The 57,671-nt window shown below is 43.2% G+C and carries 54 protein-coding genes and 2 riboswitches (1 of these 56 cut by a window edge); of the genes, 13 read left to right on the forward strand and 41 right to left on the reverse strand.

Annotated features, from left to right (window positions below; all coding sequences use genetic code 11):
• Positions 1–985 precede the first annotated feature (985 nt).
• From DFP75_RS07895 to DFP75_RS07905, 3 genes are all read left to right on the forward strand, one after another.
• Positions 986–1,456, forward strand: coding sequence for a GNAT family N-acetyltransferase (locus DFP75_RS07895; RefSeq protein ID WP_181417007.1), 471 nt, complete (start codon positions 986–988; stop codon positions 1,454–1,456).
• 29 nt (positions 1,457–1,485) lie between these two features.
• The gene (locus tag DFP75_RS07900; protein WP_110573984.1) at positions 1,486–2,094 is read left to right on the forward strand and encodes a hypothetical protein; all 609 of its coding nucleotides are present in this window, start codon (positions 1,486–1,488) and stop codon (positions 2,092–2,094) included.
• 64 nt (positions 2,095–2,158) lie between these two features.
• Positions 2,159–2,581 (forward strand): DUF4145 domain-containing protein, encoded by a 423-nt coding sequence (locus DFP75_RS07905; RefSeq protein ID WP_110573986.1) that lies wholly within the window; start codon positions 2,159–2,161, stop codon positions 2,579–2,581.
• Positions 2,582–2,907: 326 nt separating this feature from the next.
• Here the strand turns inward: DFP75_RS07905 and DFP75_RS07910 are convergent, their stop codons facing one another.
• From DFP75_RS07910 to DFP75_RS07935, 6 genes are all read right to left on the reverse strand, one after another.
• On the reverse strand, positions 2,908–3,219 hold the full coding sequence (locus DFP75_RS07910) for a hypothetical protein (RefSeq protein WP_110573988.1): 312 nt from the start codon (positions 3,217–3,219) through the stop codon (positions 2,908–2,910).
• A 2-nt stretch (positions 3,220–3,221) separates the two neighbouring features.
• A complete protein-coding gene (locus DFP75_RS07915) occupies positions 3,222–3,458 on the reverse strand; it encodes an addiction module protein (RefSeq protein ID WP_110573990.1) in 237 nt (78 codons plus the stop codon).
• 280 nt (positions 3,459–3,738) lie between these two features.
• The gene (locus DFP75_RS07920) at positions 3,739–3,972 is read right to left on the reverse strand and encodes a type II toxin-antitoxin system RelE/ParE family toxin (protein WP_110573992.1); all 234 of its coding nucleotides are present in this window, start codon (positions 3,970–3,972) and stop codon (positions 3,739–3,741) included.
• A gap of 48 nt (positions 3,973–4,020) precedes the next feature.
• The gene (locus DFP75_RS07925; protein WP_110573994.1) at positions 4,021–4,242 is read right to left on the reverse strand and encodes a TA system antitoxin ParD family protein; all 222 of its coding nucleotides are present in this window, start codon (positions 4,240–4,242) and stop codon (positions 4,021–4,023) included.
• A gap of 515 nt (positions 4,243–4,757) precedes the next feature.
• Positions 4,758–5,345 carry a 3'-5' exonuclease gene (locus tag DFP75_RS07930; protein WP_110573996.1) on the reverse strand — a complete coding sequence of 196 codons (588 nt, stop codon included), beginning with the start codon at positions 5,343–5,345 and terminating at the stop codon, positions 4,758–4,760.
• 18 nt (positions 5,346–5,363) lie between these two features.
• On the reverse strand, positions 5,364–5,783 hold the full coding sequence (locus DFP75_RS07935; RefSeq protein WP_110573998.1) for a tetratricopeptide repeat protein: 420 nt from the start codon (positions 5,781–5,783) through the stop codon (positions 5,364–5,366).
• A gap of 277 nt (positions 5,784–6,060) precedes the next feature.
• Here DFP75_RS07935 and DFP75_RS07940 point away from each other — a divergent pair, with 277 nt between their 5' ends.
• On the forward strand, positions 6,061–6,603 hold the full coding sequence (locus tag DFP75_RS07940) for a DUF3237 family protein (RefSeq protein ID WP_110574001.1): 543 nt from the start codon (positions 6,061–6,063) through the stop codon (positions 6,601–6,603).
• Positions 6,604–6,639: 36 nt separating this feature from the next.
• Here the strand turns inward: DFP75_RS07940 and DFP75_RS07945 are convergent, their stop codons facing one another.
• Entirely contained in the window at positions 6,640–7,845 is a 1,206-nt protein-coding gene (locus DFP75_RS07945; RefSeq protein ID WP_110574477.1) for an MFS transporter, read from the reverse strand.
• 139 nt (positions 7,846–7,984) lie between these two features.
• Between DFP75_RS07945 and DFP75_RS07950 the strand changes: the two genes are divergently transcribed.
• Complete coding sequence (locus DFP75_RS07950; RefSeq protein ID WP_110574003.1) at positions 7,985–8,866, forward strand: LysR family transcriptional regulator; 882 nt, start codon at positions 7,985–7,987, stop codon at positions 8,864–8,866.
• A gap of 62 nt (positions 8,867–8,928) precedes the next feature.
• Here the strand turns inward: DFP75_RS07950 and DFP75_RS07955 are convergent, their stop codons facing one another.
• Positions 8,929–9,600: an energy-coupling factor ABC transporter permease gene (locus DFP75_RS07955; RefSeq protein ID WP_110574005.1), complete on the reverse strand. Its 672-nt coding sequence runs from the start codon at positions 9,598–9,600 to the stop codon at positions 8,929–8,931.
• 82 nt (positions 9,601–9,682) lie between these two features.
• Positions 9,683–9,895, reverse strand: a riboswitch (cobalamin riboswitch).
• Positions 9,896–9,975: 80 nt separating this feature from the next.
• Positions 9,976–11,043, reverse strand: a complete 1,068-nt coding sequence (locus tag DFP75_RS07960) for an FUSC family protein (protein ID WP_110574007.1) — start codon at positions 11,041–11,043, stop codon at positions 9,976–9,978.
• Positions 11,044–11,275: 232 nt separating this feature from the next.
• On the opposite strand from DFP75_RS07960, the gene DFP75_RS07965 reads away from it, so the two are divergent.
• Complete coding sequence (locus DFP75_RS07965; RefSeq protein WP_110574010.1) at positions 11,276–12,994, forward strand: OFA family MFS transporter; 1,719 nt, start codon at positions 11,276–11,278, stop codon at positions 12,992–12,994.
• A 249-nt stretch (positions 12,995–13,243) separates the two neighbouring features.
• Positions 13,244–15,295: a methyl-accepting chemotaxis protein gene (locus tag DFP75_RS07970; protein WP_110574012.1), complete on the forward strand. Its 2,052-nt coding sequence runs from the start codon at positions 13,244–13,246 to the stop codon at positions 15,293–15,295.
• 96 nt (positions 15,296–15,391) lie between these two features.
• Here DFP75_RS07970 and yegD read toward each other — a convergent pair whose 3' ends face one another.
• Complete coding sequence (yegD, locus tag DFP75_RS07975) at positions 15,392–16,756, reverse strand: molecular chaperone (RefSeq protein WP_110574014.1); 1,365 nt, start codon at positions 16,754–16,756, stop codon at positions 15,392–15,394.
• Between the two features lie 192 nt (positions 16,757–16,948).
• On the opposite strand from yegD, the gene DFP75_RS07980 reads away from it, so the two are divergent.
• Positions 16,949–18,859: a methyl-accepting chemotaxis protein gene (locus DFP75_RS07980; protein WP_110574016.1), complete on the forward strand. Its 1,911-nt coding sequence runs from the start codon at positions 16,949–16,951 to the stop codon at positions 18,857–18,859.
• 85 nt (positions 18,860–18,944) lie between these two features.
• On the opposite strand, the gene DFP75_RS07985 is transcribed toward DFP75_RS07980, so the two are convergent.
• Complete coding sequence (locus DFP75_RS07985) at positions 18,945–19,532, reverse strand: NnrU family protein (protein WP_110574018.1); 588 nt, start codon at positions 19,530–19,532, stop codon at positions 18,945–18,947.
• 356 nt (positions 19,533–19,888) lie between these two features.
• Between DFP75_RS07985 and nspC the strand changes: the two genes are divergently transcribed.
• Together nspC and DFP75_RS07995 are read left to right on the forward strand one after the other, a co-directional pair.
• Positions 19,889–20,986, forward strand: coding sequence for a carboxynorspermidine decarboxylase (gene nspC / locus DFP75_RS07990; protein WP_110574020.1), 1,098 nt, complete (start codon positions 19,889–19,891; stop codon positions 20,984–20,986).
• 37 nt (positions 20,987–21,023) lie between these two features.
• Entirely contained in the window at positions 21,024–22,262 is a 1,239-nt protein-coding gene (locus DFP75_RS07995) for a saccharopine dehydrogenase family protein (RefSeq protein WP_110574022.1), read from the forward strand.
• A 96-nt stretch (positions 22,263–22,358) separates the two neighbouring features.
• Here the strand turns inward: DFP75_RS07995 and DFP75_RS08000 are convergent, their stop codons facing one another.
• The 7 genes from DFP75_RS08000 to DFP75_RS08030 all read right to left on the reverse strand — a co-directional run bounded on the left by DFP75_RS08000 (position 22,359) and on the right by DFP75_RS08030 (position 33,203).
• Positions 22,359–24,395, reverse strand: coding sequence for an EAL domain-containing protein (locus DFP75_RS08000; RefSeq protein ID WP_110574024.1), 2,037 nt, complete (start codon positions 24,393–24,395; stop codon positions 22,359–22,361).
• A gap of 264 nt (positions 24,396–24,659) precedes the next feature.
• Positions 24,660–25,907: a sirohydrochlorin chelatase gene (locus DFP75_RS08005; RefSeq protein ID WP_110574026.1), complete on the reverse strand. Its 1,248-nt coding sequence runs from the start codon at positions 25,905–25,907 to the stop codon at positions 24,660–24,662.
• An 83-nt stretch (positions 25,908–25,990) separates the two neighbouring features.
• Entirely contained in the window at positions 25,991–29,866 is a 3,876-nt protein-coding gene (gene cobN, locus DFP75_RS08010) for a cobaltochelatase subunit CobN (RefSeq protein WP_110574028.1), read from the reverse strand.
• Between the two features lie 173 nt (positions 29,867–30,039).
• Positions 30,040–31,122, reverse strand: a complete 1,083-nt coding sequence (gene cobW, locus DFP75_RS08015; RefSeq protein WP_110574030.1) for a cobalamin biosynthesis protein CobW — start codon at positions 31,120–31,122, stop codon at positions 30,040–30,042.
• Complete coding sequence (cobM, locus tag DFP75_RS08020; RefSeq protein ID WP_110574032.1) at positions 31,113–31,919, reverse strand: precorrin-4 C(11)-methyltransferase; 807 nt, start codon at positions 31,917–31,919, stop codon at positions 31,113–31,115. The genes cobW and cobM overlap by 10 nt, the downstream gene beginning before the upstream one ends.
• Positions 31,920–31,944: 25 nt before the next feature.
• Positions 31,945–32,721 (reverse strand): precorrin-3B C(17)-methyltransferase, encoded by a 777-nt coding sequence (gene cobJ, locus DFP75_RS08025; protein WP_110574034.1) that lies wholly within the window; start codon positions 32,719–32,721, stop codon positions 31,945–31,947.
• Between the two features lie 119 nt (positions 32,722–32,840).
• Positions 32,841–33,203, reverse strand: coding sequence for an MliC family protein (locus DFP75_RS08030; RefSeq protein WP_175404946.1), 363 nt, complete (start codon positions 33,201–33,203; stop codon positions 32,841–32,843).
• A gap of 242 nt (positions 33,204–33,445) precedes the next feature.
• A riboswitch (FMN riboswitch) is annotated at positions 33,446–33,596 on the forward strand.
• A 117-nt stretch (positions 33,597–33,713) separates the two neighbouring features.
• Here DFP75_RS08030 and DFP75_RS08035 point away from each other — a divergent pair.
• Positions 33,714–34,205 carry a 6,7-dimethyl-8-ribityllumazine synthase gene (locus tag DFP75_RS08035; protein ID WP_110574038.1) on the forward strand — a complete coding sequence of 164 codons (492 nt, stop codon included), beginning with the start codon at positions 33,714–33,716 and terminating at the stop codon, positions 34,203–34,205.
• Positions 34,206–34,312: 107 nt separating this feature from the next.
• On the opposite strand, the gene DFP75_RS08040 is transcribed toward DFP75_RS08035, so the two are convergent.
• From DFP75_RS08040 to rsmS, 4 genes are all read right to left on the reverse strand, one after another.
• On the reverse strand, positions 34,313–35,554 hold the full coding sequence (locus DFP75_RS08040) for a leucine-rich repeat-containing protein kinase family protein (protein WP_110574040.1): 1,242 nt from the start codon (positions 35,552–35,554) through the stop codon (positions 34,313–34,315).
• Between the two features lie 43 nt (positions 35,555–35,597).
• Positions 35,598–36,131, reverse strand: a complete 534-nt coding sequence (locus DFP75_RS08045) for a DinB family protein (RefSeq protein ID WP_110574043.1) — start codon at positions 36,129–36,131, stop codon at positions 35,598–35,600.
• A gap of 25 nt (positions 36,132–36,156) precedes the next feature.
• On the reverse strand, positions 36,157–36,516 hold the full coding sequence (locus tag DFP75_RS08050) for a DUF1304 domain-containing protein (protein WP_110574045.1): 360 nt from the start codon (positions 36,514–36,516) through the stop codon (positions 36,157–36,159).
• 82 nt (positions 36,517–36,598) lie between these two features.
• Positions 36,599–36,781, reverse strand: a complete 183-nt coding sequence (rsmS, locus tag DFP75_RS08055; RefSeq protein ID WP_110574047.1) for a pleiotropic regulatory protein RsmS — start codon at positions 36,779–36,781, stop codon at positions 36,599–36,601.
• Between the two features lie 163 nt (positions 36,782–36,944).
• On the opposite strand from rsmS, the gene DFP75_RS08060 reads away from it, so the two are divergent.
• Complete coding sequence (locus DFP75_RS08060; RefSeq protein ID WP_110574049.1) at positions 36,945–37,586, forward strand: class I SAM-dependent methyltransferase; 642 nt, start codon at positions 36,945–36,947, stop codon at positions 37,584–37,586.
• Between the two features lie 150 nt (positions 37,587–37,736).
• Positions 37,737–39,998: a YgiQ family radical SAM protein gene (locus DFP75_RS08065; protein WP_110574050.1), complete on the forward strand. Its 2,262-nt coding sequence runs from the start codon at positions 37,737–37,739 to the stop codon at positions 39,996–39,998.
• 74 nt (positions 39,999–40,072) lie between these two features.
• Here DFP75_RS08065 and DFP75_RS08070 read toward each other — a convergent pair whose 3' ends face one another.
• From DFP75_RS08070 to sufC, 19 genes are all read right to left on the reverse strand, one after another.
• Positions 40,073–40,690 carry a hypothetical protein gene (locus DFP75_RS08070; protein ID WP_110574052.1) on the reverse strand — a complete coding sequence of 206 codons (618 nt, stop codon included), beginning with the start codon at positions 40,688–40,690 and terminating at the stop codon, positions 40,073–40,075.
• 140 nt (positions 40,691–40,830) lie between these two features.
• The gene (locus tag DFP75_RS08075; protein WP_110574054.1) at positions 40,831–41,880 is read right to left on the reverse strand and encodes a succinylglutamate desuccinylase/aspartoacylase family protein; all 1,050 of its coding nucleotides are present in this window, start codon (positions 41,878–41,880) and stop codon (positions 40,831–40,833) included.
• Positions 41,880–42,785 (reverse strand): 30S ribosomal protein S6--L-glutamate ligase, encoded by a 906-nt coding sequence (gene rimK, locus DFP75_RS08080; RefSeq protein ID WP_110574056.1) that lies wholly within the window; start codon positions 42,783–42,785, stop codon positions 41,880–41,882. The genes DFP75_RS08075 and rimK overlap by 1 nt, the downstream gene beginning before the upstream one ends.
• Positions 42,786–42,970: 185 nt before the next feature.
• On the reverse strand, positions 42,971–44,308 hold the full coding sequence (gene der, locus DFP75_RS08085; RefSeq protein WP_110574058.1) for a ribosome biogenesis GTPase Der: 1,338 nt from the start codon (positions 44,306–44,308) through the stop codon (positions 42,971–42,973).
• Between the two features lie 91 nt (positions 44,309–44,399).
• On the reverse strand, positions 44,400–45,533 hold the full coding sequence (gene bamB / locus DFP75_RS08090; RefSeq protein WP_110574369.1) for an outer membrane protein assembly factor BamB: 1,134 nt from the start codon (positions 45,531–45,533) through the stop codon (positions 44,400–44,402).
• A gap of 2 nt (positions 45,534–45,535) precedes the next feature.
• On the reverse strand, positions 45,536–46,177 hold the full coding sequence (locus tag DFP75_RS08095; protein ID WP_110574479.1) for a YfgM family protein: 642 nt from the start codon (positions 46,175–46,177) through the stop codon (positions 45,536–45,538).
• 61 nt (positions 46,178–46,238) lie between these two features.
• A complete protein-coding gene (gene hisS, locus DFP75_RS08100; protein ID WP_110574371.1) occupies positions 46,239–47,513 on the reverse strand; it encodes a histidine--tRNA ligase in 1,275 nt (424 codons plus the stop codon).
• Between the two features lie 9 nt (positions 47,514–47,522).
• Positions 47,523–48,635, reverse strand: coding sequence for a flavodoxin-dependent (E)-4-hydroxy-3-methylbut-2-enyl-diphosphate synthase (gene ispG / locus DFP75_RS08105; protein WP_110574373.1), 1,113 nt, complete (start codon positions 48,633–48,635; stop codon positions 47,523–47,525).
• A gap of 8 nt (positions 48,636–48,643) precedes the next feature.
• Positions 48,644–49,603, reverse strand: a complete 960-nt coding sequence (locus DFP75_RS08110) for a RodZ domain-containing protein (protein WP_245927008.1) — start codon at positions 49,601–49,603, stop codon at positions 48,644–48,646.
• A gap of 1 nt (position 49,604) precedes the next feature.
• Entirely contained in the window at positions 49,605–50,330 is a 726-nt protein-coding gene (locus DFP75_RS08115) for a hypothetical protein (protein WP_110574377.1), read from the reverse strand.
• A gap of 39 nt (positions 50,331–50,369) precedes the next feature.
• Positions 50,370–51,485 (reverse strand): dual-specificity RNA methyltransferase RlmN, encoded by a 1,116-nt coding sequence (gene rlmN / locus DFP75_RS08120; RefSeq protein WP_110574379.1) that lies wholly within the window; start codon positions 51,483–51,485, stop codon positions 50,370–50,372.
• Positions 51,486–51,630: 145 nt separating this feature from the next.
• On the reverse strand, positions 51,631–52,038 hold the full coding sequence (gene ndk / locus DFP75_RS08125) for a nucleoside-diphosphate kinase (protein ID WP_013796955.1): 408 nt from the start codon (positions 52,036–52,038) through the stop codon (positions 51,631–51,633).
• A gap of 154 nt (positions 52,039–52,192) precedes the next feature.
• Positions 52,193–53,347, reverse strand: coding sequence for an IscS subfamily cysteine desulfurase (locus tag DFP75_RS08130; RefSeq protein WP_110574381.1), 1,155 nt, complete (start codon positions 53,345–53,347; stop codon positions 52,193–52,195).
• A gap of 20 nt (positions 53,348–53,367) precedes the next feature.
• Positions 53,368–53,793, reverse strand: a complete 426-nt coding sequence (locus DFP75_RS08135; RefSeq protein WP_110574383.1) for a SufE family protein — start codon at positions 53,791–53,793, stop codon at positions 53,368–53,370.
• Between the two features lie 102 nt (positions 53,794–53,895).
• The gene (sufT, locus tag DFP75_RS08140; protein ID WP_110574385.1) at positions 53,896–54,426 is read right to left on the reverse strand and encodes a putative Fe-S cluster assembly protein SufT; all 531 of its coding nucleotides are present in this window, start codon (positions 54,424–54,426) and stop codon (positions 53,896–53,898) included.
• Positions 54,427–54,430: 4 nt separating this feature from the next.
• The gene (locus DFP75_RS08145; protein WP_110574387.1) at positions 54,431–54,781 is read right to left on the reverse strand and encodes a HesB/IscA family protein; all 351 of its coding nucleotides are present in this window, start codon (positions 54,779–54,781) and stop codon (positions 54,431–54,433) included.
• A gap of 9 nt (positions 54,782–54,790) precedes the next feature.
• Positions 54,791–56,008, reverse strand: coding sequence for an aminotransferase class V-fold PLP-dependent enzyme (locus DFP75_RS08150; RefSeq protein WP_110574389.1), 1,218 nt, complete (start codon positions 56,006–56,008; stop codon positions 54,791–54,793).
• 11 nt (positions 56,009–56,019) lie between these two features.
• On the reverse strand, positions 56,020–57,279 hold the full coding sequence (gene sufD / locus DFP75_RS08155) for a Fe-S cluster assembly protein SufD (RefSeq protein ID WP_110574391.1): 1,260 nt from the start codon (positions 57,277–57,279) through the stop codon (positions 56,020–56,022).
• A gap of 3 nt (positions 57,280–57,282) precedes the next feature.
• Positions 57,283–57,671: the 3' end of a Fe-S cluster assembly ATPase SufC gene (gene sufC, locus DFP75_RS08160; protein ID WP_110574393.1), read on the reverse strand. The gene runs 397 nt beyond the window's last position; only the last 389 of its 786 coding nucleotides appear in the window; its start codon lies beyond the right edge, outside the window; its stop codon occupies positions 57,283–57,285.

Here is a 57,671-nt window from a genome sequence, read left to right on the forward strand (position 1 = left end):
CGTGTAACTTTTGCCAATCGATGCAAAAGTAACCAAAAAATCTTTTATCGGGCTGTCGCCCAAACGTCTGATTCACTTTATTTATTATCAGTTTTAGCAAGACGATTTACATCGTAAGGCATAGATTGTTTTTGCAGGCTTGAGAGAAGATATTTTTAACTGCCCCTGAAACGCCATAAGGTCGCGCAACTTCGTCGCGTCGAACTGACTTCATCGTAGCTACCAAAACGTAGCGCAGTTTTTATCGTGTACCTGATGCGAGTCATTCCCGCGAAGGCGGGAATCAAGTTCTTTTCGTACTTTGGTTCCAATCAATTGCTTTGAGCTAAGAGCTTTATTCCGCTCTGCTGAGCGGGTAACTTTTTGCTAGCGCCCAAAAAGTAACCAAAAATTCGCTTTATCGGGCTATCGCCCAAACGTCTCATTCACTTTGTTTATTATAAGTTTGGCAAGACGATTTTTATCGTAAGGCATAGATTATTTTTGCAGGCTGGAGAGAAGATATTTTAAACTGACTCTGAAACTCCATAAAGTCGCGCAACTTCGTCGCGTCGAACTGACTTCATCATAGAAACTTGGTTTTCGTAGGGCATCATGAGCGCAGCGTGATGTGCCGCTGAAAGCGAAGCTTTCACTGTAGGTCGCGGCTTTAGCCCGACATGGAATTTATGGGTATATAAACAGTTTATTTTTATGGTTTCCAGATTTTGGCTCGGTTTGCCTGTTTTGAATAGTCGTATTTTGCGTATTTGTACTGGCAGAAAATGAAAAAGCCTCCTAATATCAATGAATAAGGATCTACAGCACAGAAATAACGCGCTGTGGATAAAAAAATAACGCGCACGCTCAGTTTTCTAGTTTTAATCTCTGTTAATATCTTTATAAAATCCAATTTATTCAGGCTCCTACAAAGATATTGAAAGATTTTTAAATTGTCTAAACGCGCATGCGCATTAACAAAATGTTAAGTTCTTGGGAGACATTGATGATTATCAGGAAGATGGAAGAGAAGGACCTTGAAGCTGTAAGTGCAATTTGCATGGACTCTTTTTTGCAGTCTGTTGCAAGCACATTGTCTGATGAGGGGATTACAACCTTTTCGAATATCGCTGCGCGCGATGCATTCCTCGATAGGATGAGAGGCGATAACTTAATGCTGGTTGCTGAGAACAACGAAAATGTTGAAGGCATCATCGAGCTTAAGGAAGGTCGCCATGTTGCGATGCTTTTTATTCGGCCGGAATCACAGAAAAGTGGTATTGGAAGAAAGCTGCTTATATCCGCCTTGAATCATGCGAAGGTTGAAACTGTTACCGTTAGCGCGTCGCTATCTTCAGTGACCGCTTATGAAAATTATGGGTTTGAGCGTAGTGGCGAAGTGGGCGAGTCGGCAGGCTTGGTTTATCAGCCTATGGAGCTCAAACTTAACAAGGCAATGCACGCGACAAGCGCGTGATTGCGACGTTATGTTTACAGGAGTGATTTTTGAATCTTTGCGTAACAATTAGCGAAATTAATTGGTCGCTTACTAAAGATGTCATTTCAATAATTGGTACTTTAGGCGCATTGATTATTGGCGGGCTGGGTTTATTCACTTGGAGTCGCCAGCTCAAAGGCACAAGTGAATACGAATTAGCTAAAAAGGCTATTCTCGTTACTTATGAAGTTCAACAAGCCCTTCAGTCAGTCAGAAATCCAATGATTTATTTGAGTAAAGAAGAAGTAGAAGCAGGGTGTCGGCTTCAAGAAGAACAACGAATTTACGAAGAGCGCTTGAGTAAGCTGTATAAAAAATGGGCAGAGCTACAAACGATTCGTCTTGAAACTAAAGTTATCTGGTCTGAGCAAGCTCATAGTGTTTTCAATGGGCTTCAAGAGCGAATCGGTGACGTAAGAGGTGCTATATGGCTACATTTCTGGATGAAAGGTGCCTACGCTGGTCATGGTGCTACTGTCGACAACAGCCGTCAGCGCGTTATAGAAAACGACAAAATAGTATACTTCTCGTCAGAGAACGATGACTTTAGTCAGAAAATAGCTGAGTCGGTCAGAAGTGTAGAAAACTTTTTTAGTCCAAAAGTTAGCCGGAAATAAACATAGCAAGCAAAGGCAGCCGACGCGCAGCTGCTTTAAGCGTTAGTAACATTAGGGGTTAATTTTGGAATTTGATTATATGCTGAAAGTCGCTGAGGAGATTGGAATTGTCAAAGACAATCCTCGCTTGCTTGTAATCGTTTCTCATTCGTTCGTAGAAATGATGGTAAAAACCCTGCTAGATCATCATATTCCGGGTATGCAGCTAAAAAATCATAATCAACGGCTAGAGAAACTTAAAAAAGAATCAGTTATTGATGATTTTCAGTTTAAGCTATATAACTGGTTTCGTGAGTTAAGAAATGATGCTGTGCATAATCCAATATTTCGCCTGAAAGAGTCAGACTTTGAAAAACTGTACGGTCTAGTGAAAAAAGAACAATTGGGCGTTAATAACTTTCATAGTTTTTCTATAAAACTTATCTCTGAGCTTTGGAATAAAAATTTAGAAGTTCTTGGAGCGGCATATCTTGGTAAGCATTGCTGACAAGACGGTCAACTGCACATAACGCTGCGCTCATGACGCCCTACGTTTTTGCTCTCCATCCAACAAAATCTGTTCACGGGTTTTATGTTAATGGGCCGATTTCGCCAATCTATGGAATTTCAGGATAAATCTCCCCTTCCTAGCACCATCCGAAACAATCTATGAATATTAGGGTCAGATGAAAAATAGTATTTTTCTGCCCCTAAATTTATTATTGCGATACCATTGACTGGCGCTGTCTTTATAAAAGCTAATACATTTATTTTCAAAATTGAGCAATAATATCGAGTTTGACTGTTTAAAAAGCGTTCACGTTCTCGCCTTGGTTATGGGGTGAGTCGATCGTGCCAGTAACCGGGTTTTCTAGAATGATGGGCGAAAGCAACGACCGTAATTGTTTGACTACTTGCTATAGTCACCAAGGAGAAAGGGAACCTTTGAAGAATCAATTTTTTAGCTCCAAGCTTGGCAGCTTTACCAATGACCGGTACGAGCGGTGGGTTTGGTTTGCTGAGCTTTGCCGTAGCCTGCTCAAAACTAGTAATGAGCTGCTCTCCCAGACCGGGTATCTCAAGTTCGTACCAAGCAGCGGCTTCGGTCAATTCTACGCTAGCTTCCGTGCTAATCTTTACCTTCAAAATCAGCCCCTAATCCGAGCTCTGGCGCGTGAAATGGCTTCATCAACATCAAGAAGTTCAGTTTTGCCTGATTCAATGTCATTGATTCTGCGGCAGATTTCAATGTCCCAAGCCTCTGCAACACTAATATCGGCTGGACCATCTAAACTGGCAACCAGATCATGTGCAAGTTTAGCCCGCTCTTTCTCAGGCAAGTTCATAGCGGCACTAGTAATACTTTCAAGTTGTGCTGTTTCCATTGCATCACCTAAAACTTTTCAAATGATAATGAACAAATGATGCACCAAAATGTACTCCATCACAAGGCACTCTACCGGATTACATAGTCTGGTAAGCTTAGCGTTATACATGAAAATAGTAAGCGAAATGTTTTGTGGTTTGGTTGCTGAAAATTGAATTACTTTTCGGGGCTCATGCGAAGAACAATTGCGAGTTTCGAGTTTTGTAACAATTAGGATTAGGCCTTTTTTCCAAATCTAAGAAATTGGAACGGGCTTAACCATTATGATCAATATCCGCTCAAACGATATTTTTCACATCTCGATAAAAGTTTTCATATGTACCTAATGCCATGAGTTCGAGTGTAACGGTGCCATCTTCGTAGCTGTAGCCAAGTAATGTAAGTTGTTTCACCATGTTAAATTTGTAGACACGGAGGAAGGATAAATCGCCTTTCTTCTGTTGCCCTAGAAGCGGATCCTCAATCAATTCTCTGATCGCGTTATCCAGATCCGCTTTTTGGTTTTTATGCAGTTTTTTGACCGCTTTTTTAAAGGTAGTTGTTTGAAGAACTTTGTAATGTTAGCCAAAGCTATAAGCCTCAAGTTTTCCGGCTTCTTTTTCCGCTTTGGCAATGATGGCTTGTTTTACGAACTCGTAAGGCAAATCAGGGTTATCTTCCATCATTTCACCAATTTTCGCCCAGTGTTCAATTTGCTTAGGTGTTGTACGGTTTAAGGCTTTTGCCATTATAGCCGCTCTATCAACCAGCTCTTGGTCAAGTCGAATATTTACTGTAGACATAATAAATTCCCTCAGTGTTATTTAAGAACTTTAGTAAATAGCCACAAATGCAGCAATGCGCATCAACTCCATCCCCTCCCTAAAGAACAATTAAGCCAGGTAATAATGAAATACGTTTGCCTGACCATAATGCTAAACGGCGCATCACGCTGCGCTCATGCCCTACGAAAAACCAGCATCACTGATGAACTCAGTTCGACGCATTTTCTGTTAGAGAGTCGATTGCGCGACCTTATGGTGTTTCAGAGTCAGTTAAAAATATCTTCTCTCAAGCCTGCAAAAACAATCTACGCCTTACGATATAACGAGCGTAGGGGAACAGTTATGTTCATATGAAGAAAAGCAGGCATTAAAGATCTTAAAGCGAATTTTTGGTAACTTTTTTATCGATTAAAAAAAGTTACCCGCTCAGCTTTTTCCCGAATTAAAAAACGGAAATAAAGGTCGGGAATACAAAGCGTTTGAATGGAACCAATAACCCCATCTTCCGTCTTCCCCTTGAAAAGGGGAAGAAACTAAGACCTTAATGAAGTCAACGCCCTCTCCACACAAATAGCCGAATGCGCGTCATTGGCGGCATACAGAATTTGGTTTTCTTTAAGAGGGTAAGCGCCCCAGTTGGATTTTTGGGCGCCTTTGCCAAGGCGTTTTCCAAGTACCATTGCGACGGCAGCGCGGGCGCCGATGCTGTTTTTCTCTCCAGCAAGTTGCTTTAAGGTGAAGGATAAGTCTTGGGTGTTGGTGATGTCGATGCTGAGCTTATTGCGCAGTTCTTTGTTGTCGTCTTTAATACCAAAGCCGATTTTTTTGATCTTTGGGTTCTCTAACACTTCCTTCACTGCCGCAACGGCGACAGGAAATCGAACAGGGAACAGAAACGCTTTTGATTCGGTCGCCAGTTGAATAAGCGATGGACCTGGGCTGACTTGGCCTTTTTGGAAAATCGGTTTGCTCTCGGTATCGAATCCAATAGAGGTTTCGTTTTCTAGTTCTTTTATGGCTTGTGCGGCATCAAGTTCGTTTTCAACGATGACGATGTCACGAAGGCCAAGGCCAATATATAAGGGTAATTGGCTGATCTGTTCCTTGGTAGGACGTTCCATTTTGTGTCTCTTGTTTCTTTAGGCTTTTTTCAGGTCAAACAGCACGTCGTGAATTTCCGCTTTTAGCTCTTTATCGATGATTTTATTGCTGTGGATTTTGGCTTGTTCTAGGTATTCAATGGCACCGTTTTTGTCGCCAAGTTCTAGTTTCAGTTGAGCGGCCGCGAAGCCAATGGAGGAAAGGTAATCTTTGGAGTTTATAGCAGCGGCTTTTTCTAAGGCTTTGTCATAGATAACAATCGCCTGTTCTAGATCGTCGGTAAAGTCGCCTAGAGTTTCCCACTGTACTGGGTGGTCTTTGTCTGTGCCGTCGTTGTCATCACATATAGCTTTCAATTCCGCATAATAAGCATCAAAGCCCGCTTGGTCTTTTTTGTTGGCGCAGGTCATGAGTTCTTTGGCGAGATAAAGCACTTCTTTGTATATTTTGGTGTTCATATTTTACTCTGTTGGAGGCATTCGATTATGCAATAACGAGTATGGTAATTTCAATGGACCATTTATGACAGCTTTTCGGTGAGTTATTGATAATAAGGGCTCAACAAGAGCCCTTATTACCCTACAATACAGTCTAAACCTATAACAAAATATAATAACGTTTCCACTTCAAATAATTGTATAGTTAAACATTATCTTCCTGTTATCAAAATACCTTCATTTGCGAAAGGATCCTCTTAAGCAATACAAGCGCTAACAATAAAAAAGGAGAACAAGTATGTTTAAAATCATTTCGACCATCGCAGTGTGTGCAATGTCTTTGCTAACCAGCGCTGGCGCATTAGCAGCCAACGAAGATCCAAATAGGGACAATCGCTTTGAAACCAAATTCATCTACGAATCTCGTGTGAAGATAGACAAAGAACGAGTCACTGTTGGGCAAAGTAAATATGGCGAACGAGGCATCATTTGGATCACAGGTGGCGAATTTGAAGGCCCATCTCTAAAAGGTGAAGTTATTTCTGGTGGCGGTGACTGGCAGCTTGGTAGACCGGATGGAAGTAGAGAATTAGAGGCAAAATACGCGCTTAAAACCGAAGATGGCTTTATCATCCTAGTGCAAAATAAAGCCATCATCAGAGCTCAACCTACCGAAAGTGACCCAAAACATAACTACGCTAGAAGTGTACTTAGTTTTGAAGCGCCGATCGGTAGTCCATATGAATGGATGAATAAATCAATATTTTTAGGGACTGTAGACCTAGCCGATGATTACAATGAAAACCCTGCGGTGATCATTCGTGTCTGGCAACTCCTTTAATATCAGCGTCATTCATATTTTATTAAGCTCCAACATTTATAGTGCTTCGGAGCTTAATTGATTCGCGGTTCTCGTTTGTCGAATCAAGCTCACCCCAGCCAATACAACGAAACCTAATACCAACCACGAGCCTAAAATCACTCCAGTCCAGCCATCCGTTTGCCAGAAAGGATCAAGATAAAACCCACCAAGACTCGCGCCTAGATAGTAAAACACCAAGTACAAAGATGAAGCGCTTGCCTTAGAGTGTTTAGCATTGCGGCTCACAAAGCTGCTGGCAGTAGAATGGCATAGAAAGAAGCCAAAACTGTTTATCAATAACCCTGTGATGATTGCTATTAAAGAATCCCCCAAGGTAACTAAAGACCCCAACATGAAAATACAAGTGCCTAGTACCATAATATTCGGTTGACTCCAGCGCTTGGCAAGCTTGCCAGAAAGAGCTGAGCCTAAGGTGCCAGACAGGTAGGTCAAAAAGAGCAAGCCAACGTATTTAGCCGATAAGTTATAAGGCTCAGCTTCCAAAACGAAGGTCACGTAACTGTATTGGTTAATAAAAATAAAGAAGCTAAAACCGCCAATGCAGTAACTGGTTATTAAACGACGGTTCTGTAAATGACTTTTCATGTTCATCAGAATGTGACCAACACGCAAAGGTTTTGCTTCAAAATGCTGAGATTTTGGCAGCAGAAAGAAAAAAGCCAATAAACACAGTAAACTGATCGCACTCATCACGCCAAAGGTCGCTGAACTCCCTAGCCATTCGCCAACAAAACCACCGATAAGACGACCACCAATGCCGCCTAATGTGTTTCCGCTGATATACAAACCAACCGCTACCATTAACGCTTCTGGCGTATATTCATCCCCCAAATAAGCAACGGCTATGGCAGGTAGCCCAGCCAAGAAGAAACCTTGCAGGCCACGTAAAACTAGTAATGATTCATAACTCTGTACGAGGGACAAACAGAAAGTCGTTAAAGTAATACCAACCATGGTCATAACCATAATACCTTTACGGCCTAAGGCGTCTGAAATCGGCCCATAGAAAAGTAAAGAGATACCCAAGGTCAGTGTCGTGATGGTAAAGCTACCGCTGGCTTGCAGTGGCGTAATGGAAAATTCGTTGGCAATCATAGGCAGCAAAGGCTGTGTCACATAGACGTTAGCAAAAATCATGAAAGAGCCAATAATGAGCGCTATGGTGCCTCGCCAAAAAACAGAACTACCCACTTCTATCACAAACATTCTCCAACGATCGCAGCAACATCAAACGCGAAGTTGAGTTGCTCCGAATACAATATAAATTAATACGACACTATACGCTTAGGAAAATAATCAATAAAATATATCCATCTTATCCAATTCATAAAGGTTGTTGATGGACATTAAACCGCTGCGTTATTTCATTGCCATTGCAAAAACCGAGAGTTTTACAAAAGCCGCTCAGCAGCTTGGCGTTGCACAACCTGCTGTGAGTATGGCAATAAAAAAACTAGAGACAGACCTGGGCTTGACCTTAATCCATCGAGCAGACCGTAATATAGGCTTAACAGATGAAGGCCAAAAACTGCTGACGCATGCGGAAAAAATTATTCAGGCAACAGACGACGCTTTACTAGAAATGAGTGAGTTAAAAGGCTTAAGCCAAGGTGAAGTTCGTGTCGGTATTCCAAGTATGCTTGGCTCTTATTACTTCCCTCCTATTCTTATGGCATTTCGCCATAAATACCCAAGCATTGCCTTAAAAGTTATTGAAGGAGGCACTTGGCAGCTACAGAAAATGCTCGAAAATGGTGAGTTAGATCTTAGTGTTATTGTTGCAGAAACCTTACCTGATAGCTTAGAAACACAAGCGCTAATACGAGAAGAAATGCTGGTAACGATTGCGACGGATCACCCTTTTAGTCAATTAGAGCGAATCTCACCAGAAGCGTTTTTCAATGAAGAGTTGGTGATGTTCAAAGAAGGCTATTTTCACCGCCGTATTGTCGATAAACTGGCGAAAGTCTGCAAAAAGACACCTAAAATCGGTTTTGAAACCAACTTAATTCCGCTCATTAAGTCCATCACTCAACAGGGCTTCGGCATATCCACTCTACTTGCCATGGTGATTGAAGATGACGACGACTTAATTACTCGCTCTTTTGATCCGCCAATCTGGCTAGACCTAGGTATTGCGTGGCGTAAAGACAGTTATCTATCAAAAGCCAATCGCGCCTTTTTAGAGTTTGTCAGCGAGCACGGACAATATAAGCGCTGAATACATAAAAATGCCTACCCTGTACAAAGACAGGATAGGCATTTAAAAACATACCAAGATGTTTAATTAAATAAACGCGCTTCAAGCAAAGAAGAGTTCTTAAAACGATGCAAGCTTTTTGCGGCAGCTAATAGCGCAAGATCAAGCACTGGCTCTAGCAGCACAACACTCAAATACGCCATACCAAACGTCGCTACAGAGGTTAAGTTTTCAGCGCCGAAGCCTTGACCATAAAACGCCCAAAAAGCCACCCAAGCAACAATACCGCCTTGATAAGTTAAAGACAGCTGCAATGCCTGCTTATAAGAAATATCTACATAAGCCGTATTTTCTGCAATCGTACGACGAGCCACGGTCGACATAGCAAATAGCGGTAATAACAAGGTCGTAACGTTCATACCATATTGTGGCAGGTCAAACGGAGCAAAGAACACGCCTTGTGTTAACAAACCAAATATCAAGCCAATAGACGCCGCTGCAGGGCCAAAGATCAAAAATAGGGTTGAGCCTAAGATAAGATGCACTTCAGACACACCAACAGCGTGATGCGGCAAGAGTTCAAAAAAGGCAAAGACAAAAAGCGTGGTTAACACACTGCGACTGATTAAAGACACTAGTCCGTCTTTTTTGATCATGTCGATAGATGCTTTCGCCGACAAGCCCAAAGCCGCCAAAGCGGTAGCGTAACTCAAAACAATTTTCGCGCCATCAACGACGCCTGGTTCAATATGCACTATGTGCCTCCAAAATATGTTTCATACTCACCCGTATGATTCAAATTAGCGGACAATTAAGCGGTAAAAAATACCGAAAAAAGTGTCCAAATTAATGAAGGCCGGTCTCCGGACTGATAAGTGTTTGGCAGATCTGTATTTCTAATACTCTTATTCCTTCCCATCTAAAAGACAGTGGAATTAAGAAGAAACACACCACTTATTTACCGTTGCGGGGGCAGTACAGGCTTTGTTTTTAAAACGCACCTGTTTCCCGTTTCACCCTATTACAGGCACCTTCACAAGAACTGCGGAAGCAATTTTTGTCAATCCGCAGAGTTTTGCAGCGTACGTCTATAGAAGGCTTTAAGCAACTAACAAATAACAAAAACACGCTTAGGAAGGCTTACGACCTGATAGCGAGCTACGTGTATTCATTCTAGATTCAATGTGTTTTAACAGAGAAGTGCGGTGAAAAATAGTGCCACCGAGAATACCAATCGCGCTACCAATAGAAATATCGACAAGCCGATGTTCTAGTAAGACCTCTGTACTGATATTCGCACTGGTAATTTCAGCCATAATCACGGTTAAAGGTGTAATAAAAATCACCGCGGCACCGTAGTTTTTGACAATCAGCAACTCCACAACAAACTGGAAGAAAATCATGCTTAACGCCAGTACCCAATAGTTAGGCTGAAAAGAAAATAGCGAATACGCTACTCCCATGCCAAGTGCCGTTCCTACTATTCTATGGATATTACGATGCCAAATCATGCGGTAAGTGGCGCCCTGCAAAATAGCCGCGCATGAAATGGGCACCCAAAGCGCATTTTCTAGCTCAAATATAACGGCGATTAAATAGGATAAAGCAATAAAGAACGCCACCAAAGCGGCTTCTAGAATAATCGCATTCACCCGAGGGTCCGTTTCTATCTTGGTAACAGGTAAATCATTGGCTCCTGTCATCAGGCTGTAAAAGAATGCCAAACAGCAGGATAACATCCCACCCAATGCCACCATGCCAATATTTGATGACCATCTACCAAGATCAAACGGTAAGTAAATAGCCAAGGCAGATACCAGAATAAAGAAAAAACTACCTGGTGGTGGTAGGCGGTAATAGCGTGTAATGACAATAGAGCCAAAAGACAACAACCCAAGAGCTAAAGCCGCGACATAATGATTAAAGCTCGAAAGAGAACCAATACTAAAGCAGATCATAAAACCAAAAGAGCACATGGCAAGCGTCACCATGCGGTGCGCAGTTCGAGTTTTAGGTAAATATAATATCACCATGGCCCCTAAACTAGACAAGGTCGCTACTGCAAATTGATCTAACGCTGCACCAATTAAAACAGGCACACCGACACAAACAGCAGCAAGAACGGCCAGATGCCAAGGACGCTTGATATCGCTCCAAGCAAAAAGCTCTTTTAATTGAGTTAATAACGCGTTGAACAAAGAAATACTCCGATAAGAATGTTTACTATGGAAACAGTATATCACTGTTATAAATTTTCCATGAAAGAAAAGCACACCTTCGACTTAGCACTTTGCCAAAGATAAGAAAAACGACCTAACTGACAATATTTGCGAAATATACATATCCTTTCTGCTATAAAAAATTATAATCTCTATGTAATATTTTGTAACTGGTTGCCGAAATCACAATAATTCTACAAGGACACAGATTATGAACCTGATTAGGACTCTTTTATCCTTCCTCATGAAGGATAAAATCATTGCATCTCCAAACTTTAACCGTTGGTTAGTTCCACCCGCTTCAATTGCTATTCACTTATGTATTGGCTCTGTTTATGCGTGGAGTATTTTTAATCCGGCATTGACGAAAGAGTTTGGCGTTGTCACGAGCGCAGCTCAAGACTGGAGTCTTAGCAGTGTGGTATGGATATTTTCTGTGGCCATTGTATTTCTTGGTCTATCGGCAGCCGTTGCCGGTAAATGGCTTGAAGAAGTAGGTCCGCGTTGTGTTGGTGTTACAGCGGCATTCCTTTGGGGAGGCGGTTTTATTATCGGCAGCGTTGGGATATCAACGCACCAATTATGGCTGGTGTATTTAGGTTATGGTGTTTTAGGTGGCTGTGGCTTGGGGCTTGGCTATGTCTCCCCTGTTTCTACGCTGCTGCGATGGTTCCCTGATAAACGCGGTATGGCAACAGGCATGGCAATAATGGGATTCGGTGGCGGAGCGATGATTGGCGCGCCTCTAAAAGCTTTTTTATTAGAAAAATTCGCTGTCGCACCTACCTACCTTGGGCCTGAATCGGCCGTAAATCTAATCACTGAAGGCGGTAAGCGCTTTGCAGAAATGGCCAGTGGCAAATTAGAAGTGGTCGTTGCCAGCGCTGCTGAAGCGGCAAAGCTACCTACTCCAGGTGAAGCTGGGGTTTATGTTGTTGGCACAGGTGACACTGGCGCGTCTAGCGTGTTTTTAACGCTGGGGATTGTCTACTTTATTATCATGATGGTTGCAGCCTTTGCTTATCGTGTGCCACCTGAAGATTGGAAGCCTGAGGGTTGGACGCCACCCGCAAAAAATGCCGCTAACGTTATGATTAGTCGCAACAATGTTCATATTAATCAGGCATTAAAAACGCCTCAGTTTTGGCTATTGTGGGCTGTATTGTGCTTAAACGTGACCGCAGGTATCGGCGTCATTGGCATTGCAAAAACCATGATGACGGAAATCTTTGGGTCAACACTCCCGACCATTGCGACAGCAAGCTTTGCTGGCACATACGTATTAATGATTTCAGTTTTTAATATGTGTGGTCGATTCTTTTGGGCATCGACTTCCGACTTCATTGGACGCAAAAATACCTACCATTGCTTCTTCGTACTTGGCACACTTTTGTATCTGTCCATTCCTTATGCCGCCTCAGCGGTAAGCGCTGATCCATCAGTGACTTGGCTGATCATGTTCTACGCAGCAACCATGATTATCTTCACTATGTACGGTGGTGGTTTTGCAACGATTCCAGCGTACCTCGCGGATATTTTTGGCACGCTACACGTTGGTGGTATCCATGGTCGATTGCTAACGGCATGGGCAACGGCAGGGGTTCTTGGGCCTTTCGTTATCACCTACCTAAGAAATCTTTCTGTAGAAAATGCCATTACCGATTTGGTTAGCAAGATAGACACAGCCGCGTTCGAGCAAAAGTTCAATGCTCCTATCTCCCAGCTAAATGAACTCATCACAGCGAAGTCGGTGACCGTTGCTAAATTAATGGAAATCGCTCCAGCAGGAACAGTCGACCCAACGTCTAGCCTCTACAATACAACGATGTATGTTATGGCTGGGTTACTGGTAGTTGGTTTTTTCGCGAACTTAATGGTTCGTCCTGTGAAAGAGAAGCACCATGTAGAAAATACACACCCGAACTTGTAGTCGTTAATATAAACGTAGAATCGGTGACAAAATGCAAAGGCAACAAGACAAATCATGTCTTGTTGCCTTTATAGAAAATGTTCCGATTGAGCGAACATTTCCAGACTATTTTTAGATTATTTATCTTTTCAAAAGCCCGTCCTCAGGCCATTGTGGAGTCAAAATATAAAGACCACTATAAAAATAAAAACTTTATCAAATGCTTTACTAAACTGATAATAAGCATACCTCAATAGAAGGAATACCTTTATGATTCAGCGTATAAAAGCCATGCCTATAACCCACCAGCTTGGTGTTGTAGTGTTCACGGTTTCCATTCTTTGTTTTAGCGCGTTAAGTTGGTTAGCATCAAATAAGTCCTACGATGGTTTTATGACCAGCATAGATCACGAGCTACAAACTAGCGCCAACCAAGGCAGCATGTTGCTGGATTTCTATTATGAAAACCTAGAAAGCAATACAGACAGATTAGCCGATATATTCTTCACTCTTTTTCCTGGTGGAATCAAAGTTAGTGATTCAGAAACGGTAAAAATTGGTGAATACGACAGTCCTTTAGCAACCAACTCTGGCGAAACCATTAATTTAAACTTTAGTAAGCCAGACCAGTTTACAAGTATGACAGGTGGCACAGCGACGGTTTTTATTCGTTATGGCGATGACTTTTTACGCGTTAGTACTTCCCTTAAAAAAGAAAATGGCGACCGCGCTTTCGGAACGTTATTAGGCAAAGGCCATCCGGGTTATAAAAAGCTCATCAATGGCGAAACCTACGCCGGACCAGCCGCATTATTTGGCCGCAACTACATGACGAAGTACGTTCCATTTAAAGATGCAACGGGCAAAGTAGCCGGCATTCTTTACATTGGTTTTGATTACACGGAAGGGCTAAAAAGTTTAGAGAATGAAATTAATACCCTATCCTTTGGCGATACTGGCAGAGCCACGGTGATCAACTTAAAAGAAGGCAAAGACTTCGGCCGAGTGGTTATTGATTCGAAAAACAAAGGTAAGCTATTTAGTGAAATTGGCCTAGCCAATGCAGAAAAACACTTAGAGTTAATGAAAAATCAAGAAAGCGGCACATTTTTCACCGAACAAACTATCAATGGTGTTACCAAAGAAAACATCATGACATTTCGTCATGCCGAAAACTGGAATTGGGCACTATTAACAGGAGGGCCAGTGGATGAATTTACTCTGGTCGCTAACTCTGTTCGCAATAGTTTAATTATCATCTCAATCATTTGTGCCATTATTCTTGTCGTTTTGATTGCCTTTATTACCCAGCGCATTCTCTCCCCTTTAAAACGTGTAGGCCAAGACCTGCAAGAACTAGGTAACGGCAACCTTTCCACACACCTTTTTGAGAACGGACAAGAAAATCAAATTCATAGCCGCAATGAAATCTCGATTTTATTCGAGCACGGACGAAATACCATTAAGCAATTACGCTCCATGCAAATGGAAGTAAGAAGCAGCATGGAGTTGCTTGCCAGCTCCAGCCAAAAAGTACAAAAAACCGCTTCACTGGCTTCAGAAGGAATGACCAAACAGCAAGTTGAAACAGATTTGGTTGCTACCGCGATGAACCAGATGGTTGTTGCGGTTGAGGATGTCTCAAAAAATATCACCGAGACAACCAATGAAACCCATAAAGCAGACGAGGAAACTCGAGCTGGCACTCAGGTAGTCAATAACGTTGCTACCGATATGCAAGCGCTCGCTAAGGTTATAGGTCATGCCTCTTCTGTCATGGAAGAAGTGGAAAAAGAGAGTGTGAATATTGGCTCCGTTCTCGATGTTATTCGCAGTATTGCGGAACAGACCAACCTACTCGCCCTAAACGCCGCCATTGAAGCGGCGCGAGCAGGCGAGCAAGGTCGAGGTTTTGCTGTGGTAGCAGACGAAGTCAGAACGCTGGCAACACGAACTCAAGATGCGACATCTGAAATTGAAGGTATGATTGAGCAGCTGCAAAAACTTTCTAAAACCGCTTCTAGTGAAGTCATCAGCGGGCGCGATCAGGCCGCTGGAAATGCAGAAAAAGCGATTGAAGCAAGTAAGGGCTTAATGAAAGTAACAGAGTCTGTTAGCTTAATTAACTCTATGTCTATTAACATTGCCAGCTCAATTACAGAGCAATCTGCTGTGGCGGTCAGTGTTAATGAAAACATATCGAGCATTCGTCACGTATCAAATGAAACCGCCGACGGCGTCAAAGAAATGATGGCAACCACTCAGACGCTTTCTGAAGTATTAGAAAAACTGAAAGTTTCTGTGGATAGATTCTCTCTATAACGTCAGTCTCACAAGTAGTTAATTTGTGTGCAATGAAAAAGGGAACAGCCAATGGCTTGTTCCCTTTTTTTATAAGTTTTATTCATCTGGTGAAATTTATTTGAAGATTCTATCCGACCAAACTGTCAAACCTGCTGCCACACTACCGAAGTGATCCCCATCTAAAACAGGAATGTTACCGATACTTGCCTGAATCGCATCTCGAATAACGGGGGATTTAGCCGAGCCACCTGTCATATAAATTAGGTCTGGCTTCTCGCCAGCTTGCTCAATAGCGGCTTTCATTAAACTCAACATCTTCTCTAGCGGTGAAGCAATAGATTGTGCTAATTGGTCACGACTAATGTCTGCTCCCAAAGCGGCTTCGATATAATCCAGTGAAGCTGAATAATGCTCAGAGTCAGACAGCGCGATCTTGGCTTCTTCCGCACTTCGCACAATATGATAATTATGCTTTTCTTCACGCATTCTTAGGAAGCGCTCTATCAATTTTGGATTCGCGGCATCAAGACGTAGCTGCTCTATTTGGTTCTTTGTTTCCATACTATTAAAAGTAGCAATCGCAGAAACATCATTTGTTGTCACTGCATTCCAATAAAGCTGAGTCGGCATCGGCAAGCCTGTCTTAAGCAAGGTATCCATACCAAATAATGGCATAAAATGCTTACCCGCGATTTGTATGTCCAAATCATTACCGCCTACTCGTTCACCCGTATGCGCCAAGAAATCACTTCGTCGGTCTTCTTTTTTAAGATATTCCGGCCCCATTCGAACCATGGCGCAGTCAGTCGTACCACCACCAATATCCACAACCAGCACCGTTTTGTTATCCGCTAAGGACTTTTCAAAATCTAAACCTGCCGCAATGGGTTCATACAAAAACTCAATTTCTTTAAAGCCAGCACGTTTACCTGCTGTGGTCAGAATCTCCAATGCTTGGCGGTTACTTGCATCTGCATCCAGACCTTGAAAGTTAACAGGGCGACCAATAACAGTATGAGTAATGTCGGCCCCCAAACTGTTCTCGGCGCGCTGCTTGATGTTTTGCATCATCACAGTCACTATGTCTTCGAAAAAATGTATATGTTCCGCTCGAAGTCCGGCACCACCTAGAAAGGATTTAGGAGACTTAACAAAGTACCCTTCTTCTGGCCACTGAAAATATTCTTCAAAGGCTGCGCGCCCAAAAAATAGTGTTTGATCTTCATCCGCTATGTCTTCTTCATAACGCGCTCGCTTTGCTCGAGTTAGCGCATTTTGGCGTAGTTCAGCAAACGCTTGTCTGGCATGAATATCCTTAAGGCCTCGCCCAACCGCTTCGGTAATAAGGTCTCGATCTAGCGCATATAAAGTAGAAGGTAAAAAAGCATGCTCGTCTTCTAAAGCAACCAGGCGCACAGCCGAATCCTCAACTATACCTAATGCACAATTTGATGTTCCGTAATCAAATCCACAAATCATCTAAAATCTACCTATACTGACCAATACAACGGGGCGCGGACGATAACAGAAAGGTTCAAAAGTATCAAAACAAACAAGCCTCCTGTTAACTCTAGAATGATTACGCTAATTAACAGAAAATTGCAGCCATGCAACAGATTAGAAACATAACTTAAGTAATAATCCACTTTAAAATTACTGCGGAGAAAAGGAATGCGCCTTTCACTACAAACCAAAATAACGCTTCAATCCATTATTGTGGCTATAATCATTGCTCTCGGTGTTGGCGGTGTTTCCTTTTACGCCTTTAAAACCGACAGTGATGCTCGTATAAAATCAGAAGCCAGCTCGCAAGCTAATGCAATCTCCACCTATATAAATAGTTGGTCCAATGATCGCATCAGCACCATGGAAGCCATTAAACAAAAAATAGAGGCCTCCCTGCAGGAAAACCCAGACGTTAACGAAAAAGACATTCTTAATATCCTCCAACAAGCTCAGGCCAGTCTTGGGTTTGGTATGACTTTTTTAGGGATGGAAAATGGCGCAATGTACCGTCACGACCCATCGCTAAACAGTGCCGATTACGACCCTCGTAAACGCAGCTGGTACATTGATGCCAAAGCAAAAAACAGCGCTTATGTCACTGCGCCTTATATCTCCGCCTCCACTAAAAAACTGTCTATGACATTTGTCGAACCCATTACTATTAATGGCCAATTCGTTGGCGCCATTGGTGGTCTAGTATTTTTAGATAGCGTATTAGACAGTGTTCTCGCCATGAAAGTCGCTGGCAATGGCTATAGCGTACTATTTGATGGTGACGGCAAAATCATTGCTCACCCAAATACAGAGCAAATTTTAAAAGATGCTACCGACTTGTCACCTGTATTAACCGACTCTTTCTTCAGAGACATTCGCAATCAGGCTAAATTTGCTGAGCTTAATTTAGACGGCAAGAATATTGAAATGTTTGCCAGCAATATAAAAGGCAATCCATGGGTGCTGGGCTTAATGATGGACAAAGACGTTCTCAATGCGCCGCTTGTGGGTTTGGGCACCAATATCCTTGTTGCTGTTTTGGTTTTGCTTTCGATTGCCATATTACTCGTCGTCCAAATAACACGATTCCTATTAAAAGATTTGCGTCGCGTTTCTGACAGCATGGCACAAATTGCCCAAGGTAACGGAGACCTAACTCAGCGCCTAACCGCCAGTTCTAAAGATGAAATCGCGGTATTGGTAGACAATTTTAATAAGTTCGTCGCCCTACTTCATGGCACTGTGTCGCATCTCAAAAAGATCGGCCATGAGCTATCTGGTCAAGCCAGCGCTTCTCATTCATCTTCTAGAAACAGCTCTTTGAAACTTGAAGAACAGCAACACAACATTTCGATGGTTGCTACCGCCATCCATCAAATGGCGCAGGCAACACAAGAAATCGCCAGTAATGCGACAAACACCGCGATCAATGCGGATGAGACTGTTGCAGCCAGTAACATTGGCCAATCACAAGTACTGAAAAGCCAAGAGAGCATTCGAACTTTAGCGGAAGATATTCAAGGTGTGGCTGGCGTCATTAATGACCTAAGCACAAACGCCGATGGCATTAACGCGATCTTAACGACGATTTCAGGTATCGCAGAGCAAACCAATTTATTGGCCCTAAACGCTGCGATTGAGGCGGCACGAGCAGGGGAACAAGGTCGCGGTTTTGCCGTGGTTGCCGATGAAGTTCGTGTGCTTTCACAGCGCACTTATAGCTCGATTGAAGAAATTCAAAAAATGATTGAATCGTTGCAAAAGATCACCAAAGATGCAGTGAATAAAATTCAATTAAGCCATACCAGAGCAAACAGTAGCGTTGAAGATGTCAATCAAGCCCGAGAAAGCTTAGACAAGATTCAACAATCCGTTACCACTATTAACGATCGAGCAGCCCAAATCGCAACGGCTACCGAAGAACAAACGAGTGTTACTGCTGAGGTGAACCAAAACACCGCTGACATACAGCAAGGTTCTACTGAGCTGGTTGCAATCGCAGCAGAAAGTGCAGCCCGCGCCGAAGAGCTAAAAGTACTAGCGGATGACTTGATCAAAAACATCAACCACTTCAGAACATAACACACTGATGACAATAAAAAGGCTCTATCAGGGAAACCTGATAGAGCCTTTTTTCGTTCTTGTATCTGAATGTTTTCGCGACAGATTAAACGAGTGGTGATACGCCAAGAATGGCTTCATGTAGGTAAAATACAATTGTGAACCAAGACACCATAGCAAAAACAAAAGCAATCAAATTCATCGGAACAGTGGATTCGTCTGAAGCTTTATAAACAACACCCGCTTTACGATCTCGACGACGATATACGGCAAAACTCACAATAGACCAAACCAAGAAGCTGCCAAAGATAATCGCATCTGCTAACGTGCCATTACTGATTAAATGCGCAAATGCCCAAAGCTTAACCGCGATTAACATTGGGTAGCCCATTTTATTTTTCATCGTCGTATTAGGCACTAACGCAGAACCTGCGAAGAAAAGCGCAACCAACACCAACAACCCCGCTAAATGGCGAGTCCAAACAGGCGGAAACCATAACCAAACGGGTTCAAGACGAACTTGCATATAGCCCATTACAATAAAAGCCGCAGCAATCAAGGTTAACATGCCAAAGCGCATTTTCCAGCGTAATGCGCCGTGTCTTGCCATACTCGTTTCACGCCATTGCGGTGCAATCAAGCGAATGGAGTGCAAACCAAAAAAAATGACCAACCCTATTACGATAATCAACATATAAACTCGATTCCTAAACTAAACGGTAAACAAAATTTAGCACTGCTATTCTTTCTATAAAGCAGCGTCCCTAGGGACAAAAAATTATTGGTGGTAAGAGTACCTTGTTTTGAAAATTTGAAAAGCACTTTCCGAACACCTAAGCGGTATTCCGTTAGGAACAATAGTATGTTCAAGTACTGTTTCCCATGGGGATAATAAAGCCCGCTATTTTCGCCCCCAACCCGCTAAATCAGATGAAAGCAAAGTCGAGATAAAGGACAATTCGCGATTCGATTAAAAAAGGCTTCCCTCGCGGTAGAAAACTTCCCCTCATTTGAACTAGAATACGCGCTTTTGCGGACAGGCTAGTTGCCATGATCAAGACTCCTTATTACCTCATTGATAAAGCGGCTCTTCTAAAGAATTTAGAAAAGATCGCCTATGTGCGCCAGCAGTCTGGGGCTAAGTCCTTGTTAGCTTTGAAATGCTTTGCTACTTGGTCTGTGTTCGACTTAATGCAAGAGTATATGGACGGTACAACCTCCTCATCTCTTTATGAAGTCAAACTCGGCAAAACCAAATTTAAAGGCGAAACGCACGCTTACAGTGTGGCCTATTCAGACGATGAGATTAATGAAGTACTCGATCACTCTGACAAGATCATTTTCAACTCGATCGGCCAATTCAATCGCTTCAAAGACGTGAGCAAAGACAAAACTCGTGGCTTGCGCGTTAACCCGCAAGTGAGCACCTCTGAGTTTTTAATTGCTGACCCAGCAAGACCTTTCAGCCGCCTAGGCGAATGGGACCCTGAAAAAATCGAAACCGTTATTAACGATATCTCTGGTTTCATGTTCCACAATAACTGTGAGAATGACAACTTTGATCGTTTTGACGAAATGTTAACTCTAATTGAAGAGCGTTTCGGCCACCTGATCACACAAGTGAAATGGGTGAGCCTTGGCGGTGGCATTCATTTTACTGGCGAAGGTTACCCCATCGACAAGTTTTGTCAGCGCCTAAAATGTTTCGCAGAAACCTATGATATTCAAGTTTACCTAGAGCCTGGGGAAGCTTCTATTACCAAAAGTACAACCCTTGAAGTCACCGTATTGGACACTTTGTTCAACGGCAAAAACTTAGCGGTTGTTGATAGTTCAATAGAAGCTCATATGCTGGACCTGCTGATCTATCGTGAAAATGCTAAAATGGCACCTTGTGATGGTGACCACGAATACATGATTTGTGGTAAATCTTGCTTAGCAGGCGATATTTTTGGCGAATTTAAATTTGATAAAGCACTGCAAGTGGGTGATCGCCTGTCTTTCCAAGATACGGCCGGTTATACCATGGTGAAAAAGAACTGGTTTAACGGTGTTAAGATGCCGTCTATTGCCATACGCCAATTGGATGGCAGCATCGAACTTGTAAAGGAATTCGGTTACGACGATTTTGAGCAGAATCTATCTTAATTCTGTTAAAAGATACCACTTTGGAGAAAGCACTATTATGAAAAAAAACGTCCTAATTATTGGCGGCGGAGGCGTGGCACAAGTTGTGGCACACAAATGCGCCCAACACAATGACACACTGGGCAATATTGCAATTGCTTCGCGCAGCGTTTCGAAATGCGACAATATTGTATCCAGTGTCCTCGACAAAGGCAGCATGAAAGTAGAGGGACGCATTCAAGCATTCGCCCTAGACGCTCTTGACGTGCCAGCGACGGTTAAACTGATTCAAGAAACAGAATCTCAAATCGTCATCAACGTGGGATCAGCATTTATCAACATGTCTGTGCTTGAAGCTTGTATGGAAACAGGTGCCGCTTACTTAGATACAGCCATCCACGAAGACCCAGCAAAAATTTGTGAAACACCACCATGGTACGCGAACTACGAATGGAAACGTCGTGACGCTTGTAAAGAAAAAGGCATCACTGCCATTCTAGGCGTGGGCTTTGATCCAGGTGTGGTAAATGCCTATGCGGCGCTTGCTTACAACCACTACTTCGACAGCGTAAGTGATATCGACATCATTGATATCAACGCAGGTAGCCATGGTAAATATTTCGCGACTAACTTCGACCCAGAGATCAACTTCCGTGAATTTACCGGTGTTGTGTATTCTTGGCAGAATCGCGAATGGAACGTCAACAAGATGTTTGAAGTAAGTCGTACCGATGACCTACCAATAGTAGGAAAGCAAACGTCCTACATGAGCGGCCATGACGAAGTACACTCTATTTCTCAAAACTTAGATGTACCTAACGTACGTTTTTGGATGGGCTTTGGTGAACATTACATCAACGTTTTCACCGTATTGCAAAGCCTAGGGCTATTGTCTGAACAGCCAGTTAAAACAGCAGAAGGCCTTGAAGTTGTGCCACTTAAAGTAGTGAAAGCCGTACTTCCTGACCCATCTTCTCTTGCTCCTGAATACACAGGTAAAACTTGCATCGGTGATGTTGTTAAAGGCATCAAAGACGGCAAAGAGAAAGAAGTCTTCATCTACAACGTAGCAGACCACAAAGACGCTTACAACGAAGTGGGTAGCCAAGGTATTTCTTATACCGCTGGTGTGCCACCTGTAGCTGCCGCTATCCTAGTTGCCAACGGCACTTGGGATGCAAAAGAAATGCGCAACGTAGAGCAACTTGATCCACGACCTTTCTTGGGTTTATTAAACGAAATGGGCTTACCGACTCGCATTAAAGACGAGACAGGCGATCATCCTTTCACGTTTTAATCTTTCCGAAAAATGTTTGAAGACCTTAAAAATACCCCCGCTACTGCGGGGGTACTTTTATTGCATATCAAGAAAAACGTTATTCACTAGAAAAGCTTACAAACCGTCCTTGTCGATTTTATTATTTAAAAGCACAACACCTTCCAAGGGAATAGGCTTCGATATAAAGTAACCCTGAAATACATCACAACCTTTATCGACAAGAAAATCATAAATTTCTTTAGTCTCCACTCCTTCAGCTACTATATTATACTGATAGGTATCTGCAATTAAAAATAAGGAGTCGACAATAACACTGTAACCTTGATCACTTTTAATACCGCTAATAAAACCTTTATCTATTTTAATTTCATCTGCAGGGAAATTAATAAGATGTTGAAAAGAGGTATAACCAGTACCAAAATCATCAAGTGAAACCTTACATCCCATTCCACGAATTTCATTAAGCGTATTAATACAGGTGCAATCGATATCTAGCAAAAAGGTTTCCGTTATCTCTAAACAAATTTTTTCAAAGCTAACACCACTCTTTAATACTCTCTCTTCAAAATGCCCAACAAAAGAAGTGTCTAATAATTCTTTAGATGAAATATTAATGGAGAGCGTAAGGTCTTCATACAACTCGAAGTTCGAAAAGTCAGTCAGAGCTTTTTCTATCACCATTAAATCAATATCTCGGATAAGGCCAGTTTCTTCTGCAACAGAAACATATACCTCCGGAGACAGACTATAAAGTTCAGGTAAACTACAACGTAATAACGCTTCCACACCCACTATTTTATTTGACGATGCGCGATATAAAGGCATATACAAAAGATAAAAAGCATCTTGATTTAGTGCGATTTCAATTAGTTTTTCTAAGTGTGCTTTATTTTCAGCCTCTCTGCTTATCTCGCTAGTATATAACTGTAAAAGAGACTTACTACCAACTATTGACTGAATAGATATTTCAGTGCGCTCCAATATTATATCTTTATTACCCGGAAGAGATATCTCCTCACATATCCCAACCTTTATATCTAAGCACAAATCACCTAACCCAATGATATGTATCGAAGACAATAAGGAGTCTAAAAAGTCCTTTTCCATTTCTGCCGAAAAGCGCTCACCTTTTTTTAAGAGTATAAGATCATTTTCATTTAATCTTGCACTTAAATAAAAATCATTTTTATAGCGAAGAGCACTTCTTTCAATAACCTTACTAAGTAGATGATTTGCTGTGGCGAGGCCAAAGTGACGTAATAGTTTTTGCCAATTGATAATTTTTATACGATAAACTACTACTTTTTTACCAACATATCTTGAATATCTAGCCTCAAACCCTAAAGCATTTAAAAGATTAACACTTGAATCCTTATAAGCTTGACCTTTAAGTTTTTTAAATTCTTTAAATTTAAAAAACAAATACGAAAATATAGCTAATACCGCTATAAAAAGCCAAACCAATGTTAAAATCTTATAAACAACATCAAGATGGATTATTTTTCCAGATACTTTTAACTTAGATAATGACAAGGAATACTTTCCAGGGGATACAATTGGCATTTCATTAAAAAAGAACTCAATACTACTAACGTTATTTATATCATAGTAAGCAAGTTCGAAAGGTACTTTATACATATCCTCCCACCATGTTTCTACCTTAAAACGAGAAAGTGGAACTACACCATCACCTTCAGCCTTTATTCGAACAGCATGGTACTTATATTTCACACCTAAACTAGCTTTTTCTTCAGAACTTAAATTTGCTCTTACAAATACACGAACTCTATCGTCATAATTTTTGCTAGTTGATTTCTCTATTATATTAAAATTTAATGATTCAAAATATTTTAGAGAGAAACCTATTCCATCATCGTCAGGTAAACCGATATATAAACCACATATATCATGACCTACAACAGTAATATTACATTCAACAATAAAGCTATTTTTTACCTTTGTGAGAGTAACATCAGTACCTGACGCCTCTATGACAACTTGGTTTTTCTCAGCCATTGAAATTAAATCCAATGTCTTTGTGTTATATGAGGAATTAGCGAAAAAAACGACAGCAATACTCAAAAACAGAAAAAGTATAAATATTAATTTATATACTATTTTTGACGAAAAGTTTTCCAAATAAGGACTCATACTACCAACACCTAGAAAAATAATGTGCTAAATCCACACTTATTAATAGACCTTAATAAAACACATTACAGACCATTTAAGATGATGTCTATACTGTTACAACAATAATACATCGAAACTTTTTATTTAGTAAATAAATTAATCATTAATTAGGAATTAACCTTGAGAAGGTAGTATTAAACTGGAGTAAATAGAAATAAAAAAGGCCAACTAATCGAAGATGAATATCTTAAATTAGCTGGCCTTTTTGACAAAAAACTTTAACTATTGATGAGCAAATGCTGTTTTCGTGCAATCGCCGTCGATTTTGCTTTTCTCTTCTTCGAGTATTTCATCTGTAAACTGGCTCATAAAGCAGCAACAAATCCCCTCACCAATCATGGTTCTTGGCCCCATTGGGTGACCAATGTGTTTATACACGCCGTGACTATGGCCATGGGAATGATCATGAGAGTGACTATGAGCATGGGAATGACCGTGGCTATGACCGTGATCGTGACTATGGTCATGTCCATGACTATGAGAATGGCCATTCGGATTTAATACCGACGAGTGCCCGTGACCTTCCGATAGAACCACGTTAGTAAAGTGTTTAACGTCAGATGCAGACAAGCCTTGCGTATCGTCTTGCGGGTCAACAAACTCAGCATGGTGATGATGAACATCTACTTCGCCTGCCGCAAGGCGGCGCTTGAAGGAATTCATCAAGGTCTCTTCGCCCGTTTGTAATTCGCCCTGCATGATTTCTTCCACACGATTTTGGAATGCATCAATAACACGAGGGTGATCATTCAAATAAGGCGTTTGAATAAACTCAATGGCTGGATTCTCTTGAGCAACCTTGTCTACATACCCTTGAATTCGCTTGATCAAACGACCAGTAAACAAAAAGTATGGCGCAACAACAATACGCTTAAAGCCAAGCTTCATTAGCTTTTCAAGACCCACACCGACAGATGGATAAGTTACGCCAGAATAGACAGTATCAGCCCAACCAAACCCCATATTCTCATTGACGATACGAGTTAGCTTCGCCGCTTCAGCATTAGCAGAAGTGTCTGATGTGCCTCGGCCAACAACGACTAACATGGTGTCATACAGGTTTTCTGGTGGGTTTTCAGGATCTAAGCCAAGAGACTCATAAATGCGCGCTTGGAATGCGTCGATCATGTCGTCTTGTAACCCCAATTCACGGCCATAAGTAATGTGAAGACCAGGATGCTTTTCTTCGTAGGTGGTTAATACAGAAGGAATATCATTTTTTGCGTGAGTGGCTGCAAACAACATACCCGGTACGGCGTAAATTTCTTCAACACCTTGATTAACCAAGCTGTTTAACCCCATATGGATATTCGGTGCAGAAAACTCTAGAAATCCATACTCCACAGGCAAGTCAGGAAAACGCTCTTTAAGCCCTTTCGCCACTAGACCAAATTCGCGCTCAGCGTCTTTATCACGACTGCCGTGACCACAGATCATAATGCCCTTTTTGGCCTGTTCTCTATTACTCATTGTTTCTCTCTACTTTATTCATCTCAGCTAGTTGAATAGTCTAAATACAACTAGCAAGGTTACAAGAGATCTTCTACCCAAGATCACTGACGTTGTTCTTGTTGCTGATCTAAATCAAGCAACAAGGATTGTATTTTCTCACGATACCCATCGGCGTTCTGCCACATGCCTCGCTGTATTGCTTCTAATAGCCGTTCGCCCATTTCTTCTAATGCGTGAGGGTTATTATCGCGCATAAAGGCTTGATTGTCTGGATCAAGTAACAATCGATCGGTCACTTGCTCATACTGATAATCCGCAACTAAGTCTGTGGTCGCATCATAAGCGAATAAATAATCCACAGTGGCGGTCATTTCAAACGCCCCTTTGTAGCCATGAGTTTGCATGGCTTCAATCCATTTAGGGTTAAGTACTCGTGAACGCACCACACGATTAAGCTCTTCTTTTAAAGTACGGATTTTTGGTGAGCTCGGATTAGAGTGGTCGCTGTGATAAACACTCGGCGCTTGACCACTAAACTCGGTAACGGCATTGGTCATACCGCCTTGAAACTGATAATAATCGTCTGAGTCGAGAATGTCGTGCTCTCGGTTATCTTGGTTTTGCACCACGGCATCCAATTGCGACAAACGCTCAACAAAGGCAGACTTCGCCTCTATACCATCTTGTTTACCATTATAATGATTGCCATCATAGGCATAACCACCCCAGTTCACATAAGCTTCGGCAAGATCCGCCTTAGTGTCCCAGCAACGCTCGTCGATCAAACCTTGCAAGCCAGCACCGTAAGCGCCTGGTTTACTGCCAAAAACACGGTAAGTCGCTTGACGATTCGCTTCTGCTTCACTCATGCCTTGCGTAAGTAATTTGCTCTTACGGGCTTCCACATTGGCGCGAATAACATTGCCATTACCGGGTTCTTGATAGTCTGCAATGGCTTGAACCGCGGCATCATAGAGCCTCATTACATTGGCGAAAGCGTCTCGAAAAAAGCCTGAAACACGCAAAGTCACATCGACTCGTGGGCGACCTAGCTGCATGCAAGACAAGATTTCAAAATCGGTCACGCGGTTTGACCCCGGCGCCCAAATCGGACGAACGCCCATCAAGGCAAAGGCTTGGGCAATGTCATCACCGCCGGTTCGCATGGTGGCGGTTCCCCAGACAGATAAACCTAAGTCTTTTGGATAATCGCCATGCTCTTGCAAATGGCGCTGAATTAAAGCTTCCGCTGACTGCTGACCAATCGCCCAGGCCGCAGGGGATGGAATCGCCCGATTATCGACAGAGAAAAAATTACGTCCTGTAGGCAAGGTATCGAGCCGGCCCCTTGTCGGCGCACCACTTGGACCAGGGGGAATGAAACCGCCCGCCAAACCTGTTATTAACGCTTGAATTTCATCCTGGGCACTTTGCTGCAAAGCAACCCATAAGCGTTTTTTACTGTGCGCCAATAACACGGCGGTTTGAGGGAGTTTTGTTGCCAACTCATCAGTGGAGCCTTCGCCAATCACATGGCTGAGCACCAACTCTTTGGCGAATAATTCTAAACGCTCTTTGGTATCCGCATGGGTACGCCACGCCAGTTTGCTGACCGACAACAAACGTTCTGGCTTATCACCTACCCAAGGAGTACGCTCACTTTTCATCGGATCAAAACCGTCTTGTTGCAGCGAAAAGTCCTTTACCAAGGCATGAATAATACCTTGACTGGTGATTTCACTGCCCCGCGGTAAGCGTAACAAAGCCACCAGCGTATCAGCGAGCTTATCGTCTTCGGGCAGCTCTCCCAAACGATGTAATCCATGGCGAATTTGCGCTTCTTTGATTTCACATAAATAGGTGTCTAGTCCCTCAAGCACCGCATCGTCATTACCGGATTCAACACCCGTAAGCTCTTCTAATAAATGGGACTCTTGGACTTTTTTGAGGATCTGTTCACGCAACCAAGTCTCGCGGCGCACATCCATGCCCATGGCTTGGTAATATTCATCAACTAGGTTTTCTAATTCCGCCATGTCGCCATAGGTTTCAGCACGAGTCATGGGCGGCATAAGATGATCAATAATCACCGCTTGCGTGCGGCGTTTGGCTTGCGCTCCCTCACCTGGGTCGTTGACGATAAAAGGATAAAAATGCGGCATGGGGCCAAGAGCAATATCCGGCCAGCAAGACGCCGACAAAGCCGTGCCTTTCCCCGGTAACCATTCAAGATTGCCGTGTTTCCCCACATGTACGAAAGCATCAACTTGATAAACATGACGTAACCAAAAATAAAATGCCAAATAACTGTGAGGTGGGATTAAATCTGGGTCATGATAATTCGCCGCCAAATCTAAATTGAAACCTCGAGCAGGCTGAATACCGACAAAGGTTTCGCCCAAGCGAATACCCGCCAACATAATACGACGTTGGCCGTTTTGCTCACGGCATTTATGATCGTCTTCCGGTGGTCCCCAACGATCCCAAACGGCGTTTTGGCACTCCAACGGAAGCTGATAAAAGTACTTTAAGTAATCTTCTAAGGCGAGGCTTTGCCAGCAACCACGTTCATGCAAAGTGTTGGGGTTGTTGGTCACCGCGCCGAGTAATTCTTCGATCAAGGCATTACCATGATCGGGAATATTGTCGATGGGATAACCCGCGGTTTCTAAGGCTTTTAGTAGGTTCACTGCCGAGGCTGGCGTATCCAAACCAACGCCGTTACCAATACGACCATCTTTGGTTGGATAATTTGCCAGCACAAACGCAATACGCTTTTCATGGTTAGGCTTACTGGCTAAATTGGCAAAACGCTTGGCAAGCTGAGCGACAAAACGCGCACGCTCTTCCTGCAATTCATAACGTACTAAGTCTACTTGGGCAATGTCGTTGTAATGGCTCAATGCTTTAAAACTGACCGCACGAGTAATAATACGTCCATCCATTTCTGGCAAGACAATTTGCATCGCCACATCGCGGCTGCGCAAGCCTTGAGTTTGTGCTTGCCAATCTTCTTCAGTACTGCCGGAAAGGATCAACTGTAAAACCGGAATAGGTGATGCAAAAGCCGACTGGAAATCTGTCGGCTCCGAGGCTAGATCAGGACTTCCCACCCGATTTGCTGCAAAACCTGTGGTATTTAAAATCACCTTAGCATGGGTCCGATCAACTAACGATTCGATCAGACCAACGGATACATCGTCCTTTAGGGAGCTTACTGCTACAGCCAAAGGGACTAAGCCTTCTTGCTCTAATATTCCAATCAGGCCATCAAACATCGCGGTATTGCCGCTTTGTAGATGTGAACGATAAAACGCCAAGATAGCAACTGGAAAGCCTTGCGCTAATTTATCCGCATAATGGTTTTGCCATTGCAGGAAACCGGACGAACATCCAGCATGATAAATTAAAGCACTAGGCAGAGGTGCAGGCTCTTGCCACGAACAAGGCCTGCCAAGGTAACGGTCCATAAGGAAATAAAACAATTGCTGAGAATTGACCTGGCCACTTTCACGCAAGTAACGCCACACTCGGTGACAGTCTTCAGCTTGCACAGTAGAAACACTCATCAACGAAGGGTCTTCAGAATCATCCCCAGGGACAAAAATCAGGGTGCGACCCGCTTTAGCATTCACCCAATCTTGAAGCCGCTGGAAGCCATATTCCCAATAGTGCTCACCGCCAAGCAGTGACACAACCACAACCTTGGCATGATCAAGCACCTTGTGCTCGTACAAATCGTAAGCAGCGGGTTTGACCAACTGCATCCAATTGGCAAGGCGAACACTCGGTAATCTTACGCCCTCCAATCCATCATGGGGACGATTGAAAGAAGCGACTTGATCAAGTGCACTACCAAGTGCACCGAGCACACTATCCGCCGCGGCCAAAATAACTAAGTCTGCTGGGGATTGCCCAAGATCAACAATCCCCTCGTCGTCAACAAAGCCACCCGGTTTGGCTGCTAATAAGTGCACGGTTTCTCCAATTACTTCTTCTACTTAACCGTCATTCTCGCGAAAGCGGGAATCCATAGTTTTTCCATTAAGAGCTTGGGCATAGCCCTCTTAACCCCTCCCTAACCCTCCCCTTCGCAAGGGGAGGGAATGTCTAGCTCCTCCCCCTTTTCAAGGGGGAGGCTGGGAGAGGGTTAAGCACTCAAAGCATCATGCAGAATATTCTCAATCTGCTCTTTATTGATACCCTTGCCGATGAACACCAATTGCGTTTTACGTACTTCTTCTGGCTTCCACAAACGGTCAAAGTAACGATCCAAACGCGTTCCCACCACTTGAAATACTTGGCGCATAGGCTTGCCATGAACCGCTGCAAAACCTTTTACACGGAAAATATTGTGTTCTTCAATTAACTGAGTCAGTGTGTCTTGCAATAAATCGGACTGCACTTCACCCAATGTCACAACAAATGAGTCAAAGTGATCATGGGCATGATCATGATGTTCACCATGAGCATGATGATGATCGTGATGGTTGTGAACTTCATCGATTCGGCTTTCTGTCGCTGCGTCGATGCCCAACAAAACATCCAGAGCCGTTTCGCCATTTTCAATGTAAACGGTTTTGACTGTGCTTGGCACTTCATGGGCAATGATAGCCTGTACCCGAGCGCGCTCTTCCTCGTTTAGCAAATCATTTTTACTCACCACCACTAAGTCTGCGGCACTAAGTTGATCGTCTAATAATTCTTGCAAGCTTGGGTCGTGATCTAAACTTTCATCTGCTAGGCGTTGTGCTTGAACTTTATCTTCATCATGTGCAAAGCGACCTGCCGCCACAGCTGCACCATCGACCACGGTAATTACGGCATCAACGGTGCAGTGCTCTTTGATACCCGGCCAGTTAAACGCTTGCACTAAAGGTTTTGGCAGCGCCAAACCGCTCGTCTCGATCAAGATATGGTCAATATCTCCACGGCGTGCGACAAGTTGCTGCATCACTGGCAAAAACTCTTCTTCTACAGTGCAGCAAATACAACCATTCGCCAATTCGTAAAAGCCATCGTCACTGCGCAGACTTCCCTCTTCCACACCTTCTGGGCAATCAAGTGGACAAGAACGCAATAAATCGGAATCGATATCCAACTCACCAAACTCATTTACGATCACCGCGATACGTTTACCAGCGGCTTGTTTTAGGACGTTGGATAATAGTGTCGTTTTACCACTACCCAAAAAACCTGTCACAATTGTGGTTGGTATTTTATTCAATTGCATGATTCATCCTTTTCACTTTTAGGCTGATTTTTCTTAGATTGATGTATTTTACGGAAAATATGCGCTTGCTCTTTGTCGTATAAATAGGAGTCTGCGAAATCTTCTGTATCTAATACTTTTCCGACCAATATTAAACTGGTGCGAGTGAATTTTTTCTCTCTTACTTTGGCAACAATATCCGTCAATGTTCCCACTACGTAATCTTGATCAGGCCAGCTAGTGCGATAACAAACAGCCACAGGACAGTCCTCACCATAGTGAGGTATCAGCTCTTCAACGATTTTATGGATACGAGTGATGCCAAGATGAATCGCTAACGTCGCGCCACTTTGCGCCAAGGCGGGCAAGCGTTCACGCTCTGGGAAAGGTGTTTTGCCTTCATAGCGCGTCATGATGACGGTTTGTGAAACGCCAGATAAAGTCAATTCTTTACGTAATAACGCAGCGGATGCTGCCACGGCACTGACACCAGGAATCACTTCATAATCAATATCTAATGCTTCCAAGCGACGAATTTGTTCGCCAATCGCACCGTATAAAGCAGGATCTCCAGACTGCAAGCGAGCAACGTCTTTGCCCTCTTGCGCCGCTTTTTCAATCACGGCTGTGGTTTCATCGAGATTCATTTCTGCCGTATCGTAAATGGCTTCAGCAGTACCACGGACACTATCAACCACTTGTGGCGGAATTAAAGAACCAGCGTAAAGAACAATCGGACAGCGCTCCATGGTTTTAACGGCTTTTACCGTCATCAAATCTGGATCGCCTGGGCCTGCGCCAATAAAGTAAACAGTCATTTTGTCACTAACCTTTTATAAAGAGCTAAAGCTTTTTGGAATAGCCGCGAGGCGTGTAAATCCAGTGTTTCTGGCCGTTAACTATGTGTTTTGAGTCGGAATTGCCCACACTTACCATGGTGAACATATCGACATCTTTGGCCTCTAGCTCACCCAAGGTCGTAAAGGTAATCTCTTCTTCCGGACGGGTCAGCTGGCGACCAATCATCACAGGGGTACTAGCAGGACGATATTGCAATAGGACATCACGAGCGTGGTTTAGTTGCCAATCTCTTTTCTTTGAAACAGGATTATAAAATGACACGACAAAATCCCCCGCGCCACAAGCGTGTAAACGCTTGTCGATGGTTTCCCAAGGGGTTAATAAATCGGAAAGTGAAATGGTACAAAAATCGTGACCTAGCATTGCTCCAACACGGCTTGCACCGGCTTGCATTGCCGAAATGCCAGGAATCACTTCAATATCAACATTCAGCCATTCAGGATGGTCTTCTTTGCCTTGCAGCTGTAAATCCAGTAACTCAAACACCAATGTCGCCATGGCGTATATGCCGATATCACCACTGGAAATTAACGCGGTATTTTTTCCTTGAGCGGCCAAATCGAGCGCCAAACGAGCACGCCCAATTTCTTCGCCTAACGGTAGGTTATGAAACGCCTTACCTTCACTCAACTCGCCCAATAAATCTAAATAGTAGCCGTAGCCTACCCAATCACTGCAAGCTGACAATGCTTGCGTTGCTTTGGGTGCAACCAACCCTAAATCACCTGGGCCCATGCCCATTACAAATAGCTTGTTCATACGTTCTCTACAATGGAATCATGCGTCATAAGACGCGAATGAAACCATTGTACACGTATTGCTAATTTGACGGGATGAAAACACTTCGATTTAAAGTGAAGACAACTCAGGTGATAAGGCTACGACTCTACTTTAACAAGACGACATGTTGCTGCCATGGCTCCCACTTCTAGCTCTGCCGTTTCACCATGAATCCAGAAAGTAAGACCTTCCCCAAGGTAAAACGAGCCAGATGCGCTAATGGCACGAGTCAATGTGTATTCTTTATCATTCCAGGTAATTTGCGCATTTTCGGCATGAAAGAAAACATGCAAAGGGGCAGCATTACATAGGTAAGTCGCTGCGTTAGTCTGTGAAATGTCGCCCATGTCATCAACGTCGCTATCCAATGACGTCTCTTTAGTGACCGAACTACAGGCTGTCAATGCTAACAAAGACGCACAAACGAGGAATTTTTGTAACCGTGATGTTTTTATACTCACAAAGAATGACTCCATTCAAAATCAATATTCCAAATTTCTCTATTAAAGCAACAAAACACAAAATCTGCTGCTCACCGTATTTTATATCGAGATAGGTATAAAGCTCCATTCATTGAGCCATGATTATTGGTTACTTTTTGTTACTTAGATGTTTATCACAAAAACGCTACATTTTTCTTAAGAACACTCTTTGACAGTCAACAACGAAAACAAGTAGTATTTATTTTGTCGGATTTATCCGACTTCGTTCTCGGGGCGGGGTGTAATTCCCCACCGGCGGTAAAGAATCTATTTCTAAGCCCGCGAGCGCCTAGAAGATCATATCTTGTAGGGTCAGCAGATCTGGTGTAATTCCAGAGCCGACGGTTATAGTCCGGATGATAGAGAGCGCGTCAGACAAGACCTTAAGTGGTGTCGTATTTTGCGACGCCTCAGGTATGCCATATTGATTATGGTGTATTTGCCTGCCCGTTCGCCCTGATTCACCTTAGATTTTTTTAGGATTGACAAATGAATCAGAGCTCAACGAATAACATTGAATTTACTCCAGCGACAAAACGTATTGCTATTCTTCATGCTTCTTGGCACGAAGATATTGTCATGAATTGTGTCGAAGGCTTTAAAAAAGAACTCGTTTCTCGTGGATATGACGCGTCTTTGATAGACGTTATCCCTGTTCCTGGCGGCTACGAAATCCCACTACAAGCCAAACTACTGGCGAAGAGCGGACAATACGCTGCGATCGCAGGAACAGCATTGGTTGTCGATGGTGGCATCTACCGTCACGACTTTGTTGCTCAAGCAATTTGCAATGCGTTAATGCAAGTGCAATTAGAAACGGAAGTACCTGTTCTTACCGCGGTGCTAACACCTCATAATTTCCATGAGCACGATGAGCACAAAGAATACTTCAGCCGTCATTTTGTTAAGAAAGGGGTGGAGCTAGCACATGCTTGCGATCAAACCATACGCTTAACAGAAAAAGCGAAGCAAATGCTATAAATTCAAAGTCAAACGCGACATACAAAAGCGTAATAGGTTTACAAAAATGCTCCGTATTCGAAGAATACGGAGCATTTTTTATTTCACTCAATAGTAAGTTCGACTACTCAGGTAAAGGCCTTACTTCGTAGCGATTGATACACCTCGGTATTTCGATCTTCTTCAGCACACAAGCCCAGCATATCATCCACAAAAAAGCCTAACGCTCTTCGCTCTATTTGCTCAATTCCTTGCTGCTGTTGTCGTGATAAATTGCCATATTTTGAGGCCGCGCCAAAATCACCAAACAAGACATGACCTTCTTCATTAATAAGGGTGTTGTGTGCATAAAGGTCACCATGACTGACTTTTTTCTCACAAAAGTAAGTGACCAGCTGTTCCACTTGCTCAACAATCTTGGCAATTTTATCTATCGAAAACACCTGCTCCAGCGCAAAGGTATCTCGAGTGCAAGACTCCAAACTCGGCGGTAGACCCAAATTCGTGTAATGAGTTGGGATTAACTCCATCACCAAAGCAGAACAATCAGCCTCAGCCACTTTTGCCAGCGGCCTTACCAAATTGTCATGATCACCAACCGCCAAACAGGCATCTAACTCATCTTCGGGGAAACCATCACTGGTCACGTCGCCTTTAAAAACTTTCACGGCTACTGATTCAGAAAAGCCAAAGGTATTTTTTTGCCACGTCGCGAGAGAGATAACGCCTGATGCGCCTTGCCCTAATACTTGATGCAGTTTTAGATCACCAAAAGGTACGGTTTTAAATTCGTCATGTGAATCACGTTGCGCACAAAACGGGTTGCCAGAGAACGCTAACCAAGCCAAACGAGGCAATTCTAATAATGCATCAGGGAAAGTCACCAGCTGATTCGCTGACAAACGAATCAACTCTAAATGACGGCAGTTGATAATAGAGTCAGGCAGAGTGCTTAAGCGGTTACCTGCCAATGCCAGTTTTTGCAATCGCGTCAATCTTCCAAAATCCTCTGGCAGAGACGTAATTTTGTTGTCCGTGAGAATAAGCCAACGCGTTTGCGTCGGTAAGGATGCAGATGACACAGTCGCAATTTGATTGCTTTTAAAGCCAATCATCTCCAGTTGCTCACACTGCCCTAAGACGTCTGGCAGATGAGTAAACAGATTGTTCGAACAGAAAATTATGCGCAGTTTTTTAAGGCGTGGTAAATCAGCGGGCAGCTCACTTAAATGGTTATTAGACAAATCAAGAATTTCTAAGCTATCCGCAAGATCAAAAATCGCTTCTGGAAAGTGGGATAAGTTGTCAGAAAGCTGAAGACGAACAATGCCTTTCAGCTCTCCGCTATAAAGTTGGTCAAGTGTGTGCAAAATAATGCTCTTTCTACATAAGGTTTACACGCATTATAACCAATTACATACGAGGAATGGTGGTTATCAAGTCTGTCGTACCAACATCAATGCCCATTTGGAAAAGTAAGGTGGTTATCTGCCCCCTATGATGAGTTTGATGATTAAAGAAGTGCTGTAGAGTAAAGCCAAACCTTTGGGAATGATCAATGCCTTTCATATTTTTATACACAAGCGCCGATGCTAGGATCTCGTCGGTTACTTCATCCATCATGGCAATAATCAGCTTATCTAGCTCGAAACGCTTACTTTGTAATAAGAGTAAATCATCAAACAACTGAGTATTAAGCGCCGCAGGTCGTTCTAACGTACGAACAAGATCTAAACTAGAAAGCTCAGTAAAATGATCTGCAAAGCGTTTCAACCAAATAATGTCCGCCACAAGATTATGGTTAAGCGTTCCTAGTACTGAGCCAAAAAATGCGCCTTTATCAGCTACTAGATCAGCACGACTCAACTCCCCAACGGCCTTATAAATAGCCTGATTCATCCATTGATTATAAGACGCCATCAGCTGCATATTTTCTTTTACCGACATAATCCTCTACCTTTTTAGGTATTTGTTAAGCCGCTAATAAAACAGCAATTAGGGCAATTAAGCCAGGAACACCCTGCACAAATAGAATCTTCTTATTGGCGCTGATGGCACCATAAACGCCCGCCACAATAACACATAGCAAGAAAAAAACGGTCACCTGAAAGCCCTCGGCACCAAGCCATAACCCCCATAACAACCCTGCCGCCAAGAAGCCATTGTAAAGTCCTTGGTTTGCTGCCATCACTTGCGTTGCTTTTGCAAAATCAGGCTTTAAGCCAAATGCCCTCATCCCTTGAGGTTTATCCCAAAGAAACATCTCGATATACATGATATACACATGCAAAAGAGCAACTAGCGCCGTGGCAACCATTGAAAATAACACCATAAATACAACCTCTTATTTTTATATTTTGTTAACGGAATAGTTTTCATACTATGAGTAAAACACTAAGAAACTATTTTGGATTCTATTGATCTACTACTTTGGACGCTTTCTGGCTGTCATCTTTTGACGGAATTTTTCCTTTGAAGTCTCTTAATACAATAGTCAACGCATCCACAGCCACTTGTGGCTTTATATCATTACTTTCTAGTAACTCAATAAGATCTACAGCCAGCTTAACGTGATCTGGCGCATGCTCTAAAGACATATGGGCTCCCTGTTAAAGTTGATCTAATTTAAATGCAGAATGCGTAAAGAGACAATGATAAATCTTTTTTGCTGTCTATAATGGCGTTTACAGCTAAAAATTGTTCGATAGAGACACATTCCATAAACTAAAATATAAATACGCCACATTGAATGAGGTTACCGTGATTACAAATGAATTTTGGTTGGATCGTTGGAAAGCTGGACGTATTGGCTTTCACCAAGAAGGCATTAACCCAAGGCTAGTAGAATTTTGGCCAGCCTTGCCAAAGAACAGTCGTGTGCTTGTGCCTTTGTGTGGTAAATCAAATGATATGATTTGGCTTGCAGAACAAGGTTATGAAGTCACCGGTGTAGAACTGTCTTCTCTCGCTGTCATTCAGTTTTTAGGGGACAACGATTTAAGCTATGACACACACCAAGAAGGCGACTTGAAGATACATACGGTAAATAGCGGTTTATCGTTACGCATCATTGAAGGAGACTACTTCCAGTTCTGCGAAGATGGCTTTGATGCCTGTTACGATCGTGCAGCCATGGTAGCAATGCCAGATTCAAAGCGCGCGGAGTATGTTGCTCACACACTGAAACGCTTATCCCCTACTGCGAGTGTCTTGTTAATCTCCTTACAATACGACGGCGATACGCAAGGTCCACCATTTTCAATCGAAGAAGACAGCATTCCTTTACTTTGGGGCAATCGTATTCAAAAAATAGCCTCAGAAAACTTAGCTCAAACCAATTTGCAGTATAAAGAGCAAGGACACAGCACCTATAACGAAAGTGTTTGGCGGATTCAGTCTTAAAGAGGATATAACGGAATAGGCTTAGATTTGACTGTCTACCCCAGAGGTTTTCTGGGATAATAGCGCACAGTTTTCCACCTATAATCCATGTATCCTCGTACTAGCAAAGAAATAGTCATTCACTATTTTCACCGATTCCAAGAGTAGACAATGATCAAACGACATAAAACCGCCAAGCAACTTTTCTCTTACCCATTGTATTGGGCTGAGTGTTATGGCGTCTCCCCCTTCCTACCCACAACAAGGGAAGAAATGGACGCTCTTGGCTGGGATAGCTGTGACGTGATCATTGTTACGGGCGATGCTTATGTGGACCATCCCAGCTTTGGCATGGCAGTACTAGGTCGCTTATTAGAAGCGCAAGGTTATCGTGTTGGTATTATCGATCAGCCAGATTGGCGTAATACTGATGATTTTATGCGCCTTGGCCGACCAAACCTATACTTCGGTATTACTGCGGGCAACATGGACTCGATGATCAACCGTTATACTGCGGATTTAAAAGTCCGTAATGACGATGCTTATACGCCCTATGGCATAGGCGGTAAACGCCCTGATCGTGCGGTTATTGTCTACTCCCAGCGCTGTAAAGAAGCCTTCCACGACATTCCTGTCATGATTGGCGGTATTGAGGCTAGCCTGCGACGCATTGCTCAATACGATTATTGGAGTGACGAAGTTCGTCGCTCAGTACTAATCGACTCTACAGCTGATATTCTACTTTATGGCAATGCCGAACGCGCCATGATCGAAGTGACTCATCAAATGGCTATGGGGAAAACGCTTGATGAACTTACTGACATTCGTGGCACCACGATTGTCCGTAACACACCGCCTGGTGGCTACACAGAAATCGACTCCACTCGCGTTGATTGGCCTGGTAAAGTCGATAAAATTTACAGCCCTTACGAATACATCCCGGAAGGCAAATGCCAAACTAAGGACGAAGAAGAGTCCGATGTCATGCCTATTCGAGTCATTCCCGCCCCACTGCGCCGTGGCGAAAAGCTTGATCCGGAAAAAACCTACATCCGTTTGCCTTCTTTTGAGAAAGTCTCGAAAGACCCTGTTCTATACGCCCACACTTCGCGTATTTTACACCTTGAATCAAACCCACATAACGCACGAGCCTTGATTCAAAAACACGGTAAAAAAGAGATATGGGTGAACCCACCACCAATCCCATTAGAAACACCAGAAATGGACGGTGTGTTCGACTTGCCTTACGCGCGAGTGCCTCACCCAAAATACAAGAAAGCTCGTATCCCTGCTTACGACATGATTAAAACGTCGATCAATATTATGCGCGGATGCTTTGGCGGCTGTACTTTTTGTTCGATCACGGAGCATGAAGGGCGTGTCATTCAATCCCGCTCACACGAATCGATTCTGAACGAAATTGAAGACATCAAAGCGAAAGTGCCAGGATTCACTGGACACATTTCAGATCTTGGCGGGCCGACATCGAACATGTACACACTGAACTGTAACGACGATGAAGTTCAGGCATCTTGTCGTAAGCTTTCCTGTGTATACCCGACCATCTGCTCTAATTTGAATACAGATCACAGTCCAACTACCCAGTTATACAGAAAAACCCGAGCGGTCGAAGGCATTCACACTGTATCGATTGCTTCAGGCTTGCGTTATGACCTAGCGGTAGAAGACCCAGAGTACGTTAAAGAACTTGTCACGCATCATGTTGGCGGGCTCTTAAAAATCGCACCAGAGCACTCAGAGAAAGACACACTGTCAAAAATGATGAAGCCTGGAATGGGAACGTACGATCGCTTCAAGCGCATGTTTGATAAGTACTCTAAAGAAGCGGGCAAAAAACAGCATTTGATCCCTTACTTTATCGCTGCGCACCCTGGCAGCTCCGATGAGGATATGCTTAACCTTGCCGTCTGGTTGAAAACCAACGACTTCAAGCCAGACCAAGTACAAACCTTCTATCCGTCGCCAATGTCCTTAGCAACGGCGATGTATCACTCGGGCAAAAACCCATTGAAGCCTGTTACCTACAAGAGTGAAGATGTTTACACACCAAAAGACGCCAAACAGCGGACAGTGCAAAAAGGCTTTTTGCGTTACCACGATCCAAGCAACTGGCAGGATCTACGCAATAGCCTGATCAAAATGGGTCGCTCGGATCTAATTGGCCATGGCGATAACAAATTGGTCCCTGCAGCAGAAAAGGATAAACAAATCCATCGACGCCCTCAAAAAGCCAAACCAGGACAGGCAACTGGCGCGTCACATACGTCTAATAGACCGACTATGGAAAAAAATGCAGCAGCGGAAAAGGCTCGCAATAAAAACACTCCGAAGCCGACGAATAACCGAGCTAAAACAGGGGCTGCAACACCAGCAAAGCGTCGCAAGACAAAAGTAAAATCGCGCCAACAATAACGACAAAGCTAAACACTAGACATAAAAAAACGCGCCCCGTAAAAACAGGGCGCGTTTTTTTATTCAAATACATATCAGCTATGGGCTGCCCTTACTGACTTCTGTCTTCTTCGACAAGCAAGCGCCAACTCTACCGCGGATATTAGGATCAAGGTATAACCCAATGTCTCTATTCCCTCTTCGACAATGTTCTTCACCAGTCGCATATAGGAATCCCCCATAACAGCCTGCCAAAAAGAGCCGCGCCCCAGTAAACGAGAAAACGCCATTATAGTGACAAAACCGGCGAGAAACGTACCGAAACTAGGCTGTTGAGAGTATTCTTTTAATGAAGCATAAATAGAAGAAAAACGCCCCCATAGAGCAATAACCACGCAAACAAAAATCATACTTACAATTGCTTGCCACGCGCCATCAAATACATACTGGTCTAATAAAGAATCAGACTCTCGCACAAACATCATGGCTGAAAGAGCACCCAATAATGTTGCCGCTATATTTAATTTTTTATCCAAGCGTGCAGCATACAAAAACAATAGACAGCTAAAGAAAGACATAAAGTCTTGCATATGCTCTGTTAGAGTTTGTTCGCTGTATTGAGCAGCCGTTTGAAATTGGTATCCTTCCAATGATATGAGCTGTGCGACTCCGGCAACAGCAAAAAGATAAATAAAACCACGAAAAATAAACATGAAAAGACCTCAGCTTGTAAGGCCGAGATTTTAGTGAAAAAAAACTAAAAAAACGATGTATTACAATAAGATGACACTATCATTTCTTGATTCATCGTTATGTCATGTCAGTTATAATAAAAAGACAATTAAGGAATAATTTAAGACGATTTGTAGTCAATTAAGTTCAAAGATGCATCACTGTCCATTAATTCGTCTTGCATGCTTTCAACATGACCTGCCACCTCGTCAGGCGACGAAAAGTGCGCAACATGATACATAGCATCACCTTCTTGAACTAAAGGAATATTCTGCTTACCAATAATGATGCCGCCATTTTTACAAAGCACCTTATCTAAGATGTCACCATAAGGGTCTTTAATTTCAGCTAATACATCCCCAGTTTCGACTAGGTCACCCAGCTCTTTAATATGAGTGGTAAAACCGCTGTCTGTCGCTCTTATCCAACTACTGCTGCGTGCAATCCTTGGCTCAGAAAGCGATTTTTTACTGCGGGATTTTGGCAACATACTTAAGTGGCGCATAACACCAACAATACCTTTGACGCCGGCCCGAATAGACAACTCATCAAAACGCAGCGCTTCACCCGCTTCATATAAGATGACTTTTGCTCCGACATCATTAGCGCATTCTCTTAGCGATCCATCACGAAGGTTCGAATTCATTAAAACGGGTACGCCAAATGCTTTTGCAATCGCTAATGTCTCAGGGTCATCTAAGTTTGCTCTTACCTGAGGAAGGTTTGTGCGGTGCAAACTGCCAGTATGAAGATCAATGCCATAGTCAGCTTTAGAGACTATTTCGCTTAAGAATCGATCAGCAACGCGACCCGCTAGAGAGCCCCGTTTAGAGCCAGGGAAAGAACGATTTAGATCACGTCGGTCGGGCAAATAACGGCTTTGGTTCAACACACCATAGCCGTTAACAATTGGCACCGCGATCAGGGTGCCTTTTAGGTTCTCAAGATATTTACTTTGAATAATACGGCTAATGATCTCAATACCGTTCAGCTCATCACCATGAATAGCGGCGCTGAGAAACAATGTCGGCCCTGAGCGCTTACCGCGCTTAACAAACACCGGCATGGACATATTTGTGTCAGTATACAACTTTACCATTGGCAGTTTTATTCGAGCTGTACCACCCAATGGAATATCAACACCACCAATTGTTAAAGTTGTTTTTCCCATTAACCTTTACCTTTTGTCTTTGTCGTGCTCTGAAGCGCTGTTTTTTCAATGTGTTGAATAATCATAGCAGCAACATCCTTACCTGTGGCGGACTCAATCCCCTCCAATCCAGGTGAAGAGTTTACTTCCATAATCAACGGGCCGTTATTGGAACGCAGAATATCAACGCCACACATATTCAAACCCATTACCTTTGCCGCTTCCACCGCCGTACGTCTTTCTTCTGGTGACAGTTTAACTAAAGAAGCCGTTCCACCACGATGAAGGTTTGAACGAAACTCACCTTCCGCACCTTGGCGCTTCATTGCTGCAATAACTTTTCCACCAACAACCAAACAACGGATATCAGCGCCACCCGCTTCTTTAATGTATTCTTGCACTAGGATGTTGGCTTTCAACCCCATGAAAGCTTCAATGATAGATTCAGCCGTCTTGTTCGACTCCGCCAAAACGACACCAATCCCTTGGGTCCCTTCTAAAAGCTTAATAACAACAGGGGCACCACCGACATTTTTCAAGAGATCGCCAATTTTGTCTGGATGATGCGCAAAACCGGTTTTAGGTAAACCCAGACCTTTACGAGACATAAGTTGCAACGATCTTAGCTTATCCCGTGAACGACTAATCGCCACAGACTCATTAATACTGTACGTCCCCATCATCTCAAACTGCCTAACAACCGCGGTTCCATAAAAGGTAACAGAAGCACCAATTCTAGGAATAACGGCATCGTATTTAGGCAACGGCTTACCATCATAACGCACTGAAGGATTGCTACTTGTTATGTCCATATAGCAATGCATCGTATCAATAACATCCACTTCATGACCAAGCTTTTCACCTGCCTCAACCAATCTACGGGTCGAATAAAGTCGAGGGTTACGAGAAAGAATTGCAATTTTCATAGATGTCCTTTGAACAAAGTAGAAAGCAAATGATGCTTAAAAAAAGGTTAATGCCAATGGCGCGAGAATAGTGAATAACCTTATATTTAGGAAGCGATTTTACTCATTTTACCTAAAAAAAATCTCCGATCACCTTTAATACCTAAAAGCGATCGGAGACTCTTGTTAGCAATTAAGAATAATGCTTATTTTTTGGGTGCGTAGGGGTTTTCAGAGGATTTGAATTCGAAAATAATTGGCGTACCAGTAATATTCAACACCGTTCTGAATTTGTTCTCAAGATAGCGCTTGTAGCTACCAGGCAAAGCATTCGTCTGATTTCCATGCACAACAATACGCGGAGGATTAGACCCGCCTTGGTGAGCATAACGAAGCTTGATGCGACGGCTATTCACCATAGGTGGTTGATGCTCAGCAACAGAATCTTCAAGAATACGAGTCAATCGATTTGTCGACCACTTGGCATAACAAGATTCGTAAGTGCTCTCTATCGTATCGTATAAATCGCCCACACCAGTACCATGTAAAGCTGAGATATAGTGCACTTTAGCATAAGGAACAAAGCCTAAACGACGCTCTACTTCACTCTTAATGTGCTCTCTCTCGTCTTTCTGAAGGCCATCCCACTTGTTAATGGCGATAATAACCCCACGACCAGCATCCAACACATAACCAATCATGTGTAGATCTTGTTCAACTAAGTCTTCATGGGAATCAATGACAACAATCACAACGTTAGCGTCTTGGATCGCTTGCAATGTTTTCACAATAGAGAACTTCTCTACAGCTTCCTTCACGTGCTTACGTCGACGAATACCTGCTGTATCTATTAGCGTATATTCTTTATCGTGGCGGGTATAAGGAATATAAACGCTGTCACGCGTAGTACCAGGCATGTCATAAACAACAACACGATCTTCGCCTAGCATTCGATTTACCAAGGTGGATTTGCCCACATTTGGACGTCCAACCACACCGATTCGAATACCACGTGACTCTAAGTTAATTTGCTTCTTGGCTTCTTCAACACGTTCTGCATAAGGCAACATCACCTTATCAATCAGAACATGAACGCCTTTACCATGAGAGGCCGCAATAGGATGTAATTCACCCATCCCTAGAGAATAAAAGTCCGCCAAAGCAATGTCTTCGTTAATACCATCGGTTTTATTAACAACAAGCGTGACAGGCTTACTTGATCGGCGTAAATGATTGGCTATCATTTCATCGGCAGGGTTCAAACCATGACGACCATCAACGATAAACAAAACCGTATCCGCTTCCTCTATCGCTAACAGCGACTGTCGAGCCATTTTTTCATCAATACCTTGCTCATCACCACTGATACCACCAGTATCAATAACAATAAACTCATGCTCACCAAGCTTACCGTCACCGTATTTACGGTCACGAGTTAAGCCTGCGTAATCGGCAACTAAAGCATCACGAGATCTCGTCAATTGATTGAAGAGAGTTGATTTGCCAACATTGGGTCTACCTACCAATGCAATAACTGGAATCATTTTTTTACCTATAAAAATACAAAGTGGCCACCACCTCTATAAATGAGATGGCAGCCGCTTTAAAAATTCGCTAACAAAAATCAAACTGATTTTAATAGCTCAATGCCGTCACATTAGAGTTCGGCGTTAAAATAAACATTTGCTTGTCATTTGCGACCATTCGACTACCAGGTGGAACCTTACCATCTGCTAATCTTTGTGCAGCAACTTCACCCGTTACAAGGTCAAGCAAATGAACATAGCCACCACGATCCATCACAGCAACATAATCTCGAAAAAACTCAGGAGTGATTAAATCACGCTCCTCAAGTTCAGAATTCTTCCAAACTTCATTGCCGTTTTTCGCATTTAGAGCAATAACATTACTCTTCATATCAACAGCAACAAGTAGCTCGCCTTTCACCGCAACACCAACCGAACTGGAAATATTGCGTTGCCATAAAGGACGACCGCTTTCAATAGAAAGCGCGACAAGCGTACCATTGTAAGCAACAGCGTAAACAACGCCATTATCTACAACCAGACGGCCATTGATATCACTTAAACGTTCGATTTCGTAACGCCCTTCTGGCTTACCAACGTCATACGACCAAACTAAGCTACCAGTTTGTAATTCGTAAGCTTTCAGTTTACCACTCGCAAAGCCCACGATTACTTTGCCGTTTTTAATAACAGGCGCGCTTGTACCACGTACTGTCAGTGAAGGCAAATCTTCTTTTGCTCGCCACTGCGTTTCACCCGTGGTTGCATCCAGCACACTTATCCAGCCATCAGCCGTTTGGATAGCTAGCTTTCCAGCGGCATAGGCAGCTTCTGACAACAACTCTGAACTCAGTGTTTTTTCCCACAACACAGACTTGCTTGCCAACGAAGCGGCAACAAGTTTAGCGTCATAAGTGCCGAAATAAAGAACATCATCATGACGAGTCACACCAGAACTGGCTTTATACCCTGTTGGGAAAACCCGCTTCTCTTTTCCGCGATTCTGCCCAAGCTCGTAAAGCGTACCTTTATCAGTAACAAAGAATAAAGAATCGCTATCTAGGACAAGGTTAAATCGTTCACTAGACTCACCAAAATTACCATCGACACCAGAGCGCCAATCCGTTCCTAAATCCACTTTATTTTTAAGTGGAGGAAGGTCAGCTAAAGCTGGGCGTGAGTTAGAACAACCTTGAAGCACTAGTAGCGCGAGTAATGTGATGAGAATAGTAGACTTACGCATAGTTAACCTTTCACCAAATCCTTCAGTTTTATTTCTAGTAGCGGGTGATTAACACCTGTACCAATGGCTTCACTTGCTTTTTGGTAAGCAACTCGAGCTTCGTCACGCTTTCCTTGCTGCATAAAGATATCACCAATCAACTCTTGCTTCTGCACTGCAAATTCCTCTGCAGATACTTTTTCAGCGCGCGCCATAGCGGCAGAAAAGTCACCTTTCTGAAGCAATAATTGGGCAATACGTAAATCAGCAATAGCGATAAAAGAAGTCTCACTTGTTTTAGAAATAGCATTATCTAAAGCCGTGATCGCTTCATCATATTTACCATTCTCAGCATCTACTCGAGCCAAAAACAACTGACCAAACATGGCATAACCCGTATCGCCATACTCATCGGAAAGCTGTTTAGCGATGAAAGTTACCGTCTTCTGGTTATTTTCATCACTTAGGTCTGCAGAAGCTTGAACTAAGTTTTGGTAAAGAGCTGATGCCTCACTAATATAATTAGCTTGATTGGTTTTCCAAGCTTGCCAACCAAAATACCCACCAACAGCAGCGGCAACAACGATGACCAATACTAAGCCATTCTTTTTCCACCATGTCTTAAACGCTTCAATTTGTTCTTCTTCAGTCTTTAATTCAGACACTTTCATTTCCTCATGCAAGGTATACAGCCAAATTTTTAAAGGCGCACACTATTCAATCAAATTACAACTTGGCATTAATATAAGCAGCAACATCGTCAAGAGCATAAGCTTGCTGCTCGCCCGTTGACATGTCTTTCACCTGACAAATACCTTGCTCAATTTCATCTTGGCCTAAAATAATCGTAAATCGCGCTTCAGATTTATCGGCTTTTTTCATCTGATTTTTGAAATTGCCACCGCCACAGTGACGCAATACAACTAAGTCAGCGTTTTCCTCACGTAGATTCTCAGCCAATACAAAAGAAGCGACTTCCGCTGCTTCTCCCATACTAATCACAAACACGTCTGTTGAGAATTTAGCGCTTGCCGGAATAAGGTCAAGTGTTTCAAGCAAAAGCACCAAACGCTCGATCCCCATCGCAAAACCAACTGCCGGAGTAGATTTTCCACCCAACTGTTCAACCAATCCATCGTAACGACCACCTGCACACACCGTTGCCTGTGAGCCCAAGTGCGTTGTTACCCATTCAAACACCGTTTTCCCGTAGTAATCTAAACCACGAACCAAACGACGATTAATAACATAAGCAATGCCATTGGCTTTCAATATCGCTTGCAGAAGATCAAAATGCGCTTGTGACTCTTCACCAATAAAATCTTCTAAGTTCGGTGCATCTTTCAACACCGCCTGAGTCGATTCATCTTTAGAATCCAAAATTCTTAATGGATTCGTATCCAGACGACGTTGGCTATCTTCGTCTAATCGATCTTTGTATTGAGTCAAATACTCAACCAAAGCCGCTTTATAGGCTTCACGCTCAGACGCCAAACCAATCGTGTTTAGTTGCAACTCAACGTGTTCAAGCAAGCCAAGTTTTTTCCATAACCGAGCGGACAAAATAATCAACTCAGCATCGATATCTGCCGTTCCCATGCCGAACGACTCAACACCGATTTGATGAAACTGACGATAACGCCCTTTCTGCGGTCGTTCGTAACGGAACATTGGCCCTGTGTACCATAGACGCTGGACTTGATTAAACAACAAACCAGCCTGGTCAGCCGCTCGTACACAACTTGCGGTGCCTTCTGGTCGTAAGGTAAGAGACTCACCATTACGATCATCAAACGTGTACATTTCTTTTTCAACGATATCTGTTGTTTCACCGACACCGCGTTTAAACAAATCCGTATTTTCAACAATTGGGAAACGGATTTGTTGATACCCATAGGATTTAACAACACTCGCTACTGTTTTTTCTAGATATAACCAAACAGAAGACTGATCAGGCAAAATATCGTTCATTCCCCTGATTGCTTGAATTTTACGAGCCACAATGGATCCTTAATTTTTTACAATAATATTGGCGATTTCACGTTCTTTTAGAACCGCCTTTTTTCGAATCATTTCTTCCAAGTCATCAACAAGTGTTGCGTTTTTCGTTTTGCTACTTGGCTTACCGTCTTGATAGATCAAATTATTTGGCGATCCACCAGCCAAACCGATATCGGCTTCTTTTGCTTCACCAGGTCCATTAACCACACAACCAATGACAGCAACGTCCATTGGAATAGTAATGTCCTCTAATCGCTCTTCCAGCTCATTCATTGTTTTAATAACATCGAAGTTCTGACGCGAGCAGCTTGGACAAGCAATGAAGTTAATGCCGCGATTACGCAACTTTAAGCTACGCAACATATCCCAACCGACTTTAATTTCTTGCACAGGATCAGCCGCAAGAGACACGCGAATGGTATCACCAATGCCATCCATCAAAAGCAAACCAAGCCCAATAGAGGATTTCACAGTACCTGAACGCAAGCCCCCAGCTTCTGTAATACCAAGGTGTAAAGGGTTATCGATCTGACTAGCAATTTTTCGATATGCCTCAACCGTCATAAAAATATCAGACGCTTTAAGGCTTAATTTGTATTCGTGAAAGTCTAATTCATCGAAGTACTGAATTTGGCGAAAAGCCGATTCAACCAGCGCATCTGGCGTTGGCTCACCGTACTTTTTCTGAAGGTCCTTTTCTAAGGAACCAGCATTCACGCCAATACGAATAGGGATATTTTTGTCTCGTGCACAATCAACCACAGCGCGAACACGGTCTTTATTACCGATATTGCCGGGGTTAATACGCAAACAATCCACTCCGTACTCAGCGACTTTTAACGCAATTTTATAGTCAAAATGAATGTCAGCAACCAGCGGAATAGACACTTCTGCACGTATTTTCTTAAATGCTTCAGCGGCATCCATAGATGGCACAGAAACACGAACGATATCAGCGCCAGCATCCACAATAGCGCGAATTTGCGCAACCGTTGCGTCGACATCGCACGTTTCAGTATTTGTCATACTTTGAACACTAATTGGCGCACCTCCGCCAACAGGAACACTCCCAACCATAATCTGACGAGAATGACGTCGTTTAATAGATGATTCAAAATGCATAAGGGTCTCTACTTGAGCTCAAATCGAGCCAAATCTTTACGTGTAAAAGAAGAAAAATCGAAGTCGTTGCCTTTGTACGTCAAAGATGACACACCTTTGGCGTAGCCTAAAACCACACGGTAAGGCGCATTACCTGTTAACGCCAACTGACTACCAGCCGTTTTAACACCTGAAAACAAAATTTTTCCAGTTGAATCTCGCACTTCTGTCCAGCAGTCAGCATCAAACGCAATCACGATATCATCAGAATAAGTTGGTAACACTGGCTCAGGGGACGTTTCAGCCGGTACTTCAGAGGTTGCTCTTACTACCTCGTCAGGGTTAACACCAGCCTCTTCTAGAATAGCCATTGTTTCAGCAGACAAACCAGTTACTACATCGCCATCATCTGAAACATCTTCAGCTGCCGCCATTTCAGGAGTGTTTTCTGATAAATCTTGAGATTCCTCTGTGGCGTTATTAACGTCCGCTTCTGGCTCACTCGGGGTTTCTTCGACAGCAGCCTGTTCGGAGCTCTGAGCACTTTCTTCTACAATGCTCACATCATCTGTAGATTGCGCTGGCCACCAGAACACTAAAAAGACTAGAACAGCAATGATGACGACCGATATAAACATAACGATAGGGTCACCCAGATGACTTTGTCTATTCACTTTATCAACAGGCTTGATGGTTGACTCGGCACCAGAACGCTCTGCATCGAATGCATTCAACATTTCTGATGGTTCTATGTTCAATAATCGGCAGTAGCTCTTAAGGAAGCCACGAGCAAAGGTACTAGAGCGAAAATATTTGAAATTATTCGCCTCAAGTGCTCGTACTTGATCAATAGGGATTTTTAGCTCTGTGGCAACATATCTTTCATCAAACTCTAGCTCAAGTCTCTTCGCTTTAAGTCGCTTACCAATATTAATCGTATCTATATTCGTTTTACTTTCAGGAGCATCAGTTTGAAATTCAGTGGTCATGTCAATACCTTGAGCCATTCAGGCATGTAAAATTACTCGCAGATGAGGACAGTGTAGGGTCAGTCTCGCGTGCAATTAGATGCCGCGACAGACAGTTGTACTCATCAAAATGCACCGATCCTCGGGCAATTTGTTTATCAGCCTGGATATTATTAAAAATTAAGCGAGCTTTGTCATTACTACCTTGTATTAAAACAAGATTGAGCTCCGTCATCAAACCAATCAGAGGCAAATCGGCAATTTCTTTTGCCTGTTTTAGATAGATCCCTGCTAAATTTACGTGATTTTGACGTATGGCACATCTGGATAAATTAATTTTCACAGTTTGACGTCTGTTAGCGCTATTTTTATCCGCTTTTTCAAATGCATCACAAGCAAGATCCCAGCGTTCTTTAACGCCCAGCAGCACGCCATAGTTATTCAACAAAAAGCCATCATTTGGGTAGTTATTGAGTGCGCTTTCATGAACCAAAATGGCTTCATCATATTCTTCAACACTCAACCAATATAGTCCGAGTAGACGCCAGTATTCCCTGTGTCGTTCCGAGGAGCTAACCTGGTCTAACTGCTTTTTTGCTAAGGCCCATTGGCCAAGTAGAAGATGCGTCTGAATGATAGAAAGGCGCTTTGAATCTGAAATGGGTGGTCGCTCAGGGGCTACTGTTTGGTAAGCACAAGAGGAAATCAACACACAACCCAATAAAAAAGGCAGTAACCATAAACGCATACAGACATCCTTGTCATATACAATTTTTTGAACAATAAGTTAGCTTTTCACTTCGCGCAACTCAATATACTTCTGACTACGGCGAGTTTTATCATGGAAATCCCCTACCAATTGACCGCATGCCGCATCGATATCATCACCACGAGTCGTACGAACTGTCACAGTGTACCCAGCATCGGCCAAAATCTTCTGGAAGCGACGAGTACGATTGTTTGACGGTTTCTCATAGCCAGAATGGGGGAATGGGTTAAATGGAATCAAATTAATCTTGCACTCCAATACCTTAAGAAGCTCCGCCAATTCATGGGCTTGCTCTTCGTTATCATTCACACCAGACATCAAAGTATATTCAATTGTAATGTGACGTTTATCTGGCAAATTCGCCAAATAATGCTGACAAGACTCGATTAACTCAGCAATAGGATACTTTTTATTGATTGGAACAAGCTCATTACGCAAAGCGTCATTTGGCGCATGCAATGAGATCGCCAAGGACACATCTGTACGCTTTACTAACTCATAAATTTTAGGTACCACACCAGAAGTACTTAAGGTTACACGGCGCTTAGATAGGCCATAAGCATGGTCATGCATCATTAGAATCATCGCATCAACCACAGGCTCAAAGTTCATTAGAGGCTCACCCATACCCATCATAACAACGTTAGTTACGCGACGTGGTCCATTCGGATCCATCGGGCCAAAAGACTTAATCGCAATCCAAACCTGCCCAATAATCTCCGCAGGTGTTAAGTTACGATTGAAACCTTGCTTACCTGTCGAGCAAAAGCTGCAGTCCAAAGAGCAACCCACTTGAGATGAAACACACAATGTTGCACGATCACCATCAGGTATTAACACAGTTTCAACGCAATCGTTCTTGCCGCCCTCAGTGCGAATAATCCATTTACGTGTGCCATCCGCTGAGATATTTTGCGACACCACTTCAGGTCCACGAATCTCACAAATTTGCTCTAATTTAGCACGTAAAGCTTTACTGACATCCGTCATTTCATCGAAGCTTTCAGCGCCCTTTTGGTGGATCCATTTGATCACCTGAGTGGCGCGAAATTTCTTCTCACCAATGGATTCAAAAAACTCGATCAATTTCTCAGGGGATAAACCCAACAGGTTTACTTTTTTGATGTCAGTCATAATTCAATGTCGCTTGCTATGGTTAGCATTAAGTGTAAACGAAAAAAGCCTCTGAAAAGAAAAGTCTTTTCAGAAGCCTCTGTAAAAAAGCGGGCTAACGCCCGCCTTTTCAAAACAGACTGGACATAAAGGTCCTAGCTGTCAATTACTTACCGAAGAAGTAAGCAATTTCACGTGCTGCAGATTCAACAGAATCAGAACCGTGAACAGCGTTTGCATCGATAGACGTTGCGTAATCTGCACGCAAAGTACCAGCTGCCGCTTCTTTAGGGTTAGTTGCACCCATTAGTTCACGGTGACGAAGAACAGCGCCTTCACCTTCAAGAACAGAAACAACAACAGGACCAGAAGTCATGAAAGCAACCAAATCTTTGTAGAAAGGACGCTCTTTGTGCTCAGCGTAGAAACCACCAGCCAATTCGTCGTCTAGTTGAATCATTTTAGCTTCAACAATTTTAAAACCAGCACGCTCAAAACGAGTGTAGATTTCGCCAATTACGTTTTTAGCAACAGCATCTGGCTTGATGATTGATAGAGTACGTTCTAACGCCATGGTATAACTCCAAATTAAATTTTGAGGGCGATGCCTTTGCATGGCCCAGGACATAAAAGTTCAGCGCGCGTATTATACGCATCAATTCATTAAAATTGTACGATCAAACGGACATTATTTACGCTAATCCGCATAAAAGCGCTAAATCGGATAACTAAGCCATAGAACGAAGACGACTCACTGCGTTTTTAATCGTATCAGCAGCAAAATCAACCTCTTCTTGCGTGGTAAAACGTCCAACAGAAAGGCGCAAAGAACTGTGGGCCAAATCATCTGCCAAGCCAATCGTTCGCAAAACATAAGACGGTTCCAAGCTGGCTGACGTACAAGCGGACCCAGAGGAAACAGCAATATCACTCAGAGACATCAACAGAACTTCGCCATCCACTCCTGAAAAACCAACATTTAACACCCCAGCAACGCGGTTATCCGCATCACCATTTAAATGCACACCAGGTAACTCAGTTAAAGATGCCCACAAACGTTCACGCAAGGCTTTGATTCGAGCACAATCTTGCTCCATCTCTTCTCCCGCCAGACGGAACGCTTCGCCCATACCAACAATCTGATGGGTTGCCAATGTACCAGAACGCATACCGCGCTCATGACCACCGCCATGAATTTGCGCCTCCAACTTAACCTTGGGCGAGCGACGCACAAACAAGGCCCCTATGCCTTTAGGGCCGTAGGTTTTATGAGCCGTCAGTGACATTAAATCGACTTTCATGGCATTAACATCGATGTCAATTTTGCCCGTCGTCTGAGCTGCATCAACGTGAAGAAAGACACCACGCGAACGGGTCAATTGCCCTATTGCTGTAATGTCAGTCAAAACTCCAAGCTCATTATTACCATGCATCAAAGACACAAGAATAGTATCTTCACGAAGCGCCCCTTCAACTTGACTCGGTGAAATCACACCATGCACATCAGGCTGCAGATACGTTACCTCAAAGCCTTCTTTCTCAAGCTGCTTACAAGGATCTAAGACTGCCTTGTGCTCAATCATTGAAGTAATAATATGACGACCTTTTTGGCGGTAAGCATAGGCAACGCCTTTCAGCGCCAAATTATTGGCCTCCGTCGCACCAGACGTCCAAACAATTTCACGTGAATCCGCTTTGATCAAACTTGCCACTTGCAACCTAGCTTCTTCTACCGCCTCTTCCGCACGCCAACCAAAGAGATGGGAACGCGAGGCAGGATTACCAAAATTACCATCCTGCGTTAGGCACGCCATCATTTTTTCCGCCACTCTAGGGTCGACTGGTGTGGTAGCAGAATTATCTAGGTAAACAGGGGTGTTCATTTAACGCTCTCCAATATCAATTAAGCCGCTGCCTGTGCAATGCCTTTTATACGCCCAACAATAGAACGCAAACCATTGCCACGAGTGGGACTCAAATGTCGCTCAAGATCCAGCTCTTCGAAATAAGCAGCGACATCAAAATCTAAAATTTCTTGTGGTGTTTTATGGTCCAAAGCAGCCAAAACCAATCCTAGTAAGCCACGCACTATAATGGCATCACTGTCTACGGCAAATGTCAGAACCTCACCTTTTGTCGCATCTTGCTCACTATCCGGCTGAATCCAAACACTGCTCTGACAGCCCTTTACCAAACGCTCTGAAGTGCGCCATTCATCATCAAATGCAGGTAAGGATTTCCCCAGATCAATGATGTACTTGTACTTATCTTCCCAGTCGTCAAAAAACGACAGATCATCTACGATGTCTTCTGTACTAGGTAAAGCCATGACTACCCTCTTTTTTACATCAAGCCTATTAAAACAAAAACGGCATTGGCAAAGTGCCAAGGCCGTTTAATATTGTATTCGATTTCAATGAGTGACCGAAGACTAAAAGAAAAGACCGGCTTCTAGCTGTGCCTCTTCACTCATCATTTCTCGAGACCATGGCGGATCAAATACCAGCTCCACCTTTACCGTTTCGACATTAGGCACTTTCGCTACTCGATACTTAACATCACCAACCAGCACAGGTCCCATTCCGCAACCCGGTGCCGTCAATGTCATATCGATTAAAACAGACTTGCTGTCTTGGTCTACTGTTACTTTATAAACCAAGCCTAACGACACCAAACTTATCGGAATTTCTGGGTCATAAATAGTATCTAGAGCTTGCCAAACCTGCTCTTCACTGATTCCGCCAGTACCGAGATCTTCAAAATTCAAAACCTCTGGTTGCTGACCAATCGCCTCAGCATCTGTACCATCAATGCGCAGCATATTACCTTGCCAAGTCACGGTATAATTTCCACCAAGACTCTGGTTAATCGTAATAAACTGACCTTCAGGAATGCTAACAGGGTCACCGCTTGGTACTCGGCGCGCAGGACATGCGCGCTGTGTTACTACCATTTTTTGCATGAAGCTAACTCACACTAAAGCTTTCGCCACAGCCACATTCTGCTACAACGTTAGGGTTTTTAAACTTCACAACTTCGTTAACGCCTTCACGCACTAAGTCAATCTCTGTTCCTTGAAGCATGGAAACGGATTGCGAATCCACCGCAAGAACAACATCACCAAATTCTAAAACGGTATCATTATCCAATGCTGCATCAACGATATCCAATACGTAAGAAAAGCCTGTACAACCGCTTTCCTTAGTACTCAATCGAATCAGCTTACTTGGCTGTTTAGCCAATTTCGAGGCAAAATATTTCTGTGCAGAAGCGGTTAAAGACACGCTAGAGACAGGATCAAACGTTGTTACTGTCATTGAAACCTCCTAAGCCAGCATTGTTCGCACTTTTTTCAGTGCCACAAACAAAGCGTCAACTTCTTCTAATGTATTATAAATTGCAAAGGATGCGCGTGCCGTTCCAGGCACATTAAAGCGCGCCATCAAAGGCTGGGCACAATGATCACCAGTTCGCACTGCAATGCCTTGGCGATCGAGCAAAAAACCAATATCAGCAGGATGCCCTTGATCCATCACAAAACTCAGCACACCGACTTTATCTTTAGCGTTACCAATGATGGTTAAACCTTCGAACTCTTTTGCTAGCTCTGTCGCTCGATCTAATAATGCCTTTTCATGGGCTGCTACCGCCTCTTGATCCAAAGCACTAAACCAACGAATTGCCTCGCCCAATGCAATGGCATCACCTACATTGGGAGTACCAGCCTCAAACCGATACGGCAATACATTCCATGTTGCATCTTGCAAAGTCACGGTAGAGATCATCTCACCACCAGTGCGCCAGACAGGCCAATTCGACAATACTGACTCTTTCCCCCACAGCACACCGACACCCATTGGCCCATAGATTTTATGACCCGAAAAGGCATAAAAATCACAACCAATATCTTGCACATCCGCATAGCCATGAGCAGCGCCTTGAGCACCATCCACCAGCACCCAAGCCCCCACTTTTTTGGCTTTCGCCGTCATTTCTTTAATTGGGTTTATGGTGCCCAATGCATTAGAAACATGTGGAAAAGCGACAAACTTAGTGTGCTCATTTAACATGGCATCATAAGCGGTTTGATCTAATTCACCCGCATCCGTTACCGGAATGGTTCTTAATGTCGCACCGGACGCTTTACATGCCTGCTGCCAAGTCACCAAGTTAGCATGATGATCCATCTCGGTTGCGATAATTTCATCACCTGGTGACAACAAAGAACCCAAACCATTGGCAACAATATTAATCGCCTCGGTGGTACCGGTTGTCCAAATTACTTCTTCACGCTTCGGTGCATTAATGAAGTCTTTGACAATATCACGAGCATCTTCAAAGCGACGCGTTGCTTCATCCGCAAGACGGTGAGCACCACGATGCACATTAGAGTTGCAGGTCGAGTAATAATCCACCAAAGCATCAATCACACACTGCGGCTTTTGCGTTGTCGCAGCATTATCAAGATAAACAAGTGGTTTACCGTCAATGACACGCTTTAAAATCGGAAATTGCTCGCGGATAGCCGCTACATCAAAACTCATTCGATTCTCGCTTATTTCACTTCCATTTGCGCAAAGCGCTCACGGATAATAGGACGAATCCACTCAGCTAACGCGGCATTTGGCATCAAATCAATCAGCTCATTAATAAAACCAAAGTTAAGCATCACTTGCGCTTTGGAACGGCTTACACCGCGAGTTTGCAAGTAATACAAAGCTTGCTTATCAATTTGAGCAACCGTAGCGCCATGAGCACATTTCACATCGTCAGCGTATATTTCTAGCTCTGGCTTAGTGTTGATTTCCGCTTTGTCTGATAACAACAAGTTACGGTTATTCAGTTCAGCCAAGGTTTTTTGCGCATCACGATGAATATGAATGCGGCCATTAAATACGGCACGAGAGCGATCCGCGACGATACAACGAACATTCTCTTCTGTTTTACCATTTGGCATCGCGTGCTCAACCGTCGCATGAAGATCAAACAACTCTTTACCGTCTAGCAAATACATAGCATTTAGCTTGGCATCAGCAAATTCACCAGCATGGATAATATCTGTGTCTAAACGTGATAACTCACTACCAAAACCAACGATAGTGCTGTTCATTTTCGCATGATCATGCAAATTGAAGTGACTACCGCCAACAGCCACATTGCTGCCTGTCTGCAGAGCAAAACGATAATGTTCAAGGCGTGCATTAGCGGCAATATTGTATTCAACAAACGCCGTATTCAGACTGTCACCTTGCGCCTGAATATCTTCAATTACCGTTAACTTAGAGCCTGCTGCTAAAACAACCTGAACCCGTGTATGAGATTCTGCGCCTAAGCTCAATAAAGAACTAATACGGACTGGCTGGGTAATTTCAACCCCTTCAGCAACAGATACAACCACCACATCTTGTGCTAGCGCATCGTTAATCAAACCAAAAATGTGGCGCTCAGGCTTAATTGTCGAAAATGCAGTCAATGCGTCCGCTTGCTGCGCTGCATTCAAATCAGCACCCAAGGCGATAGACAAGCCTGCAGGTAACGTTTTTGCTAATTGAGCTTGATCAAACTGACCGTTAACAAACACCACTTCAATGGCAGACAAATCAGCAATAACGACAGGAGACAAATCCACCTTATCACGGATCACTTTTGCCGGCGTACGCTCTACTGGACGAAGCGGCGTGTAACGCCATGCTTCGGTTTTGCGTGTTGGCCATTTCGTCTTTGCTAAAAGATCCAGTGCATGTGCACGTTTTGGCGCTAACCAGTCATTAATACCTTGCGCTCGAGTAATGGCGCTTTCTAACCATTCACTCATGCATTACCCCTCAAGTTCGTCTTCAGACGGCTCTTTCTGCAACCAAGAGTAACCTTGAGCTTCCAACTCAAGAGCAAGAGAAGCATCACCGCTCTTAACGATTTTGCCGTCAGACAATACATGTACAAAGTCAGGCTTAATGTAATCCAAAAGACGCTGATAATGCGTTACCACAATAAAACTACGATCAGCTGAACGCTGGCTATTTACGCCTTCCGCTACCACTTGCAGCGCATCGATATCCAAGCCAGAGTCGGTTTCATCCAGAATGCAAAGCTTTGGCTTAAGCAATAACATTTGCATTAGCTCATTACGCTTTTTCTCACCACCAGAAAAACCTTCGTTAACGCCACGCTTCAAGAAAGCCACAGGCAAATTAACTTGTTTACAAG

The sequence above is a fragment of the Marinomonas alcarazii genome (assembly GCF_003208215.1).
Lineage (GTDB): Bacteria > Pseudomonadota > Gammaproteobacteria > Pseudomonadales > Marinomonadaceae > Marinomonas > Marinomonas alcarazii.

Excerpts from the sequence above, each read along its gene's own strand:
- cobM (WP_110574032.1), bottom strand. The coding sequence starts at position 31,919 with ATGACTGTTTACTTTATTGGCGCAGGCCCAGGCGATCCAGATTTGATG.
- nspC (WP_110574020.1), top strand. The coding sequence starts at position 19,889 with ATGATCAAGACTCCTTATTACCTCATTGATAAAGCGGCTCTTCTAAAG.
- DFP75_RS07930 (WP_110573996.1), bottom strand. The coding sequence starts at position 5,345 with ATGGAACGTCCTACCAAGGAACAGATCAGCCAATTACCCTTATATATT.
- DFP75_RS08050 (WP_110574045.1), bottom strand. The coding sequence starts at position 36,516 with ATGGTGTTATTTTCAATGGTTGCCACGGCGCTAGTTGCTCTTTTGCAT.
- DFP75_RS08150 (WP_110574389.1), bottom strand. The coding sequence starts at position 56,008 with ATGAGTTTTGATGTAGCGGCTATCCGCGAGCAATTTCCGATTTTAAAG.
- DFP75_RS08045 (WP_110574043.1), bottom strand. The coding sequence starts at position 36,131 with ATGTCGGTAAAAGAAAATATGCAGCTGATGGCGTCTTATAATCAATGG.
- DFP75_RS08075 (WP_110574054.1), bottom strand. The coding sequence starts at position 41,880 with ATGGGAAAAACAACTTTAACAATTGGTGGTGTTGATATTCCATTGGGT.
- rlmN (WP_110574379.1), bottom strand. The coding sequence starts at position 51,485 with ATGACTGACATCAAAAAAGTAAACCTGTTGGGTTTATCCCCTGAGAAA.
- DFP75_RS07915 (WP_110573990.1), bottom strand. The coding sequence starts at position 3,458 with ATGGAAACAGCACAACTTGAAAGTATTACTAGTGCCGCTATGAACTTG.
- ndk (WP_013796955.1), bottom strand. The coding sequence starts at position 52,038 with ATGGCGTTAGAACGTACTCTATCAATCATCAAGCCAGATGCTGTTGCT.
- DFP75_RS07970 (WP_110574012.1), top strand. The coding sequence starts at position 13,244 with ATGATTCAGCGTATAAAAGCCATGCCTATAACCCACCAGCTTGGTGTT.
- DFP75_RS07980 (WP_110574016.1), top strand. The coding sequence starts at position 16,949 with ATGCGCCTTTCACTACAAACCAAAATAACGCTTCAATCCATTATTGTG.
- DFP75_RS07950 (WP_110574003.1), top strand. The coding sequence starts at position 7,985 with ATGGACATTAAACCGCTGCGTTATTTCATTGCCATTGCAAAAACCGAG.
- DFP75_RS07995 (WP_110574022.1), top strand. The coding sequence starts at position 21,024 with ATGAAAAAAAACGTCCTAATTATTGGCGGCGGAGGCGTGGCACAAGTT.
- DFP75_RS07965 (WP_110574010.1), top strand. The coding sequence starts at position 11,276 with ATGAACCTGATTAGGACTCTTTTATCCTTCCTCATGAAGGATAAAATC.
- DFP75_RS07925 (WP_110573994.1), bottom strand. The coding sequence starts at position 4,242 with ATGTCTACAGTAAATATTCGACTTGACCAAGAGCTGGTTGATAGAGCG.
- DFP75_RS08145 (WP_110574387.1), bottom strand. The coding sequence starts at position 54,781 with ATGACAGTAACAACGTTTGATCCTGTCTCTAGCGTGTCTTTAACCGCT.
- DFP75_RS08135 (WP_110574383.1), bottom strand. The coding sequence starts at position 53,793 with ATGGCTTTACCTAGTACAGAAGACATCGTAGATGATCTGTCGTTTTTT.
- der (WP_110574058.1), bottom strand. The coding sequence starts at position 44,308 with ATGATTCCAGTTATTGCATTGGTAGGTAGACCCAATGTTGGCAAATCA.
- DFP75_RS07935 (WP_110573998.1), bottom strand. The coding sequence starts at position 5,783 with ATGAACACCAAAATATACAAAGAAGTGCTTTATCTCGCCAAAGAACTC.
- DFP75_RS08035 (WP_110574038.1), top strand. The coding sequence starts at position 33,714 with ATGAATCAGAGCTCAACGAATAACATTGAATTTACTCCAGCGACAAAA.
- sufT (WP_110574385.1), bottom strand. The coding sequence starts at position 54,426 with ATGCAAAAAATGGTAGTAACACAGCGCGCATGTCCTGCGCGCCGAGTA.
- DFP75_RS08130 (WP_110574381.1), bottom strand. The coding sequence starts at position 53,347 with ATGAACACCCCTGTTTACCTAGATAATTCTGCTACCACACCAGTCGAC.
- ispG (WP_110574373.1), bottom strand. The coding sequence starts at position 48,635 with ATGCATTTTGAATCATCTATTAAACGACGTCATTCTCGTCAGATTATG.
- DFP75_RS08070 (WP_110574052.1), bottom strand. The coding sequence starts at position 40,690 with ATGTTTATTTTTCGTGGTTTTATTTATCTTTTTGCTGTTGCCGGAGTC.
- sufD (WP_110574391.1), bottom strand. The coding sequence starts at position 57,279 with ATGAGTGAATGGTTAGAAAGCGCCATTACTCGAGCGCAAGGTATTAAT.
- cobW (WP_110574030.1), bottom strand. The coding sequence starts at position 31,122 with ATGCAATTGAATAAAATACCAACCACAATTGTGACAGGTTTTTTGGGT.
- DFP75_RS08065 (WP_110574050.1), top strand. The coding sequence starts at position 37,737 with ATGATCAAACGACATAAAACCGCCAAGCAACTTTTCTCTTACCCATTG.
- bamB (WP_110574369.1), bottom strand. The coding sequence starts at position 45,533 with ATGCGTAAGTCTACTATTCTCATCACATTACTCGCGCTACTAGTGCTT.
- yegD (WP_110574014.1), bottom strand. The coding sequence starts at position 16,756 with ATGATTTGTGGATTTGATTACGGAACATCAAATTGTGCATTAGGTATA.
- DFP75_RS07895 (WP_181417007.1), top strand. The coding sequence starts at position 986 with ATGATTATCAGGAAGATGGAAGAGAAGGACCTTGAAGCTGTAAGTGCA.
- DFP75_RS08110 (WP_245927008.1), bottom strand. The coding sequence starts at position 49,603 with ATGACCACTGAATTTCAAACTGATGCTCCTGAAAGTAAAACGAATATA.
- DFP75_RS07985 (WP_110574018.1), bottom strand. The coding sequence starts at position 19,532 with ATGTTGATTATCGTAATAGGGTTGGTCATTTTTTTTGGTTTGCACTCC.
- rimK (WP_110574056.1), bottom strand. The coding sequence starts at position 42,785 with ATGAAAATTGCAATTCTTTCTCGTAACCCTCGACTTTATTCGACCCGT.
- cobJ (WP_110574034.1), bottom strand. The coding sequence starts at position 32,721 with ATGAACAAGCTATTTGTAATGGGCATGGGCCCAGGTGATTTAGGGTTG.
- DFP75_RS08005 (WP_110574026.1), bottom strand. The coding sequence starts at position 25,907 with ATGAGTAATAGAGAACAGGCCAAAAAGGGCATTATGATCTGTGGTCAC.
- rsmS (WP_110574047.1), bottom strand. The coding sequence starts at position 36,781 with ATGTCTTTAGAGCATGCGCCAGATCACGTTAAGCTGGCTGTAGATCTT.
- DFP75_RS07940 (WP_110574001.1), top strand. The coding sequence starts at position 6,061 with ATGTTTAAAATCATTTCGACCATCGCAGTGTGTGCAATGTCTTTGCTA.
- DFP75_RS08000 (WP_110574024.1), bottom strand. The coding sequence starts at position 24,395 with ATGAGTCCTTATTTGGAAAACTTTTCGTCAAAAATAGTATATAAATTA.
- DFP75_RS08115 (WP_110574377.1), bottom strand. The coding sequence starts at position 50,330 with ATGCGTTTATGGTTACTGCCTTTTTTATTGGGTTGTGTGTTGATTTCC.